Origin of the sequence: Gracilimonas amylolytica (assembly GCF_002911695.1) — a bacterium.
Classification (GTDB): domain Bacteria; phylum Bacteroidota; class Rhodothermia; order Balneolales; family Balneolaceae; genus Gracilimonas; species Gracilimonas amylolytica.
In genome coordinates this window covers 57,672-115,342 of record NZ_PQBS01000035.1, presented here as the reverse complement: position 1 = coordinate 115,342, position 57,671 = coordinate 57,672, and the positions used below count along the sequence as shown (strand labels likewise).

General features: G+C 42.8%; 46 protein-coding genes (2 of these 46 cut by a window edge). 24 read left to right on the top strand and 22 right to left on the bottom strand.

Going from position 1 to position 57,671, the window contains the following annotated elements:
- Both C3B73_RS08490 and C3B73_RS08485 read left to right on the top strand, forming a co-directional pair.
- Positions 1–1,052, top strand: partial view of a sensor histidine kinase gene (locus C3B73_RS08490; RefSeq protein WP_103665172.1) — the 3' portion only. Its footprint begins 565 nt before the window's first position; only the last 1,052 of its 1,617 coding nucleotides appear in the window; its start codon lies off the left edge, out of view; its stop codon occupies positions 1,050–1,052.
- Between the two features lie 10 nt (positions 1,053–1,062).
- Positions 1,063–1,332: a hypothetical protein gene (locus tag C3B73_RS08485; RefSeq protein WP_103665171.1), complete on the top strand. Its 270-nt coding sequence runs from the start codon at positions 1,063–1,065 to the stop codon at positions 1,330–1,332.
- Here C3B73_RS08485 and mtnA read toward each other — a convergent pair.
- The 4 genes from mtnA to C3B73_RS08465 form a co-directional block, all read right to left on the bottom strand.
- On the bottom strand, positions 1,307–2,356 hold the full coding sequence (gene mtnA, locus C3B73_RS08480) for an S-methyl-5-thioribose-1-phosphate isomerase (protein ID WP_103665170.1): 1,050 nt from the start codon (positions 2,354–2,356) through the stop codon (positions 1,307–1,309). The genes C3B73_RS08485 and mtnA overlap by 26 nt on opposite strands.
- Before the next feature lie 90 nt (positions 2,357–2,446).
- Positions 2,447–4,150: a gamma-glutamyltransferase gene (ggt, locus tag C3B73_RS08475; protein ID WP_103665169.1), complete on the bottom strand. Its 1,704-nt coding sequence runs from the start codon at positions 4,148–4,150 to the stop codon at positions 2,447–2,449.
- Positions 4,151–4,239: 89 nt separating this feature from the next.
- Complete coding sequence (gene xerD, locus C3B73_RS08470) at positions 4,240–5,151, bottom strand: site-specific tyrosine recombinase XerD (protein WP_103665168.1); 912 nt, start codon at positions 5,149–5,151, stop codon at positions 4,240–4,242.
- A gap of 2 nt (positions 5,152–5,153) precedes the next feature.
- The gene (locus tag C3B73_RS08465) at positions 5,154–7,541 is read right to left on the bottom strand and encodes an HD family phosphohydrolase (RefSeq protein ID WP_103665167.1); all 2,388 of its coding nucleotides are present in this window, start codon (positions 7,539–7,541) and stop codon (positions 5,154–5,156) included.
- Between the two features lie 222 nt (positions 7,542–7,763).
- Here C3B73_RS08465 and rsmA point away from each other — a divergent pair, with 222 nt between their 5' ends.
- The 5 genes from rsmA to C3B73_RS08440 all read left to right on the top strand — a co-directional run bounded on the left by rsmA (position 7,764) and on the right by C3B73_RS08440 (position 11,645).
- Positions 7,764–8,537: a 16S rRNA (adenine(1518)-N(6)/adenine(1519)-N(6))-dimethyltransferase RsmA gene (gene rsmA, locus C3B73_RS08460; protein ID WP_103665166.1), complete on the top strand. Its 774-nt coding sequence runs from the start codon at positions 7,764–7,766 to the stop codon at positions 8,535–8,537.
- A gap of 168 nt (positions 8,538–8,705) precedes the next feature.
- Positions 8,706–8,993, top strand: a complete 288-nt coding sequence (gene groES, locus C3B73_RS08455) for a co-chaperone GroES (protein ID WP_103665165.1) — start codon at positions 8,706–8,708, stop codon at positions 8,991–8,993.
- 49 nt (positions 8,994–9,042) lie between these two features.
- Positions 9,043–10,713: a chaperonin GroEL gene (gene groL, locus C3B73_RS08450; RefSeq protein ID WP_103665164.1), complete on the top strand. Its 1,671-nt coding sequence runs from the start codon at positions 9,043–9,045 to the stop codon at positions 10,711–10,713.
- A gap of 121 nt (positions 10,714–10,834) precedes the next feature.
- Positions 10,835–11,266: a hypothetical protein gene (locus C3B73_RS08445; protein ID WP_103665163.1), complete on the top strand. Its 432-nt coding sequence runs from the start codon at positions 10,835–10,837 to the stop codon at positions 11,264–11,266.
- Entirely contained in the window at positions 11,256–11,645 is a 390-nt protein-coding gene (locus tag C3B73_RS08440; protein ID WP_103665162.1) for a DUF3224 domain-containing protein, read from the top strand. The genes C3B73_RS08445 and C3B73_RS08440 overlap by 11 nt, the downstream gene beginning before the upstream one ends.
- Positions 11,646–11,653: 8 nt before the next feature.
- Here C3B73_RS08440 and C3B73_RS08435 read toward each other — a convergent pair whose 3' ends face one another.
- Genes C3B73_RS08435 through C3B73_RS08425 form a run of 3 tightly spaced genes read right to left on the bottom strand, consistent with a single transcriptional unit; the run spans position 11,654 to position 16,303 of the window.
- Entirely contained in the window at positions 11,654–12,247 is a 594-nt protein-coding gene (locus C3B73_RS08435; protein ID WP_103665161.1) for a YdeI/OmpD-associated family protein, read from the bottom strand.
- A 34-nt stretch (positions 12,248–12,281) separates the two neighbouring features.
- A complete protein-coding gene (locus tag C3B73_RS08430) occupies positions 12,282–12,638 on the bottom strand; it encodes a hypothetical protein (RefSeq protein ID WP_103665160.1) in 357 nt (118 codons plus the stop codon).
- An 8-nt stretch (positions 12,639–12,646) separates the two neighbouring features.
- Positions 12,647–16,303, bottom strand: a complete 3,657-nt coding sequence (locus C3B73_RS08425; protein WP_103665159.1) for a multifunctional oxoglutarate decarboxylase/oxoglutarate dehydrogenase thiamine pyrophosphate-binding subunit/dihydrolipoyllysine-residue succinyltransferase subunit — start codon at positions 16,301–16,303, stop codon at positions 12,647–12,649.
- A 355-nt stretch (positions 16,304–16,658) separates the two neighbouring features.
- Between C3B73_RS08425 and C3B73_RS14025 the strand changes: the two genes are divergently transcribed.
- The 10 genes from C3B73_RS14025 to C3B73_RS08380 all read left to right on the top strand — a co-directional run bounded on the left by C3B73_RS14025 (position 16,659) and on the right by C3B73_RS08380 (position 31,078).
- Entirely contained in the window at positions 16,659–17,042 is a 384-nt protein-coding gene (locus C3B73_RS14025; RefSeq protein WP_198597317.1) for a CocE/NonD family hydrolase, read from the top strand.
- Positions 17,020–18,534, top strand: coding sequence for a CocE/NonD family hydrolase (locus C3B73_RS08420; protein WP_232803106.1), 1,515 nt, complete (start codon positions 17,020–17,022; stop codon positions 18,532–18,534). The genes C3B73_RS14025 and C3B73_RS08420 overlap by 23 nt, the downstream gene beginning before the upstream one ends.
- Positions 18,535–18,696: 162 nt before the next feature.
- Complete coding sequence (locus C3B73_RS08415; RefSeq protein WP_103665158.1) at positions 18,697–20,493, top strand: M3 family oligoendopeptidase; 1,797 nt, start codon at positions 18,697–18,699, stop codon at positions 20,491–20,493.
- 89 nt (positions 20,494–20,582) lie between these two features.
- Positions 20,583–22,046 (top strand): GAF domain-containing protein, encoded by a 1,464-nt coding sequence (locus C3B73_RS08410; RefSeq protein ID WP_103665157.1) that lies wholly within the window; start codon positions 20,583–20,585, stop codon positions 22,044–22,046.
- Positions 22,046–23,212 carry a phosphopentomutase gene (locus C3B73_RS08405; RefSeq protein ID WP_103665156.1) on the top strand — a complete coding sequence of 389 codons (1,167 nt, stop codon included), beginning with the start codon at positions 22,046–22,048 and terminating at the stop codon, positions 23,210–23,212. Before C3B73_RS08410 ends, C3B73_RS08405 begins: the two co-directional genes overlap by 1 nt.
- A 199-nt stretch (positions 23,213–23,411) precedes the next feature.
- The gene (locus tag C3B73_RS08400) at positions 23,412–24,266 is read left to right on the top strand and encodes a sigma-70 family RNA polymerase sigma factor (RefSeq protein ID WP_020402403.1); all 855 of its coding nucleotides are present in this window, start codon (positions 23,412–23,414) and stop codon (positions 24,264–24,266) included.
- Positions 24,267–24,381: 115 nt separating this feature from the next.
- A complete protein-coding gene (locus C3B73_RS08395) occupies positions 24,382–27,264 on the top strand; it encodes a sensor histidine kinase (protein WP_103665155.1) in 2,883 nt (960 codons plus the stop codon).
- A gap of 4 nt (positions 27,265–27,268) precedes the next feature.
- On the top strand, positions 27,269–27,901 hold the full coding sequence (locus tag C3B73_RS08390; protein WP_103665154.1) for a response regulator transcription factor: 633 nt from the start codon (positions 27,269–27,271) through the stop codon (positions 27,899–27,901).
- An 85-nt stretch (positions 27,902–27,986) separates the two neighbouring features.
- Positions 27,987–29,519 carry a hypothetical protein gene (locus tag C3B73_RS08385; RefSeq protein WP_103665153.1) on the top strand — a complete coding sequence of 511 codons (1,533 nt, stop codon included), beginning with the start codon at positions 27,987–27,989 and terminating at the stop codon, positions 29,517–29,519.
- Between the two features lie 44 nt (positions 29,520–29,563).
- On the top strand, positions 29,564–31,078 hold the full coding sequence (locus C3B73_RS08380) for a hypothetical protein (RefSeq protein ID WP_103665152.1): 1,515 nt from the start codon (positions 29,564–29,566) through the stop codon (positions 31,076–31,078).
- Here C3B73_RS08380 and corA read toward each other — a convergent pair.
- The 4 genes from corA to C3B73_RS08360 form a co-directional block, all read right to left on the bottom strand.
- Positions 31,075–32,175, bottom strand: coding sequence for a magnesium/cobalt transporter CorA (gene corA, locus C3B73_RS08375; protein ID WP_103665151.1), 1,101 nt, complete (start codon positions 32,173–32,175; stop codon positions 31,075–31,077). The two genes, C3B73_RS08380 and corA, sit on opposite strands and share 4 nt — an antisense overlap.
- A gap of 106 nt (positions 32,176–32,281) precedes the next feature.
- Complete coding sequence (locus C3B73_RS08370; protein WP_103665150.1) at positions 32,282–32,959, bottom strand: OmpA family protein; 678 nt, start codon at positions 32,957–32,959, stop codon at positions 32,282–32,284.
- Positions 32,960–33,037: 78 nt separating this feature from the next.
- A complete protein-coding gene (locus C3B73_RS08365) occupies positions 33,038–35,554 on the bottom strand; it encodes an ABC transporter permease (protein WP_232803102.1) in 2,517 nt (838 codons plus the stop codon).
- A 41-nt stretch (positions 35,555–35,595) separates the two neighbouring features.
- Positions 35,596–36,309 (bottom strand): ABC transporter ATP-binding protein, encoded by a 714-nt coding sequence (locus tag C3B73_RS08360; protein WP_103665148.1) that lies wholly within the window; start codon positions 36,307–36,309, stop codon positions 35,596–35,598.
- Between the two features lie 112 nt (positions 36,310–36,421).
- Between C3B73_RS08360 and C3B73_RS08355 the strand changes: the two genes are divergently transcribed.
- The gene (locus C3B73_RS08355; RefSeq protein WP_103665147.1) at positions 36,422–37,045 is read left to right on the top strand and encodes an arylesterase; all 624 of its coding nucleotides are present in this window, start codon (positions 36,422–36,424) and stop codon (positions 37,043–37,045) included.
- Positions 37,046–37,064: 19 nt separating this feature from the next.
- Here the strand turns inward: C3B73_RS08355 and C3B73_RS08350 are convergent, their stop codons facing one another.
- Positions 37,065–39,677: a serine/threonine-protein kinase gene (locus C3B73_RS08350; protein ID WP_103665146.1), complete on the bottom strand. Its 2,613-nt coding sequence runs from the start codon at positions 39,675–39,677 to the stop codon at positions 37,065–37,067.
- Between the two features lie 194 nt (positions 39,678–39,871).
- Between C3B73_RS08350 and C3B73_RS08345 the strand changes: the two genes are divergently transcribed.
- Complete coding sequence (locus C3B73_RS08345; RefSeq protein ID WP_103665145.1) at positions 39,872–40,765, top strand: PIG-L family deacetylase; 894 nt, start codon at positions 39,872–39,874, stop codon at positions 40,763–40,765.
- Between the two features lie 76 nt (positions 40,766–40,841).
- Here the strand turns inward: C3B73_RS08345 and C3B73_RS08340 are convergent, their stop codons facing one another.
- From C3B73_RS08340 to C3B73_RS08330, 3 genes are read right to left on the bottom strand one after another with little or no spacing between them, the layout of a single operon-like run.
- The gene (locus C3B73_RS08340) at positions 40,842–41,600 is read right to left on the bottom strand and encodes an SIMPL domain-containing protein (RefSeq protein ID WP_232803100.1); all 759 of its coding nucleotides are present in this window, start codon (positions 41,598–41,600) and stop codon (positions 40,842–40,844) included.
- Positions 41,554–42,168, bottom strand: a complete 615-nt coding sequence (locus C3B73_RS08335) for a hypothetical protein (protein ID WP_103665144.1) — start codon at positions 42,166–42,168, stop codon at positions 41,554–41,556. Before C3B73_RS08335 ends, C3B73_RS08340 begins: the two co-directional genes overlap by 47 nt.
- Entirely contained in the window at positions 42,168–42,881 is a 714-nt protein-coding gene (locus C3B73_RS08330; protein WP_103665143.1) for an SGNH/GDSL hydrolase family protein, read from the bottom strand. Before C3B73_RS08330 ends, C3B73_RS08335 begins: the two co-directional genes overlap by 1 nt.
- Before the next feature lie 231 nt (positions 42,882–43,112).
- Here C3B73_RS08330 and C3B73_RS08325 point away from each other — a divergent pair, with 231 nt between their 5' ends.
- From C3B73_RS08325 to dnaJ, 3 genes are all read left to right on the top strand, one after another.
- Positions 43,113–46,007: a TonB-dependent receptor gene (locus C3B73_RS08325; RefSeq protein WP_198597315.1), complete on the top strand. Its 2,895-nt coding sequence runs from the start codon at positions 43,113–43,115 to the stop codon at positions 46,005–46,007.
- A 187-nt stretch (positions 46,008–46,194) separates the two neighbouring features.
- Positions 46,195–46,776 (top strand): nucleotide exchange factor GrpE, encoded by a 582-nt coding sequence (locus C3B73_RS08320; RefSeq protein WP_103665142.1) that lies wholly within the window; start codon positions 46,195–46,197, stop codon positions 46,774–46,776.
- Positions 46,777–46,785: 9 nt separating this feature from the next.
- The gene (gene dnaJ, locus C3B73_RS08315) at positions 46,786–47,973 is read left to right on the top strand and encodes a molecular chaperone DnaJ (protein WP_103665141.1); all 1,188 of its coding nucleotides are present in this window, start codon (positions 46,786–46,788) and stop codon (positions 47,971–47,973) included.
- A 72-nt stretch (positions 47,974–48,045) separates the two neighbouring features.
- On the opposite strand, the gene C3B73_RS08310 is transcribed toward dnaJ, so the two are convergent.
- The 4 genes from C3B73_RS08310 to C3B73_RS08295 all read right to left on the bottom strand — a co-directional run bounded on the left by C3B73_RS08310 (position 48,046) and on the right by C3B73_RS08295 (position 50,594).
- Positions 48,046–48,366, bottom strand: coding sequence for a heavy metal-binding domain-containing protein (locus C3B73_RS08310; protein WP_103665140.1), 321 nt, complete (start codon positions 48,364–48,366; stop codon positions 48,046–48,048).
- A 140-nt stretch (positions 48,367–48,506) separates the two neighbouring features.
- Positions 48,507–48,752, bottom strand: coding sequence for an RNA recognition motif domain-containing protein (locus C3B73_RS08305; protein ID WP_103665139.1), 246 nt, complete (start codon positions 48,750–48,752; stop codon positions 48,507–48,509).
- A gap of 133 nt (positions 48,753–48,885) precedes the next feature.
- Positions 48,886–49,371 (bottom strand): 5-(carboxyamino)imidazole ribonucleotide mutase, encoded by a 486-nt coding sequence (gene purE / locus C3B73_RS08300; protein ID WP_103665138.1) that lies wholly within the window; start codon positions 49,369–49,371, stop codon positions 48,886–48,888.
- A 62-nt stretch (positions 49,372–49,433) separates the two neighbouring features.
- Positions 49,434–50,594 carry a 5-(carboxyamino)imidazole ribonucleotide synthase gene (locus tag C3B73_RS08295; RefSeq protein ID WP_103665137.1) on the bottom strand — a complete coding sequence of 387 codons (1,161 nt, stop codon included), beginning with the start codon at positions 50,592–50,594 and terminating at the stop codon, positions 49,434–49,436.
- Between the two features lie 141 nt (positions 50,595–50,735).
- Here C3B73_RS08295 and prfA point away from each other — a divergent pair, with 141 nt between their 5' ends.
- A complete protein-coding gene (prfA, locus tag C3B73_RS08290; protein ID WP_103665352.1) occupies positions 50,736–51,809 on the top strand; it encodes a peptide chain release factor 1 in 1,074 nt (357 codons plus the stop codon).
- Positions 51,810–51,877: 68 nt separating this feature from the next.
- On the opposite strand, the gene C3B73_RS08285 is transcribed toward prfA, so the two are convergent.
- The 3 genes from C3B73_RS08285 to C3B73_RS08275 form a co-directional block, all read right to left on the bottom strand.
- A complete protein-coding gene (locus tag C3B73_RS08285) occupies positions 51,878–53,482 on the bottom strand; it encodes a phosphoenolpyruvate carboxykinase (RefSeq protein WP_103665136.1) in 1,605 nt (534 codons plus the stop codon).
- Between the two features lie 239 nt (positions 53,483–53,721).
- Positions 53,722–56,436, bottom strand: coding sequence for a serine/threonine-protein kinase (locus C3B73_RS08280; RefSeq protein ID WP_103665135.1), 2,715 nt, complete (start codon positions 56,434–56,436; stop codon positions 53,722–53,724).
- A 77-nt stretch (positions 56,437–56,513) separates the two neighbouring features.
- Positions 56,514–57,089 (bottom strand): sigma-70 family RNA polymerase sigma factor, encoded by a 576-nt coding sequence (locus C3B73_RS08275; protein WP_103665134.1) that lies wholly within the window; start codon positions 57,087–57,089, stop codon positions 56,514–56,516.
- Positions 57,090–57,287: 198 nt separating this feature from the next.
- Between C3B73_RS08275 and C3B73_RS08270 the strand changes: the two genes are divergently transcribed.
- Positions 57,288–57,671, top strand: partial view of an agmatine deiminase family protein gene (locus tag C3B73_RS08270; RefSeq protein WP_103665133.1) — the 5' end (the start) only. It continues 609 nt past the right edge of the window; 384 of the gene's 993 nt are visible here — the first part of the coding sequence; the start codon lies at positions 57,288–57,290; its stop codon lies beyond the right edge, outside the window.

The window sequence follows — 57,671 nt, the reverse complement described above, 5'->3', positions numbered from 1 at the left end:
GGTGGGTCAGTTTGTTCCTGCAATCTGTGTTGGTAGCGGGGCCAATTCTCTATTTCTTTACACCAATGGTCTATCGGTTTCGAAGCAATAAATTCAATGTTCCTGAAAAAGAAGAGGTTTCTCTTAAGTGGATCTATTCGACGATCACTGTTGTGGTTTTAGTATTGGCCATGTTTATTATCTCTGCCAAGTTACTTGGTTCGCAATCCATTGAGTCTGAGATCATGAACTCCGGCCTGGCCATGGGGTCTGAACTGTACTCAAGTATAAGCAGTGTGAATGAGTCGTTTGAGATCGTAACCTGGATATCAATCTCACTGGTATTTTTCATTGGTATTGGCAGTATTTATCTGGTGGGCAGCTGGAACAAGAACCTTAAGGATGAGGTTGATTCACAAACTCAGGTATTGCGTTTAAATGAAGTCAAACTCAATGCCGCACTTGATGAGAGAGATGAACTGCTGAACGAAATTCACAATAGAGTCAGGACAAACCTGACCATGGTTCTGGCCGTACTGGAACTTCAATTAAAGAGTGATACCTATAAAACAAATGAGCAGATCCTGAAGGATTCGCACTCTTTGATCCGTTCGTTGACCATTGTTCACGAATCCATGTCTCAAACCAAAAGTGCCAGTCAGGTCGATCTGAAAAATTACGCCATCAAACTGAGTAACCGGGTTGAGCAGTCACTTAGAAAAGATAAAAAAGATATTCAATTTACGGTGAAGGCAGATGAAGGCATTACTTTAGACATGGATCGTGCCATACCGTTTTCACTGATCACAAATGAGTTAGTGATGAATGCTTGTAATCACGGTTTTAAGACCGGAGATAAAGGCAGTGTGGTTATTGACATAAGTAAGGATGACGAGACGATTACCTTGAAGGTATCTAATAACGGACAGGGTCTTCCTTCTAATTTTGAGAACAAAGCTTCCAGTGGAATAGGAATGCGTATCATTCGGGCATTCAGTAAGCAGCTCAATGCCGAACTGGATTACTTTTCAACAAATGTTACTACGTTTATCTTAAAGATCCCTGTAGATTAATCTAAATGAGATGAAAAGCTTTCTGATCTGGTTATTGGTAACGGTTACAGGGGCAGGGATCGGATATGGGATAAGCTGGCTAACAGGTTTAAATCCATATCTTTGCATGGGTGTAGGAGTGGTTATTGGCAGTTCAATTGGGGTTACTGCAAATATTCATCGAGATCAACAGGCTATGCCCGGACGGGAAGAGGACTCCATTCTTGACAAAAGTTCTTCCAAAACTTCTGATAATAATTCCTTGTCGAATCGAACTAAGACCGATCAAACAGAGAACTGAAGTTTTCTTCAAAATCTGGTTCTATGAGGCCTTTTTCGGTAATAAATCCGGTAATGTACTCGTGAGGAGTGAGGTCAAATGCCGGATTAAATGCATCCGTTTTCTTGGGAGTGATAGGGGTACTTCCAAATTGAGTTACTTCTTCTGCTTCACGTTCTTCTATCTCAATGTCACCACCCGAAGCCGTTTCAGGATCTACAGTTGAAAGTGGGAGAGCTACGTAAAATGGAATGTCATTCTCTTTGGCGAGTACCGCCAGGGGATAAGTCCCAATTCTATTAATTACATCACCGTTGGCCGTAACACGGTCGGCTCCAACCAAAACCATATCAACCTCACCTTTATTCATCAGGGAACCGGCAGTGGAGTCGGTGATCAACTTATAGGGTATCTCAGTTTTTTCAAGTTCCCAGGCGGTCAATCTTGCTCCCTGTAAAAGAGGGCGGGTTTCATTCACCCAAACGTGAATATTTTTTTCAGCCTCATGAGCATGCAGGATGACTGAAAAAGCTGTACCGAATGCTCCGGTTGCTAAAGCTCCCGTGTTACCATGGATTAAAACTTTAGCCCCTTTTTTTATGAGTTGAGAACCATGTTCACCAATGTTTTTACACCCTCGTTTGTCTTCAGCATGAATGGTTTTTGCAGTTTTAAGGATGATATCCTTGATCTCATCCAGTTCCTTGTCCTTATTGGCAAAGATCGTTTGTTTGATGCGTTGAAGAGCCCAGGTTGAATTCATCGCGGTTGGGCGTGCCGATCTCAGATAATCGATCCATCGGTCTATTTCTACACTGAAACTCGTAAAGTTCCTTGATTCAAGGTCTCTAACACCCAGGTACAACCCATAAGCAGCCGCTATACCTACAGCCGGGGCTCCGCTGATCTTTAAATTTTTGATGCACTCCCAAACTTGCCCAATGGTATTTACATCAGAATAGATCTCCCGAAGAGGGAGCTGAGTTTGATCCAGGATAACTAAATGATCGTCTTGCCAGGTGATGGTTTCGTAAGCAGGTTCCATGAATGATTCGTGAACTTTAATTAAATGGGGCTCAGTCAATAAAGCTAACCTGAGCTCCCTTAACAAATTTAAATCCTTCTATGTAATGGCCTAATGGCCGGCAGCGTATCCATCTCCACGGGGATCCACTCCACTTGAATATGAACCATCCGGTTCAACATAGATATTATGAGCTCTTCCAATGCCGGGCATGGGGAAGATGGAATGGCCTTTTTCCTGAAGCAAATTTTGAGTATCAGGGCTGAGGCCAAAATCATCGATAAAGAGCATATCAGGCAACCATTGGTGATGAAATCGAGGGAAAGCTGTGGACTGTTGTGGCCTCATATCAAATACCGCACGGTTTAAAAAACTTTGAAGGGTGGCAGTTATGATCCGTGGTCCGCCTGCAGCTCCAAGTACCATATCAACCCGGTTATTTTTAGTCACGATGGTTGGCGTCATACTGCTGAGCATACGCTTTCCGGGTTCAATAGCGTTAGCCTCCGCACCGATCAATCCATAGGCGTTAGGTTCCCCCGGTTGAGCTGAAAAGTCATCCATTTCATTGTTGAGAAGAAAACCTGCACCGCTAACGGAAACATGGCTTCCAAAAGACCCATTAAGGGTTGTAGTAACTGCAACGGCATTTCCTTCACTGTCAACAACTGAAAAGTGCGTTGTTTCATCTGATTCAACAAACCCCGCTATTTCTCCATGTGACAAGGAAGCAGAGGAAGTGACCGTATCCGTTGAAAAATTTTCCATTCTTGTATCATTATACTCTTCACTGATCAACTCAGAAACCGGGACGTTTACAAAATCAGGATCCCCCAAATAGTAAGACCGGTCTGCAAATGCCCGACGCATAGCCTCGCTGACCAAGTGCACATAATCAGCGGAATTGTGTCCCATTTCTTCTAAAGGGTGATCATTGATCATGTTCAATATCTGTGCAATGGCAATACTTCCACTGCTGGGAGGAGACATGATATGTAAGGTATAATCTTTGAATTCAACTTCTACAGGATCCCTCCATTGGCTCTCATAATTGTAGAGGTCGTTATAGGTGATAAGGCCTCTGTAACGTTCCATTTCATTTACAATAGCATCTGCTACTGGACCTGCATAGAATCCCTCCCGCCCAAAACGAGCTATCCGTTCAAGGGTATTTGCAAGGTCTTCTTGCACAAATAGATCCCCTTCTTTGAACTCAGTATCATCTTTTTTTGTGAAATACTCAGCAGATACCTGATATTTTTTAAAGGTGTCTTTATGATTATTGAGTGATTCTGCATGCGAATATGACAGCTTATATCCTTCCCGGGCAAGCTTAATAGCCGGTTGTAGAACCAGATCGAGGGGTAATTTTCCGTAGCGTTCTAACGCCTTGATCATTCCATCCACAGTTCCGGGAACCCCTACTGCCAGGATTCCCTCCCAGCTTAGGTCAGATTTAAATTCCCCATTTCTGACATACATGTCACGCGTGGCTTTTTCAGGAGCCTTTTCCCTGAAATCCAGAGCGGCCGTTTCACCATCGGCTAAACGTATCACCATAAAGCCTCCACCACCAATATTGCCGGCTCTCGGTAGTGTAACGGCAAGTGCAAACTGAACAGCAACGGCAGCATCTACAGCATTACCACCCTGCATCAGAATTTCATTCCCGATCTCTGAAGCATACTTATCGGCTGTTACCACCAGCCCGTTTTTAAAGTTTTTTGATTCAAATACCTGCGCCTTAATATCTGTGGTAATAAATGAGAATAGCAGGAGACTGAGTAGTGTGGAAAAGAAGCGGGTTACTTTCATAGGTAGATGATTTTTTAATTCGTGGCTAAAATAGTAGAAGTTTACACCTTTTGCAGAACGAAAGTTTGGAAGCTTTATTTAGTAAAAGATCACGCCCGTGGGTGAAATTCCTTATGTACCTGATGGAGAAAGGACCGGTCGATGTGTGTATAGATCTCGGTGGTAAGGATAGAAGAATGCCCAAGCATTTCCTGAACGGCCCTGAGATCGGCTCCGCCTTCCAATAGATGAGTGGCAAATGAGTGGCGGAAAATATGGGGATACACATTTTTCTTGATCTCAGCTTTTTCAGCTGCTTTTTGAACTATGTTCCAGATGCTCATTCTGGATAAGGCACTGCCCCGCACACTCAAAAATACTTTATTCTTTGCTTTATGGGCTTTTTCGGAGTTGAAGAATTGAGGACGTACGTGTTCTGTGTAGTGAGAGATGGCATCCTGGGCGATCTCCCCAACCGGAACCAATCGCTCTTTGTTTCCCTTCCCGATCACCCTGATGAACCCGATCTCAAAGATCAAACGGTCTTGCTCAAGTCCGGTAAGTTCGCTTACACGCATCCCGGTTCCGTACAGAGTTTCCAGTATTGCTTTGTCCCTGATGCCGGCAGGGGAGCTAAGATCCGGTGTCTCCAGAATGGCTTCGATCTCGTCCCGATCTAAAACCTCGGGCAACTTGGATGCCTTTTTAGGGAGTTCCACAAGCTCTGCAGGATTGGCTTTAGTGATACCCTCTACCACCGCAAATTCATGAAAACCCCGAATACTGGAGATGTTTCGAGCAAGGGAACTGGCTGAAAGCAGTTCATCGTCTACCAGATAATTCAGAAAATCTTCTATATGGCCGAGTGTGACCCCCGACAAGTCTTGGATCCTTTTTTCGGCGGTGAGGTACACAAAATACCGTTCAAGGTCATTTTTGTAGGATACCACAGAATTTTTACTCAAACCTTTTTCCAGTTTGATAAACTGAAGGTACAGATCAAGTTCTTGCTTAAAAGCCAAAACTAATCGTCTTTAGTTTCATTTTCCTGAACCGGTTCAGTAGGAGTATCAAGTGAGGCCTTCTGCTTGATCTCACTTTTCTGTTTCTCGCTGTCTTCAGGATATTCTACCCGGCTATGGTAAACACCCACAAGTATATTCAGGAAGGTCTCTTTGATAACCTGCAGATGCCTGAATGTGAGAGGACAGTGACTCAGCTGACCTTCAGCCACCCGGTCATCTACCATGCGGTTAACCAGGTTTTCGAGTTTGCTGTAGGTAGGATTTTTCATAGCCCGTGATGCAGCTTCGATGCCATCAGCCAGTAACAAAATACCGGTTTCTTTGGTTGATGGAAGCGGCCCCTCATACCGGAACTGGTCTTCCTCCAGCATACTTTTCAGGCTTTCGTCTTCTTTAGCCTTCTCATAGAAATACCGAATCACAGAGGTGCCATGATGCGTCTTTATGAAGTCAATGAGGTTGCCCGGGAGGTCATGCTCTTCAGCCATTTTAACCCCTTCACTCACATGAGCTTTGATCACCATAGCGCTCATTTGAGGTTTTAGTTTGTCATGCTCGTTGGATCCTTTGGTCTGATTTTCCACGAAATAATCAGGCTTAACCATTTTACCTATATCGTGATAAAGGGAACCCACACGGCAAAGCAAAGAGTTTGCACCAATGGCCGATGCAGCGGCTTCAGCCAGATTTGCCACCTGAAGACTATGATGAAACGTACCGGGAGCCTTATTCATGAGATCTTTTAATAATGGCTGATTGGTATCGCCCAGTTCGATGAGGGTAAAATCGGTGGTTACACCAAATATCTTTTCAAAGATAAGAATGATGGGATAGGTGAATAGAATGAACACTGAGCTGATAGCGATGTACATCAGGTCAGACAAAAAAGTATCCCATCCGCTGAGTGCTGCTACATTGAATGACCCGATCACGATCACGTAGGTTAGGAATACAATGCCCGGTGTGGTAAAGAAAAATTGGGAACGATCCTTTATGTCTCGTACTGAAAATACCCCAAGGCTACAAGCTGTAAAGGTCGCAACGATATATTCAAAGCTGTTACCATGAATAAGCCCAAGTAAACTGGCCAGCATGATGGATGAGACAAGCCCAACCCTTGAGTCAAATATGATAGTAAGTACGATGGGTGCAATGGCCACCGGTATGATATACGGGTCCGCGATATCAAAATAGTTGATAAATCCACCTGCGAAAGAGACCAAACCAAGAGTTAAGAAAACCAGAAAGAATAAGGCATTATTAGAGGTTATATTTCGCCTATATAAATAGATATACATGAAGAAGACGAGTGTGACAGCAACAATGATGATAAGTTGTCCGGCAAAACGTACCCACCTTTCAATTTCTGTCGCATTTTCTGAACGAGCCTCGGCAAGGCTTCTTAGTATGTTGGCCCGTTCATCATTTACAAGGTCACCACGCCGGATGATCACCTGTCCCTGAGTCACTGCACCCTTGGTTTCCGATATCTCGGCTAAGGCTTCCTGAAGTTTAGCCTGAGTATCTTCCTCACTGTAGTTCATGTTTGGGCTGATAACTTTATTGTAGATCTCCAAAGCGAGTCTTGCTTGCTCTTCATTGAACATCCGGTTTAATCGGAATTGAACAAATTCATTGGCTTCCCTCAGGTCTCTGATCCGCGCAAGGTCAACTGACTGCTCCGTGCTTTCCCTTGGATTTCTGATGGTGATCTGACTGGTATTTAAAGTGCCCTTATTTCTGTCAATTATACCTTGGTCTATCAGCTGATCGATCAGTAATTCCAGCTGTTGTTTGACGGTTACTCCAATGAATTGTGAAGGAGCCTGGTTCGAATTCTGTACTTCATGATAGCTATCCAATAATAGCTGCCATGAGCTGCCGGTCAGATCAAGGTTTGACTCTTCAAGTGTTGAGGCAAAATATGCGCTATCCACATCAACCGTTGCCGGGGTTGTTTGTTTTGAAACCTGCCAGTCATGATAAGCTTCTAACACAGGCTGCATCTGTCGGTAGGTTGAATCGAGTCTGGATTGTATGGTGATGGGAGCATTGGCATCAACTCTGAATATAGGGGCCGTGTTTTCCCGGATCTCCTGCCGTTCTTCCTCTAATTCTGCATCTGTTTTCTGAATGGAAAAGGTGAAAGGAGCCGTTAAGTCAGCATTTCGCCAGGGCTGATTCAGGGCATAATTTAAACCGGAGCTGACCGGGTTTTTAGGCAAGGAAAAAGCACTGATAACAATAAATAGAAATACGATGAGTGCTCTTAAATATGGATTTCTTTTCAGGGAATACTTTTCCTGTTCCTTTTTCTTTTTCTCACCAATGAGAGGAGCCAGTTCTTTACGCTTCTGACTCAAACCAAGTTTTTCAAGTAAGCTCATTAAGCAGCTTTTTTAAAATTCAACCAAAGGTTAACAACCAAACCCTAATTTACAAATCTTTTTGCAGTAAACAGTTATCAGTGAAAAGAGATTCTATGAGGGTATTTAAAAAATAAGATTTGATAGTGGTACAAGCTCTGCCGATGTTCTGCTAACTGCTAACTGCTAACTGCTAACTGCTAACTGCTAACTGCTAACTGCTAACTGCTAACTGAACAAAGCATGTCATTCAAGACAAAGAAAAGTCTGGGCCAACATTTCCTCACTGACAATAATGTCATATTTAAGATCTTAAAATCTATAAATGCAGAGGATGGAGATAGGGTGATTGAGATCGGACCCGGAACGGGAGCCCTCACAAAATGGATGGCAAAAAGTATATCTGATCTTCACGTGATCGAATTGGATAAAAGGGCCGTGGAGGTACTTCAACAAGAGATCAATAGTATTACCATCCACCAGCAGGATGTCTTAAAAGTGAACTGGAGTGAGATCGTCGATCCAAAAAAGAAAAACGTGGTAGTAGGTAACTTACCCTATTATATAACCTCACCCATACTTTTTGATCTGCTTGAAAATCGAAAACATTTTTCGGAAGCAGTTTTGATGATGCAAAAGGAAGTGGCTGAACGGCTGGTAGCAGAACCCTCCTCAAAGGAATACGGTATCATGAGCGTTCAAACACAGTTATTCTGCACACCGGAAATTTTGTTTGACGTTGCTCCGGGATCCTTCAGCCCGCCTCCAAGGGTAAACAGTTCGGTCATTAAGTTGAAATTTGACAGACCGGATCTCCCATTTTCAGATGATACATTGAAATCTGTGGTCAGAACGGCATTCAATCAGCGTAGAAAAAAACTCAGCAACTCATTGAAACCGATCTTAGGGGATGAACTCCCGGAAGGATTCAATTATGACGACCGGGCAGACCATTGGTCACCTGAAACCTATGCAAAGTTGTCAGAGCATTTGGAACAGACTGACAGGCTTTCCTGACGCTATACGATTACCGGCAAATAAAATGGTAAATCTGCCTCATTAGGCATCTTCTCTCAATTTAGTTTTGGTTTGGTACGGAAGTTGCAATAAGTACTGCGAAACAGATAAAGGGCATTGCCCAAAAGAAAATTAAACCAAAAACTAAAACTAACAGGAGTCATAAAAATGGCTAAGATTCAACCTTTAGGCGACCGCGTGTTGGTACAGGCTGAGCCTGCTGAAGAAAAAACCAGCTCCGGAATTATCATTCCAGATACGGCTAAAGAAAAACCGCAACAAGGTACAGTGATAGCGGTTGGTGCCGGAAAAGTAGAAAACGGCAATAAAATTGAGATGAGCGTAAAAGAAGGAGACAAAGTTCTCTACGGAAAATACGCAGGTACAGAAGTTACACTTGATGGAGAAGAATACCTGATCATGCGCGAATCTGATATCATGGGTATTGTTTCGTAAACCCACCTTTTCAAGAAATTAAATTACAAACTAAAAATTATAGATAATTATGTCTGCTAAGTTAGTTCATTATGACGTTGAAGCACGCGACGCCCTGAAGAAAGGTGTCGACAAGCTGGCCAATGCGGTTAAAGTAACCCTCGGCCCACGTGGACGCAATGTTGTTATAGAAAAATCATTCGGTTCACCTACTGTAACTAAAGATGGTGTAACCGTTGCAAAAGAAATTGAATTGTCTGATAAGGTCCAGAATATGGGCGCTCAGATGGTTAAAGAAGTAGCCTCCAGAACCAGCGACAATGCCGGTGATGGTACCACAACAGCTACCGTTCTTGCACAGGCTATTTTAAGTGAAGGCCTCAAAAACGTAACTGCCGGTGCCAATCCAATGGACCTGAAATCCGGTATTGAAAAAGCCGTGGATGCTATCATTACTGAGCTGAAATCAATGAGCCGTGATATTGACGATCGCAAAGAGATCGCTCAGATCGGTACCATTTCAGCAAACAATGACGAAACCATTGGTAACCTGATCGCCGATGCTATGGAAAAAGTTGGTAAAGATGGTGTGATCACTGTTGAGGAAGCCAAAGGAACTGAAACTTACCTTGAAACGGTAGAAGGTATGCAGTTCGACCGTGGTTACCTTTCTCCATACTTCGTAACCGACTCTGAGAAGATGGTTACTGAAATGGAAGATCCTTACATCCTGATCTTTGATAAGAAGATCTCAAACATGAAGGACCTGCTTCCAATTCTTGAGAAAGTAGTTCAAAGTGGTAACCCACTTCTGATCATTGCTGAAGATATTGAAGGCGAAGCATTGGCTACCTTGGTAGTTAACAAACTTCGTGGTTCTCTGAAGATCGCTGCTGTTAAAGCACCGGGCTTTGGCGACAGAAGAAAAGCTATGCTTGAAGATATTGCCATCCTGACCGGTGGTACTGTGATCTCTGAAGAGCGTGGATACAAGCTTGAGAATGCAACTCTTGATTTCTTAGGCCGTGCCTCACGTGTAACCATCGACAAAGACAACACAACAATTGTTGATGGAAACGGAGACGATAAAGATATTCAGGGCCGTGTAAATCAGATCAGATCTCAGATCGAGAATACCACGTCTGATTACGATCGTGAGAAACTGCAGGAGCGTCTTGCCAAACTAAGTGGCGGTGTAGCCGTACTTTACATTGGTGCTGCTTCTGAAGTGGAAATGAAAGAGAAGAAAGCCCGCGTTGAAGATGCCCTTCACGCAACCCGTGCTGCTGTAGAAGAAGGCATTGTGCCCGGTGGTGGTGTTGCTCTGCTGCGTTCTTCATCAGTACTTGATAAAGTTAAAGGCGCCAATGACGATGAGAATGTTGGTATTCAGATCATCCGACGTGCTATCGAAGCTCCGCTTCGCACAATTGCCAATAACGCAGGTGTTGAAGGAGCCATCGTGGTACAAAAAGTACTTGAAGGCAAAGACGCTTACGGATACAATGCTCGCACTGAGGTCTATGAAGACCTTATCAAAGCCGGTGTTATCGATCCTACAAAAGTAACCAGAACAGCTCTGCAAAATGCTGCTTCTGTTTCCGGATTGATGCTAACCACCGAAGCTGTTATCTCTGAGAAGCCAAGTAAAGGCGGCGACGATGATGACAACGGCGGCGGAATGCCAGGCGGAATGGGCGGCGGAATGCCAGGAATGGGAGGCATGGGTGGAATGATGTAATTCATCCCTCATAAATCTCAGATCTAGATTTTAGATCCCACTCAATTAATTTTGGGTGGGATTTTTTTATGGCGATATTTTACTATAATCTTTTGTCCATCAATCATTTAAAACGACCATAATGAATCAATTTCTGAGAAATGCCCTGGTAGCCATCTTAAGTTTGTTGATAGGTGGGGCATTAAATATGGGTATCATCATGATCAGCGGATCGGTCATACCGCCACCTGAGGGTGCGGATGTAACTACCATGGAAGGTTTACAGGAAGCAATGCATCTCTTTCAACCCCAGCATTTTTTAATGCCATTCTTGGCTCATGCACTGGGCACTTTACTAGGAGCTTTAATTACGGCATATTTGGTTGTATCAGAACCTAAGAAATGGGCATTATTTATAGGATGTTTTTTCCTGTTAGGGGGAGTTTCAAATGTTGTAATGCTGCCTTCTCCAATTTGGTTTGCTGTGGTTGATATTACCATTGCATACATACCAATGGCTTATTTAGGAGCATTTATTGCAGATAAATTAAAACAGGAGAAATATGAAGGTTAAAGGAGAATTTGAAGTCAAGTTAAACGAATTAAAGGGGTATGCTGAAGGAAAAGAGGGTATCACACTGGGAAGAAGATCGCTGGATAAAATCTTTCACGGTAAACTTTCCGGAGAAAGTAAGGGAGAGATGTTGAGCGCGTTTACTCCAACAAAAGGCTCTGCAGGTTATGTGGCTATCGAGCAGTTTACTGGAGACCTTGAAGGCAAATCGGGCAGTTTTGTGTTACAACATTTTGGCACCATGGCTAAGGGAGAGGAACGGTTGATACTGGAAGTCGTACCGGATTCAGGCACCGGTGATTTATCTGGTATATCGGGAGAAATGAAGATCATCCGTGATAATGGGAAGCATTATTACGAATTCGATTTTAAATTGTAAGAAAATACTTATTTCTGATACTTATCATTTAATCCAATTCCTTTCTTGATCATTGGAATGATCTTATCAAGTCTTCTCTGCTTCGTTTTGCTTTGCTTGGCTGTGGAGATATATTCAGCATAATCACGTTGTCGCCCCGGAGTTAGATCGTGAAATCTACGTTTAAGTTCATCATCATTTGAAAAGTTCTGCGCCAATTCATCAGGAATGGATACCTCCCGTTTGGGATCGATCGTAACTTCACGCCCCATTTTTTGATTGTTGACAGCCTGCTGAATGAGGTTACGGACGATTGCTTCATCAATATCTTCAGGGGAAGTGAAGCGTAATTGTCGAGTGGCTTTGGTTTTTCCCTCTTGAGCATTTGTAAGCACGTTTTCAGGATCATTTAGAAGTGCTCCATTGAAAAACCAGATACCAAAATGCCCTTTGAAAGCTCCAATCGCTAAAACATTCTTTTTACCAAGGGTATAAGTAGGTTGCCCCCATTTTATGGTTTCTTCAAGATTTGTTTCCAAAACCAGTTCTCTTAATCGGATCAAACCTTCTTTCCAAAAGGAATTTTCAGATATGTACGCTTCCACATTTCCTGCTTTTGCCATTGCCGGATCCTGTAAGAGATTTCAAGAATAAAATTTACTCAGACGTCTGCGATAACCTTTCCGGTTTCACCAGAATAGCTTCTTCGTAGGTCACCCCCCAGCCTCTTACGGTTTTCTCACCGGTCAACATCAGATCTGTTTTTATATTTACAGAGTTGGAATTTTCAAAGAAAAGATCGGAATGATCAAACTTTTCACCGGGTATTCCGTAAGTCATACTTCCGGCCTCTAAAACAACACCGATTCCGTCAACGGCAGGGGAACCACCCCAGATCAGTGTTCCCTCAATATCTTGAATCACATCCAGATCCTTATCAGCGGAGGAATTGCAGGCACTGAAAAAGAAAACGATCAGTACCATAGCTGCAATATGTGAGGTTTTAGAGGCCATACAGTAGGTTAAATATTAAGTGCTTCCTCGACCAGGCGGTTTTGCTCGGCTTCATGGATCTTCTTCTGTCCTGCTGCCGGGGAAGCAGATGCCTGTCTCCCAACATAACGTAATTTCTGTCCGTCTTGCAACAGCTCCATGAATCGTGGAGCTACAAAGGTCCACGCGCCCATATTCTTAGGCTCTTCCTGACACCACACTATGTCTTTAATAGAGGTAAAATCTTTAAGCTGCTCTTCGATCTCATCATCCGCAAACGGATAGAATTGCTCGAGTCGGGCTATGGCAACATTGCTGATCTCATTTTCCTGTCTGTATTTCAGAAGATCGTAATAGACCTTACCGGAGCAGATCACTAAGCGTTTAAGATCCTTTGGATCCGTGAAATCTTTATCAATAATAAATGGCTGGAATTTACCATCTGCCAGTTCATCACGGCTGGAGGTTGCCATTGGATGACGTAAAAGACTCTTTGGTGTCATCAGAATCGCCGGGCGTTTTACCTCAGACAGAGCCTGACGGCGAAGCATGTGATAATACTGTGCCGGTGTGGTTACGTTCATAACCTGCATGTTATCCTCGGCACACAGCTGCAGATATCGTTCCAGTCTGGCAGAAGAGTGTTCCGGGCCCTGACCTTCATAACCGTGAGGAAGGTTCATCACCAGGTTAGAGCGCTGCCCCCATTTCGCCTCACTGGAGCTTACAAACTGATCGATAATGACCTGTGCTCCGTTGGCAAAATCACCAAACTGAGCTTCCCAGATCACCAGGGCATCCAGTTTTTCGGCACTGTAACCGAACTCGTAGCCAAGAGCAGCAAACTCACTGAGTAAGCTGTTGTAAACATGGAATTTTGCCTGATCCTCAGACAGATTATTCAACGGAATGAATTTCTGGTTCGTCTCGGTACCGTGAAGTACTGAATGCCGGTGAGAGAAAGTACCTCGTTCCACATCCTGACCTGTTAAACGGATCGTTGTTCCTGTTTTGAGGAGCGAACCGAATGCCAATAACTCGGCAAAACCCCAGTCGATCTTCTTCTCATTGTTATTGACGATCTCAGCACGCTTGGCCAACTGTTTCAGCAGTTTAGGATTGGCATCAAAATCTTTAGGTACGGTATTTAGTTTAACCGCAATTTCTTTGAGTTCCTCAGCTGAATAGGTGGTATCGGGGTAAGCTTTCCACTCATCCTGAGGAGTTTCAGTACGATCTATCAGGTTGTCGGTCACTTCGAGGTTCGGGGCTTTCTTGGCATCCTCAAAAGCTTCCTGTAATAACTGATCGAACTCATCAAAGATCTGCTGAGTTTCTTCTTTGGTCAGCTCGCCATTTTTAACGAGATGTTCAGTATATACATCACGCACCGGAGAATGATCGTTGATCTCTTTGTACATACCCGGCTGTGTAAACGCAGGTTCGTCGCCTTCGTTGTGACCGTGCTTACGATAACCGATAAGATCAATAACTACGTCTTTGCCAAATTTCTGGCGATAATCCAATGCCATTTGAATAGCGTGAACGGCTGCTTCAGGTGTGTCTCCGTTCACATGGAAGATCGGTGCCAATACGGTTTTTGCAATATCGGACGCGTATTCTGTTGAGCGGCCGTCTTTCGGAAGGGTGGTAAAACCGATCTGGTTATTGATGATAATGTGAACCGTTCCTCCTGTTTTATAACCTTCCAGTTGTGACATATTCAGGGTTTCAGTAACAACACCCTGACCTGCAAAGGCAGCATCCCCGTGCATCAGAACCGGTACTACGCGTTTTTCGGGATCTTCTTTGTCGTGATGATCCTGCATGGCTCTTACGGCTCCTTCAACTACAGGATTTACGGCTTCGAGGTGAGAAGGGTTAGGCATCAGTTGCAATTCGATCTCAGAACCATTGGCTGCTTTATGAATTCCTTTGGCACCAAGGTGATACTTCACATCCCCGGAACCCTGAATTGATGCAGGGTCGATGTTGCCTTCAAATTCTGCAAATACCTTGTGATACGGCTTATTCATGATGTTAACCAGCATGTTTAAGCGCCCGCGGTGTGCCATTCCTAAAAAGAATTTCTCAATACCGTGTACTCCGGCTTTTTCAAGCATGAAGTGGATCATAGGGATCAGCGTATCGGCTCCCTCTAAAGAAAAACGCTTGTGACCGATGTACTTTTTGTGCAGAAATTCCTCAAAGGCCATCGCCTGATTGAGTTTATGCAGGATCTCACGTTTATCATCCTTCGACAGCTGTGCATTATTACCGGTAGATTCCATGGCTTCACGCAACCATTTGCGTTCTTCCAGATCCAGGATGTGCATGTATTCCACACCAATGTTACCGCAATAGGTATCGCGGAGAAGATTCAGGATCTCACGCAGTGTAGCACGCTCTTTACCGCCTAAGCCACCGCAGTAAAATTCACGGTCCAGATCCCAGAGCGATAACCCATAATATTCAAGATCAAGCTCGGGATTCTTACCCGGTTCTTTACCAAGCGGATCCAGGTCTGCAAGAACATGACCGCGCATGCGATACATATTGATGAGGCGGTACACGCCAACCACACGCTGATCGTGCTCCAAGGTATTCTGACTGTCAGAGAATGGTCCGCTGTAATTATCTTCTCCATATGGAAGAGGCTCGTATGGGATATCGAGATCTGAAAAGATCTGATCATAAAAATCTTCCTGTCCGCTTAACAGATCATCAATCTTTTTCAGGAACATACCGGATTCGGCACCCTGAATAATGCGGTGGTCGTAGGTGGAAGTAACCGTCATTACCTTACTGACCCCCAACTGGTTCAGGATTTCTTTAGACATGGCACGGTACTCGGCCGGATAATCAATGGCACCGGTTGCAATAATAGCACCCTGTGTTTTCATAAGCCGGGGTACGGATGAAACAGTACCGATCGTTCCGGGATTAGTGATACTGATGGTTGTGCCTTGAAAATCTTCGATCTGAAGATTTCCGTTTCGGGCTTTGTCAACGAGTTCAGCATAAGCATGCAGGAACTCCTTGAAGTTCATTTTATCAACGCCCTTGATATTTGGTACAACCAGGTTACGGGAGCCATCTTTAGCCTGGAGGTCAACCGCTACACCGAGATTCACGGAATCTGGGATCACCCGATAGTGATTATTATCCTTGTACAGATAAGAGCTGTTCAGGTTTGGGAATTCTTTAAGGGCCCGAATGATCGCCCAGGCAATAAAGTGCGTGAATGAAGCCTTTGGCTCATTCCGCTGCAACAAATGCCTGTTGATGATCGCACGATCTTCAACCATCATTTTAACAGGAAGCACACGCAGGGAAGTGGCGGTAGGTACGTCAAGCGACTCATCCATGTTCTCGACGATCTTGGTAGCAACCCCTTTGATCTTCTCAAGCTGAGCATTTTTTGGAGCTTCCGGTTCCTTCTTAGGCGCTTGTTGTTGCGTCTGTTTTTGAGGACTTGCCTGAGTTTTTTGAGCCGGTGTAGATGTCGAACTGCTTTCAGAAGGCTGAAGATCTGCAGGTTCAGTTTGGTCGACCGGTTTACCTTCCAGCTCATCAAAATAACGCTTCCAGTGCGCAGGAACCGATGATGGGTCGTTTTGGTATTGATCGTATAATTCTTCTACAAGTGCGGAATTAGGGCCGAAGACGGCTTCAAGTGATTTCAATGGTCTGTTTAACCTCGTGCGGTATTTTTACAGCGATTTAAAGTGCTAATGTAAATTCCTTGAATATGATTCATTCTTAACCGATAACCGGTTTTAGAATTTAACCCTAAAATTAAGGATTACATATTTAAAAAACGATAAAACTTGGGGTCATAGAAGATGCAAAAAATTCAGTTGTTCTAACCTGTATTAATACAGTTTAAAAGAGTTAAAAAGTGTTGGATACGGGGACCTAAATTACTACAATTCAATAGACTATTGGAATGTAATATTTCCGGAATGGTGATTTATTTATGATCACTGAACACCAGGTAGTAGTCAGAGAGTTACCACATAACATAAAAGAATAAATGTCATGAGAATATTTAAAGAAGATCTGAAAGAAGTTGGCTTGGTTCTGATTTTTGTTTTGGGTGCTATACCGTTATTTGCTCAGCAAACCGGTTTAAAAAGTACTGATTATGAAAAATCACAATACTATATTGAGATGCGAGATGGGGTTAAACTTCATACAATCGTGTATGCTCCCAATGATGCCTCCCGTGATTACCCGATATTAATGACCCGAACTCCCTACAGTTGTGCTCCTTACGCTGAAGATGCCATTCCCGATAACATCATTAGAAATCCGGATCTGCAAGCCGAGGGATTTATCATTGTTTGCCAGGATGTAAGGGGAAGGTGGATGTCGGATGTCGGAAGGGCAATACACGACGATGACTCCAAACAGAACCGATGAAAGTATGGTGGATGAAAGCTCGGATACCTATGATACCATCGAATGGCTGATCAATAATATTCCCAACAATAATGGGAAAGTAGGGCAGTGGGGGATATCCTACCCCGGGTTTTATACCACAGCGGCCTTACCCGATGCGCATCCGGCTCTGGCTGCTTCTTCACCACAAGCTCCCATTGCCGATTTTTTCTTTGATGATTTCCACCACCATGGCGCTTACACTATGGGATATTGGTATGTGACCAATTTGTTTGGCTTGCAGCATGATGGCCCTACCGATACGTCTTGGTACGATTTTCCGGATGTGTTTACGAATGATATGTACCTGTTGTATTCAGAACTGACCCCGCTTAGCAAGTCATCGGAATACTATGGAGAAGAAAACTTCTTTTGGAAGGAATTATCAGAACACCCCAATTACGATGAATTCTGGCAAAGCCGAAATATACTTCCGCATCTGAAGGATATTGATCATCCGGTTATGACGGTTGGTGGTTGGTTTGATGCGGAAGATCTATACGGTCCGTTAAATACTTACAGGTCAATTGAGGAAAAGAATCCAGGCACCAAGAACATCCTCGTAATGGGGCCCTGGAGCCACGGACAATGGTCCAGCCCGAGTCCGCATCAAAGTGTTGGAGAGATCTATTTTGGGGAAGGGATCTCGGAATTCTACCGAAAAGAGATCGAATATCCCTTTTTCATGAAGTACCTGAAAGGTGCTGATCACGAAGAGTTACCTGAAGCTTATATGTATGATACCGGAAAAGGAGCATGGTCTACCTTTACGGAATGGCCGCCTAAAAATGCAGAAACGTCCACGTGGTTTTTCAATGGTGACGGGGCATTGGCAGACAAACCTTCAACATCTTCTGATACCTTTACAGAGTATATGAGTGATCCCGAAAATCCGGTTCCATATACTGAAAATGATGAATTAGTGTTCATTCCACGTGCTTATATGACATCCGATCAGCGATTTGCAGCAAGAAGGTCCGATGTGATCACTTTCGAGACGGAAGTACTTAAGGAGGATGTCACCCTGGCCGGAGATATACTTGCCAATCTATATGTTTCAACTACAGGAACGGCGTCAGATTTCTTTGTAAAACTGATCGATATTTATCCACCAAGCGTAGAGGAAGGAGAACACACTCCGGGTGGGGTGGAACTCGATAATTATCATCAGCTCGTCAGAAGTGAAGCGATTCGGGGACGGTTCAGAAACAGTTATGAAAAACCTGAGCCCTTCGAACCAAACAAAGTAACATATATAGACCTTCCGCTTCAGGATGTATATCACACCTTTAAAAAAGGGCATAAGATCCAGGTTCAGATCCAGAGTACCTGGTTCCCTTTGTTTGATCTGAATCCTCAATCCTATGTGCCGAACATTTTTAAAGCGAGTGAAAGTGATTTTATTAAGGCAACTCAGCGAATTTATCACACATCAGAATACCCGAGCAGTTTAGAAGTGAAGGTATTGCGTTAGTGTTGAGACTCTCTTATTTGATCAGCCCGCAATCTAAAAAGATCAGCGGGCTTTTTTTATTTAATGAACTCTTCTTTAAGCTTTAATTCGCTTTTTTCTAGCCCTATATTCATAGTTTAAATAAAACCGTGAAAAACGCATTTACTGCTAAATAATCAAGGAATGAGCGAGACTACTGAGAACAAAAAGACCGGCGCAGAAAATATAAACTGGGATCTGTCTGATCTTTACACCTCCAACGATGACCCAAAACTGGCCGGGGATAAAAAATCTATTCTCAAGGAAGCTGAAGAATTCTCAAAAAAATACCGTGGTAAGATCGCGGAACTTTCAGCCGGGGAATTCAAAAATATGCTGGACGGGTACGAGGCTATTCTGGATACCTCCGGTAAAATTGGTTCGTTCGCTTACCTGCAGTGGTCAACCGATACCGGCAACACCGATTATGGAAAATTGGTAGCTGAAACGAATGAATTGTCCTCAGAGATCTCCCAAAAACTGGTATTTCTGGATGTAGAATGGTTAAAGATCCCGGAAGAAGAAGCTCAAAAGCTGATCGAAAGTGATGAGCTGAAAAAGTATAAACACTACCTGGAAAGTTCCCGTCGGTATAAAAACCACGTGCTTGAAGAAGGGCAGGAAAAGATCATGTCGGCCAAATCTGTTACCGGACGCAGTGCCTGGGTTCGGTTTTTTGATGAAACACTCGGTGCTGCTAAATTTGAGCTGGATGGAGAAGAACTGAGTGAGCAGGAAGTACTCAGCAAGCTCCATGAGAGTGACAGAGATCTTAGGGTTAGAGCTCATGCTTCGTTGACCAAAAAATTCAAAGAACTTGGGCGTCAGTTAACGTTCATTTTTAATACCATTCTGGCCGATAAATCCATCAATGATAAACTTCGCCAGTACGATAATTGGATCGATTCCAGAAATCTCGCCAATCAGACCAACCGGGAAACGGTTGATGCGTTAGTCAATTCTGTGACCGGCCAATATGAGCTAGTTCAGCGATACTACAAGCTGAAGAAAAAGCTGCTTGGCCTGGATGAGATGAAGGATTATGACCGCTATGCTCCCATGCTACAGAATGAAGCGACCATCAAATGGGATTCTGCCCGTGATATGGTATTGGAATCCTACTCAAAATTTCACCCCAAAATGGGAGAGATCACCAAGGAGTTTTTTGAGAAGAACTGGATCGATGCAGCGATAAAACCGGGCAAACGGGGTGGGGCCTATTCTGCGGGCACGGTTCCTTCGGTTCACCCCTACGTTTTTATGAACTTTGACGGCAAGATCCGTGATGTGCAAACACTGGCTCACGAACTGGGGCATGGAGTACACCAATATCTATCAAGACAGCAAGGAGTTCTGCAATCATCAACCCCGCTTACAACGGCAGAAACCGCGTCTGTATTTGGGGAAATGCTGGTGTTCCAGAAACTCATGAAAGAACTGGATGATCCGAAAGAAAAGCTGGCTCTGCTGGTTGGTAAGATCGATGATACTATTGCCACAGTGTTTCGTCAGATCTCTATGAACCGGTTTGAAAACGCTATTCATACTGCCCGCCGCGAAGAAGGGGAACTAACCACTGAAAGATTCTCAGAATTATGGATGGAACAGCAGAAAGCGTTGTACGGCGATTCCGTTACTTTGACTGAGGAATATGGTATCTGGTGGAGTTATATCCCTCATTTTCTGCACACACCGGGTTATGTATATGCCTACGCATTTGGTGAATTGCTGGTACTGGCTCTTTACGAAGAGTACACCCAGCGTCCAGATGGATTTTCAGATAAATACCTGGAGTTACTAAGTGCAGGTGGCTCCGAATGGCCGGAAGATCTAGTGGCCAAAATGGGACTTGATATTACTCAACCTGATTTCTGGCAAAAAGGATTGAATTCATTCAGAAAAATGGTGGAAGAAGCAGAAGAAATGGCCGAGCAGATATAGTCGCTTTCACCACTCAGCACCAAACAGGAAAGTGTGCAAAGAATTTGCTACACTTAAATAGAATTACACATTTAGAAATAAATTAAAAAATGTCATTAGATCGACAGGATAAAGCACTCAGAGAGTTTAAGCAGATCATACAAGACCTGGTTCACTTACTGAGGACATCCACCGGGGTGGAATTGGCACATATGTGTTGGGTGAACCGATCGCGGGAACAGTTTGTGTGGGAGACAAACAGTACGCAACTGCCAAACGTAATGTTTAAGGATCGGGTGAATTTTGAGAATCATTTTTTAAATGAGTTTCAGGATGCTGAAGACCTTGTACAGCTGATTGTAGGCGAAGATATTTCAAAAGCCAAGTTGATGCATTATTTTGATTTTGTGCAGGCGAAAAGCATACTCATCATACCTTTTATCAACAAAGGAGAGACCGTGGCCCTGACGGTTCTGGAAAGTGAAAAAGAGATCGATCAGGAGAGGATCCATGACCGGATCGTATCCTATAACAATGCCCTTGTGAATGTTTTGGATACCTATCTCGAAGTAGTGGATCTGCATGAGGGACAGGAGGAATGGGAGAAATATGAAAAATCGCTGAAAAAGATTGACTACCGTCAACACAGGGTAGAGATCGTACAGAACATGCTGAACGAGGCTCAGGCTCTTTTGCCAAACGGAGGAGCTGTGATGCTGGCGCCCGGTATGGAATCATGGAATCTGGTACTAAGGGCTGTGAATGCTAAAAATGCCCCCGAACTTGGCCTGCAACTGCAGGAAAAAAGTGTTGCCTACGATGCACTTGAAAAAGGGGAGTCTGTGTTCACCATGCATTTCAATAATAATCCCCGAAGGATCTCATCCTCTGAAAAGCGAACCGATGGAGCCTCCCTTGCCATCCCGATCATGATCAACGACCGCAGGCAGGGTGTGATCGTGTGTTACGATAATGATCCCCTGACCTTTAAGGAATCAACCAAACATAAGCTTAATAATTTGGTTCGGATCGCCTCACTTAGTATTCAATCCTCCGTTAAAAAATCTGACATGGTGGATGAATTGTTTACCCAGAATTTTGGGGCTTACATGCCTGAACTTTGGGAGCTCAGCCTGACTCACGAACTGGAACGCCTCAAACGAGGGGGCACAGATAATACCTGGATCGGTTTTATAGCCCCGGATGATGTTTCGGCATTACGTACAAAATATCGTCTTGAGGACCTTCAGAGAATTCAGGCCGATTTTGTAAGTGCTCTCAACCCGTCAAAATTTGGGATACCCGGTTTTATGGGCTACAATTCTGATTATGTGTATCTGTTTGTGATTCAGAGTGATGATGAAGAAGCTGTTTCAAACTGGGTTGAGAAAGTGAAATCGAAAATGGAATATGGCTTAAAACTGTCGATCGGTGGTTCTATAAGGGCTGAGTTTAAAGCGGGTTACACTAAGCTAACGGATGATACGGTAAACAACTATCAGGCAGTAGACCGTGCAAAAAAAGCTTTGAATAATGTAATGAACGACAGTGAGAACAAGGTAGCAGAGGGGTAATGGGGAACGTATATCTGATCGTTATCGACGGACTTGGAGTGGGGGCACAGGAAGATGCTGCGGAATATGGGGATTCCGGAATGAATACCCTGGGGCATGTTTCTGAAGCAACAAGGGTCAAACTACCTAACCTTCAAAAATTTGGGATCGGCAATATAATTTCGCTGGCTTCGATTCCTGAAAATAAAGAACCACTGGCTGCCTATGGAAAATTGAGAGAAGTTTCTGCCGGTAAAGATTCTACCACAGGCCACTGGGAGATCTCAGGCATACAGCTCGATCGCCCTTTCCCAACATACCCTGATGGTTTTCCGGAAGAAGTCATCCAAGCCTTTTGTCAGGAAATTGGAGTGGAAGAGGTATTGTGTAATAAACCCTATTCGGGAACTGATGTGATCAGAGATTACGGGAAAAAGCATATGGAGACCGGCTTCCCGATCGTATATACCTCTGCTGACAGCGTGTTTCAGGTAGCTTGCCATGATGAAGTGGTCTCAGTTGAAAAACTATATGAATGGTGTGAGATCGCAAGAAAAAAGGTCTGCGTTGGAGAGCATGAGGTTGGAAGGGTCATTGCCCGGCCTTTTACGGGTAATCCCGATAAATTTGAACGAATTTCAGACAAGAGACACGATTACTCATCCATTCCACCCGATAATAATGTGGTAAAACAACTTCATGAATCCGGTATCATTACGATCTCCGTAGGAAAAGTAGCTGATCTGTTTGCCGGTGAAGGATTTTCAGGATCTTACCCCACCAAAAGTAATGCGCAGGGTATTGCAGAACTTCTGAGCCTCATGTCATCCAAACTCGAGAATAGTTTCGTGTTCGTGAATTTGATCGATACCGATCAGTTATTTGGCCATCGACTGGATCCCGAGGGCTTTGCCGGCAGCCTGCAAGAATTTGATAAAGCACTGCCTGCTATTGTATCAAAGATCAGGGAAGAAGATCTGCTCATCATAACCGGAGATCATGGAAACGACCCGTGTTCAGACAGTACGGATCATTCCAGGGAATTTGTACCATTGCTGATATTTCCGAAAGGGGCTGCGGTTCAGGAAAATCTGGGAGTCGGAGATACGTTTTCAGATATTGCTAAAAGTGTAGCTTCCTTTTTTAAACTATCGAATGATTTCCCCGGAAAATCATTTATTAAATAAAAGAACTCAAATTGAGTGAACCGCAAAAACCTGATAATGCGTATTTAAAATTGAGGCAATTATTGCTTATATTTGCTAATTGTAAATTTTATTAAGTCGCAGGCGCAATATTTATACTTAGCACGCGTGATTATCTAAGGTTACACATAATTGTCTGCGCACCTGCTTACTCTAACATTCATTAAACCATACATACACAGTGGCAAAAAGTTCTGGAATCTCTACTCGTGAGTCAGAGTCATTAGATCGCTATCTGCACGAAATTGGAAAAGAGAAATTAATTACACCGGATGACGAAGTTCGTCTGGCCAAAGAAATTCAGAAAGGGAGTCAAAGAGCACTTGAAGATCTTACGAAAGCTAATCTGCGTTTCGTTGTATCTGTAGCAAAACAATATCAGAATCAGGGCCTTTCTTTAGGAGACCTGATCAATGAGGGTAATCTTGGTTTGATCAAAGCAGCCAAGCGTTTTGATGAAACCCGTGGATTTAAATTCATTTCTTATGCTGTTTGGTGGATCCGTCAGTCAATTCTTCAGGCATTAGCTGAACAGTCCCGTATTGTACGTCTGCCGCTTAACAGGGTAGGTGCACTTAACAAGATCGGTAAAGAACTTTCAAAGTTAGAGCAGGAATACGAACGTGTACCTTCTGCTCACGAGCTTGCAGAAAGCCTTGAGATGAGCGTTGGTGAAGTAGCAGATACCCTGAAGATCTCAGGTCGCCACCTCTCAATGGATGCTCCTTTTGCACAGGGTGAGGATAACCGCCTGCTTGACGTTCTCGAAAACGAAGAGATCCCGAATCCTGATTTTGACCTGATGGGGGAATCCCTGAAAGTCGAGATCGAACGAGCTCTTTCTAAGCTCACTACCAGAGAGGCAGAGGTCATCCGCTTGTATTTTGGAATTGGACGTGAGCATTCGCTTACTTTGGAAGAGATCGGTGAGCGTTTTGACCTGACCCGTGAGCGTGTGCGTCAGATCAAAGAAAAAGCACTCAGAAAGCTGAGACATCATAACCGTAGTGCTGCTTTAAGAGCTTATTTAGGCTAATATTTTAGTTTTTATCGTGAGATAAGCCCTGCATATGACTTCATATGTGGGGCTTTTTATTTTATAACACTTTATGAGCTACTAATACCCATTCGTTTGCGTTACATTTACAGTCATGAAACAGATCATTTTGCCATTATTGTTAGTGCTTGGCCTTTCAGAAATGCTAATGGCTCAGCGTTATCCATTCAGGTCCTTTTCCATTGAACAGGGTTTGAGTGAATCTGTTGTGTATGATATTGCTCAGGATGACGACGGGTATATCTGGCTGGCTACAGGATTTGGGTTGAACCGATATGATGGAATCAACTTTCAAAACTATTTTGTAGAACAGGGATTGAACAGTAACCGGCTTCGGTCCCTTTTGAAAGATTCCAAAGGCCGCATCTGGATTGGATCTGAATCGGGGGTTAATTATATAAAAACGGACAGCATCTACTACCATTCAGATTATGAGGCTTTAAATAACAGCACGGTCATAAGCATTTATGAAGATATGCTGGGGGACCTCTGGTTCGGTACTGACGGGAATGGGGTATGGCACTATTCCGATGGCATTCAGATCGCCCAATACACCACTTCAAATGGAATGGGTGATAACAGGATAAGGGCCATTGATGAGGACGAGGATGGGACATTATACTTTGCAACAAGAGATGGCTTAACGGTACTCGAAAATGGTAATTTCAGAACATACAGAGTGGATAATGGATTACCTGCAAATAGGATCAGGGACGTAGAAGTCGACCAAAATGGAACGGTATGGATAGGAACCCGAAATGGATTGGTAAAATTTGAGGATCAGAATTTTGAAGTATATGATGAACAGGATGGTCTGATAAATAATTTGATACGGACTGTTTCGGTGAATGATGATGGGCACCTGTGGATAGGGACGGAGGGTGGCATTAGTTTCTTTGATGGAAACGGCTTTAAAAACTTTGATGTAGGATCCGGACTCTCGAACGAGATCATATATTCAAGTCTGATCGATCTTGAGGAAAATACCTGGTTTGGAACTTTTGGTGGTGGTGTCAATTATTTCACCGGAGATTATTTTGCCAATTATGATACAGAGAATGGCCTGACAAATAACCTGATCACATCTTTTACAGAAGATGAGCAAGGAAGGATCTGGATCGCCACCTATGGCGGGGGTATAAATATCTTTGATAAGGGCACTTTAGAACCATATCAATACAACTCTTTGTTACCGGACAATCAGATCTACACCTTATTAAAAGATTCAAAAAAGGATATATGGATAGGAATGCGAGAAGGTCTGGCTAAGGTTGTAAATCAGGAACTTGTAATTATAGAAGATGCAGAATTTCCCTTTCGAAAAGTACGAAACGTCATGGAAGCTTCGGATGGCAGTTATTGGATCAGTACCTACGATGATGGAATTGTTCGATATAAAGAAGGGGAGTATGAGCAGATCACCGCTGAAGAGGGCATCATAAGTAATCGTGTTCTGGACTCTGTAGAAGGGGATGATGGGTCGGTCTGGATCGCTACATATGGTGGTGTTACAAGGTATTTAGAAGGGGAATTTCAAAGCTTTGCCATTCAGGAAGGACTGCCGAATAATGCCGTTATGAATCTGATGCGTGATGAGGATGGTACGATCTGGGCCGCAACATTTGGCGGGATCGCCTGGTTCGATGGATTGAAATTTCAGAGTATTACCGTAGAAGATGGCCTTCCGGACGATGTATCCTATTTCATTCATAAGAACTCTCAGGGGTATTATTGGATCGGTTCAACGGCTGGAGTAATACGGTTTGAAAAAGAAACGTATTTCAACTCCAATGAAAGAAATCGAAATCTGAGTTTTAAGATCCTGAATAAAGAATTAGGATTGATAACAAACGAGTTGAATCTTGGAGCTGTGTATGAAGACAGTCAGGGTTCCATGTGGTTTGGTACGGTTGAGGGTTTCAGCCGATTCTTTCCGCAACGATATGAAGTTAGTCAGGTGCCTCCCTTAGTCCATATTACCGGAGTGAATGCCTCGGGTAGGGAATACGAACCAGACAGTGAATTCAAATTATCGCACAGAGAAAATTATGTAGAGATCAATTACACAGGGATCAATTATTCTGCGCCTAATCAGATCCTTTATGAATATCGTTTAAGTGGAATCGATCCCGACTGGCAAAGAACCAACGGAAGAAGTGTGAAATATCCATCACTCCCGCCCGGTGATTACACGTTTAGAATACATGGCAGAAATGTAAACGGAGCATGGAGTCCTGATGTGGAGGAACTGAAGTTTGTGATTTCAGCCCCATTCTGGATGCAGTGGTGGTTTTGGATACTTATGGCCTCTGTGGTTATTGGGATCATCTACCTATTCTACAATTACTACAGGGCCCGTAAAATGATCGATATTGAACGGATGCGGGTGCGAATTGCCAGTGACCTTCATGATGATGTGGGCGCAAGCCTGACCGAGATCGCACTGCAATCAGACTTTTTACAAACCGGGGAGGTTCAGGGAGAGATTCGCAAATCGTTAGCACAAATAGGTGAACAGTGCCGAAAGATCGTGTCTAGCCTCGATGATATTGTATGGTCTATCGACGCCAGGAATGATACCCTGGGTGACTTAACCGATCGTATGCAAGATTATGTGTTAAACACCCTTGAAAAGAAAAACATGGATGTATGGTACGATTTTGATAACCTGAATATGGACAACAAACTGCCCGTATCGGTTAAGGAGAATTTGTACCTGATCTTCAAGGAAGCCGTGAACAACATCGCCAAGTATTCTAATGGGGATAGGGTGATCATTAAAATGGAAAATCAAAATGGAAGCTTTGAATTCTATATATTTGATAACGGCAGTACCGGAAAAGGAACCAAAAAAACCGGACACGGACTTCGTAATATGGAAATGCGAGCCAAAAGGATCGGAGCAGATATTAATATTAAAACAGAGAACGGTTTCTCGATCACCGTGAAAGGAACTTTAAAACCGAACCAAAGGTGACATTATGGCCATCATCGGAATTGTAGAAGACAACAAAAAGATCAGAGATCTAATACAGCGATATCTTGATATGCAGAAAGATATGGAATGTCCGGTTGCGGTAGATTCTGTAGAAGAGATGCTGGAATATCTTGAAGAGCACAAACATCCGGATGTGATGCTAATGGATATACAGTTGCCGGGCATGTCTGGGATCAAGGGTATGGAAGTTATCAAAGGCAAATACCCGAATATTGAGATCATCATGTTGACGGTTTACCATGATTCACACAAGATTTTCGATTCGTTGAAAGCAGGTGCGTCAGGATACTTACTAAAGCATACATCGCTGCCTGAGATAAAGGAATCCATTGAAAACCTGCTGAAAGGAGGAGCACCTATGTCACCGCAGATCGCCAGAAAAGTGATCTCACATTTTAACGAGGAAGCCCCCAAAAAGAATGAAGACAGCATGCTCACCAATCGTGAACAGGATATTGTGAACGGTTTGGTGGATGGATTGAGTTATAAACTAATAGCAGACCGATATGATATTTCTATAGATACCGTGAGAGCTCATATCCGGAATATTTATAAAAAACTGCATGTAAATTCTAAAGCAGAAGTGATCGCGAAATCATTGAGAGGAGAAATTTAGCCTAACATTATCATGTGACTTATTTTTTCTTTCTTATGTTGCATTTTCAGTGTAGAAATTAATAATCACTTAGAAGGTGAGACCCATGAAAGCTCCAACATTATTTAACCGACTGTCCCTATTAGTTATACCATTTCTCTTTTCGGGATGCTATACACAATTTCAAGCTTACGACAGAACTTCAGGTGAACAGGATCGCTATTCAGATTATTATGCCTGGGATGGATTTGAGGATGGAAGAGAGAATCCCGATGCTGTAAGGTCATACGCCTACGACGAGTACAGTGAGAGTCAGGCCCGCAAAGCCTACTCCGCTGGTTACTATGATGATGACTATGCTGAACTGGAAGAAGCGGGTATCTACTATAAAGATTATGAGACAGAGAAGTGGTATAAAGAAAATTATGCCAATAACGTGTACTGGGAAGGTTATGAAGATGGTTACGGCAACGGTTATGAAGACGGCTTTGATGGGGGATATGAAAGAGCGGCTCAAAAATATGCAAGTAGATCTTACTTCTATGGTTACAAGCCATGGGCTTACAACAGCTGGTATCTGAATAGTCATCGATTCCACAGACATTTTATTTGGGGAGCCGGATTTGGTTTACACTTTGGTGGATATAGTGGACTTTGGGTCTCTAACTGGCCTTACGACATGTACAGCTCATCCGGATATTGGTACTATGATAATTTTGGTTATTTGAGATATAACTACTATCCATACTATAGTTCGTTTGGTTATGGTTACGCAGGTTTTTACGGTAACCCCTACTACAATACGCTGGTGATCTACAACGATTATAACCGAACAAACCGTTACAGAAGAAGTGCAGAACTGTATCGGAAGGGTCCAAGAAACAGTGGGCTGGTCAACAGAGATTCATACAGAAGCAGATCAAAGTCTGATTACACTCCAAGAACCAGAGGTTCATCCGTCAGGTCCAGAGGCTTAAACAGCAGTACAAGAGTCAGAAGTACCGGTAGGTCTGGATCAGTGGGCAGAAGTTCTGGAAACGTAACCCGTTCAAGAGGAACTTCCGGCAGCGGATCTAGCCGATCACGAGGATCAGGAAACAACATCAATCGCTCAAGATCCGGTGATGCAGGTTCAGGTGCATCTGTTGGAAGATCAAGAACCAACAACCGATCAGGCAGTGGTGTAACCAGATCCCGGACGTCATCTGATAATAGTTCTTCAAGAAGCAGGGGGGCAGGTAACCTGAGTTCAAGTAACAGCAGAAATGATATCGAAAGATCTTCTGCATCACGGATCAGTCGTTCCATATACTCCGTTCCTGTAAAAAGGGTGGAAACTAACAGAAGAGTTAACACCAGCAGAAGCTCATTTTTAAATAATAGAAGTTCGTTTAGATCTGCTCAGACCAGAAACTCTTATGATCTGAAGCTTGGAAACAGAAACGTTAGAAGTAACAAGAGTACTTCAGTGTTTGGGCGCACAATCCGCAAAGCGATCAATAACTCTTCATCCAGAAGCAGTAGTGTAAGCCGTAGTTCTAAGACCCGAAACGTTACTCGAAGTACAAACACTCGCAGCAGTTCAAAAAGTACTTCCAGAAGTTCCGGTTCAAGTAAACGTTCGCGCGGCGGGAACTAAGCGGATCATTTAAAACAGACGGTATCATTAAATCAGGCTAATCAATGAAGAGACTATATCTACTCTTAGTAACCGTTGTGTTATTTAGCGGTTCTCTGCTGGCTCAAAACGGATTGAGTCCTGCCAGTTACCCGAATCTGGCATTGGAATTCAGCAATCAAAATATGAATGGAAACCCTTTGTCTTTCATGCCCTCTGTAGCTGATGGTTATGGGTTTGGCAGTTATGTGGATAACCCGGCCTCCATGGCGTTCTTAAAGGAATCTCAGTTTTCATTTAGTCTATTCAATCAAAATACTCAAACCGAGAACACCTATTTAGGAAATGAAATTGATGCAGAACATTCTGCCACTAAACTCGGTGATATGGGGTTTGTGTATAAATTCCCAACAAGGCAGGGAAGTTTTGTAATTGGAGGTGGATATAATCGTACTACATCCACGAATAGTGCTTATCGAGTATCCGGGAGGAATAACGACAATACGATCACCGATTCTTTTCTGGATCCGAACAGTGAGTATAACGAGCTGGCTTTTCAAACCTATGCTATCGATTGGGGTGATGTCGATTCAACCTATCTGGAATCAATTTTCAGAATTGGCTTTCCACCGGGTACCTTTCCGGGTATTGATCAGGAGGCCGATATCAGGTATTCCACATATATGGGTGAGTATTCTTTCTTTGCCGCCACGGAATTCATGAAAGACCTGTTTTTCGGATTTTCAGCCAGTTATGTATCAGGAGAATATACCTACCGGCGCGATTTTCTTGAGTACGATTCACAAAATGACTATGACGGCACATTTATAGAAGGCAGTGATATAGATAATATATTTGTTCAGGATGAAATTGACGTCGATGTGTATGGTGGAAAATATCGGGCCGGAATCGTTTACAAAATATTTTCAGGCGTGAACATTGGAGCGAGTTATATGCTTCCTGCAACCATAAGAGTTTCAGAGAATTACTACTCGTCTATAGAAACTTCCCTGGATGACGGTTCAGAGCCCTTCTTTTATGATGTAGCGAGTGATGGCGGTTTCCGGTATCGAATTGAACAGCCCGGAGAACTTAAGATAGGAGCAGCCTTAAAAGATCTTGCCGGTTTCTCAGTATCAGCTTCTGCTGAGTATATTAACTATGAGAACATGGAGATCGACTTTATATCAGACAGCGACCTGAGGCTAGTGGATGAGGTAGATCTGAGGGCACAGCAGGAAGACCTGAACGGTTTTATGGAATCGAATTATAATTCAGTGACCAACTTCAAGATCGGGGTTGGCAAACAACTTAATGATCAGGCAGGGATTCGCGCAGCCTATTCATTCAGGCCTGCAATAAGTGAATTAACTCCCGGAGATACCAAGATCTACTCAGCAGGATTTGATATCAAGTTGGGCAATGGATTCATTATGGATGTTTCAGGGCATTACCTGACGAAGGATGATCGTTCTGAGTTGTATAATTACATCGATTTTGATGATCAGCCTCAGTCTACAACATTTGATATCTCTAAACAGGACGTAAGGATACAAGTGGGCTTTAAAGTCTTATTTTAAAGCCACTTCTTTTTTCTGAAATAAATAAGCATGAATACGGTCGTGATGATCATCACGACCCACACAGCGGGATAAGCCCACCTTACTGAAAGCTCAGGCATATACTCAAAATTCATTCCGTAGATACCAGCTAAAAACGTCAATGGTATAAAAATGGTGGCAATGATGGTCAATACCTTCATGACCTCATTCATTTTATTGCTGACCTGTGACATATACATATCCAGCATACCAATGATCATATCCCGGTAGTTTTCAATCCCATCAATGATCTGCACCAGGTGGTCGTGAACATCCCGAAAATAGATCTTATTATCTTCGTTTATGAGGGGAGATTCCTCCCTCAGTAAATTATTGAGGCTGTCACGGAGTGGCCAGATCGCTTTTCTGAAATACAAGACTTTTCTTCTCAAAGCATGAATTTGTTCAGGTATGTCATCATCAACATTAGTCAGAATGTGTTCCTCAAGAACTTCAATTTCATCCCCTAATCGTTCCATGACCTTGAAGTAATGATCGACCACGGTATCCAGAAGGGCATAAGCCAGGTAGTCCGGTCCCTCTTTACGAAGTCTTGGAGCATTATTCCTTAACCGATGAAGAACCGGTTCAAAGATCGGAAAATCATCTTCCTGAAAAGACAGAACACTGTCCTCACTTAATACAATGCTCACCTGTTCCACATTCAGTTCACCGGTTTCCTCGACAATACTCATCATGCGGAGTACAAAAAATACCTGATCCGGATACTCCTCGATCTTTGCTCTTTGATTGGTATTCAAAATGTCTTCCTGAATAAGTGGATGAAGCCCAAAATACCCCCAGATCTCTTTCAGCTTTTCAACATCGTGTAAACCCAGTACGTTTATCCATGTTTTTGAGGGAGATTCTAAGTAGGGTTTACTTTCTTCAATATCAGAAATATCAAATTCACCTAATTGATGCACATCATAATCACATAGATTCATTTGTATATTTTCGATCCGTTTTTCGCCGGTAAAATGCAGGGTTCCAGGTGCCTGTCCGGGTTTTTTGGAATGTTTTCTATGACGAAGAAAATGGGGAACGGGAATTCTTCTGGATAACTTTTTTACCATGGGATGGGGGTCAATTAATTGTGTTCAGTCATTAGTATAAATAAAAAAAGTCCTGCATGTTAACATGCAGGACTTTTAATTGGAGAAATCCAAAATTAACTATTTATTAGTTGCCTATACGACCTTCTTCAGCAGCTTTTTTGAGTTCATCATTTGCCCAGATCGCGATCTCAACCCGGCGATTTTGTTGTCGACCTGCATCAGTATCGTTGGTTGCCACGGGTTGTTCTTCTCCATAACCTACAATGGTCATCCTTTCAGAATCAACTCCGGTAAAGGCTGCATACTCTGCAACGGAACGTGCTCTTTTCTCAGACAGGTCCTGATTGTAAGCTTCAGAACCGCGACTGTCAGTGTGACCACCAAACATTATATTGGTGTCTTCATACTTATTCAGGATCTCTGATAGCTTGGCAATATTTTCTTTCGATTGTTCTTTAAGTTCAAAGGAGTCAAAATCGAAAAGAATACCAGAATCAAAAGTGATCTTGATTCCTTCTCCAACTCGTTCTACAGTGGCATTTTCAAGGTCTTCTTCAAGTTCTCGTGCCTGACGGTCCATATAGTTACCTATGGCAGCACCGGTAGCTCCACCCACAGCTGCGCCCACAATGGCACCGGTTGTTGTGTTGCCGGCTGCTTTACCTATCACAGCTCCAGCCAATGCTCCTGCCCCGGCTCCAATGGTAGTACCTTTCGCAGTTTTACTCCAGTTCTGACATGCAGAAAATGGAAGAACCAACAGTAACCCGATTATTATATATTTTAAACTTTGTGTTTTCATAGTGTTCATCTCTTTAGTTCATATTCATTGTTATTAAACAACATAAGATAAAAAAGTTCCGCTTAACAAAGCTCTTTTTTATTCTACTTCGGCTCTGAGAACTTCTAATGGAGGTTTGTTATGTATGCCACGGGTATTCATCAAACCAATCAGTAGAACCAGTGCGGTAAGAATGACGATCTCAATTCCAATGATAAATAAATTCGGCACAAATTCTATATCAAAGTAAAAATAACCGATCAGATAACTTGCCCCAATCGATAGTGTCAAACCCGTCAGGGAGGCCATGATCCCAAGTAAGGCATATTCTATGACTTGTATTTTTACGACTTGCTTTTTGGCGGCACCAAGGGTTCGCAACAACACGGCTTCTCGAATCCTTTGAAAACGTGAGGTTGCTGCAGAACCGGCCAGAACGATTAAGCCAGTAATAATGCTGAATAACCCTATGAATTGAATAACAAAGGTGATCTTACCCAGAAAATTTTGAACGGTTTCAAAAACAAGTCCTACATCAATAGCTGAAACGTTGGGGTAAGCTTGCACCAGTTTCTGTTGTAGTTCCAGTGAGGCATCTCGCCCTTCGGTTTTAATAGTAGTTGCAAAGAACTGAGGAGCATTTTCCAGAACACCGGCCGGGAATACCACAAAGAAATTAGGGGAAGGCTGATCCCATTTTACGGTTCTGGTACTGGCAATATAGGTTTGTATGGGGATTCCCTGAACATCCCACGTTAAGGTATCGCCAATACTGACATCGAGATCTTCCATTTGGTCACTTTCTATTGAAATGGGGACGATCTGATCAAATCCCTCTGCTTGTCCGATCCATTCACCTTCTACAATGGATTCTGTAGGTAAAAGGGAATCACGGTAGGTTGAACGGTATTCACGATTCAATGCCCAGCCCCGGGGATTGGTCGTTGTATCCTCTCTTAGTTCTTCAGGTGTCATTCCTCTTATGGATTGAATACGCATGGTCACGATCGGCACGTTTTGAAGTATCTCATGCCCATTCTCCCTGATGGTATTATTGACCCCCTCGTTCTGGTCATATTGAATATCATATAAGGCTAAGTTAGGGAGGTCACCTTGTCCACCAAAGTCGATCTGATCCAACAGCATATCCTGAGTCAGGTACAGTGAGCTGATCATGGTCACCCCCAGACCAAACGTAAGCAGAAGGGTGGTTGTCTGATTATTTGGCCGGTAAAGATTCGCAAGCCCTTGCCGTAGTTCGTAAGAAAATCCCGCCTGTAAAAATTTTCGGGAGCCTTTCATGATCAGCTTAGCAAAACCGGTAAGCAGAAACAGGCAGATGACCAATCCACCGGTGAAAGCTATGGCAGGCAGCACCTCACCGATCATGAGCCAGGCATACGAAGTTATAAAGATCAGGAGGATCAGTGACAGAGTAGCCTTGGTGAAAGTCGACAAAAGCTTTGTAAGGTTGATCTGAATACTTCTGATCGAGTAAAGAGGCGAGATCCTTTTAACAGCCAGTAGAGGATATAGGGCAAACAGGATGGATATGATCAATCCGGTGCCTACTCCAATAGCCACAGAGGGCCAGGATATAAAGAGTTCAATATCTACTGGAAGAAAATCCTGAACCAGAACCGGTAAGTAAAGTTGAATACCGGAACCGATCGCGGCTCCCAATACGGATCCCACTAATCCCATGGCAGCTGCCTGAATCAGGTAGATCATCATGGCCTGATCGGAAGATACCCCGACACAACGCAATACAGCTACGGTGTTAATTTTTTGCCGGATGTAAACAAAAATGGAGCTTGCTACACCGATACCACCAAGTAAGAGAGCGATAAATCCGATGAGGTTCAGAAAATTGGATAAATATAAAATAGCTTCACCTACTTCTTCTTCCCGCTCATCTACCGTATCGTATCCAAAACGCAGACCTTCTTCATCTCTTAGGTCGTCGAGACGATCATCTACCTCAACCATATCTGTTCCTGCGGGGAATTGATGCCAGGATACATATTCCAGGCGGCTGCCTCGCTGTAATAATCCGGTAGCTTCTACATTTTCTTTAGGGATGAAGATACGCGGGCCAAAAAATGAAGCGGCCACCGGCTGTCCGGGTATCTCGATCAGGGTGCCTTCTATTTCATAAGTTAATTGACCGATCTTCACCGAATCACCGGGTTGAAGCCCGAATAGTCTCATGACAGGTTCATCCACCAGGGCTCCTCCATTTTCCTGAAAGGTCTGAGCAGCCGATGTCGGTTCAGTAATGAGGTCACCGTAAAAAGGGAAGCCGCCTTCTATGGCAGTGATCTGTGAGAGCCGAGTGTTTCCATTTTCAGGAAAGAAAGCCATGGAATTGAATTTCAGTGCAGTGGAAACTTCACCGCCCAGGGAATCCAATACAGCTACCAGTTCTTCCTGAAACGGGGCATTTCGTTCTACTTCAAGGTCGGCTCCCAGCAACTCCTTAGCTTGATTTTCAATACTGTTGTTTAGGTTTGCCCTGAAAGATGTTATAGCAACCTGTGCTGCTACACCTACAATAATAGCGGCCATAAAAAGAAATAACTTGGAGCGGTGTGAACGCGAATCGCGCCAGGCCATTTTAATAGTCCAAAGCAATGATCGTTGATTACCCATACGGTTTATTCTGTTACGCTTTTTGTTGCGATTTGTGCATGGGTATCTTCATGAACCATCCCATTTTTGAGGCGTATGATCCGGTCACATTTTTTTGCGAGCTCCAGATCATGAGTGACCATTACAAGGGTTGTGCCTTCTTTTTTATTGAGTTCAAAGATAAGGTTTTCAATGTATTCGCCCGTTTCTGTGTCGAGGTTACCGGTAGGCTCATCAGCAAAAAGGATCTTTGGATCGTTAATGAAAGCACGGGCAATGGCCACACGCTGCTGCTCTCCGCCGGATAGTTGAGTGGGGTAGTGATGGGTACGGTCCCCCAGGCCAACACTTTCCAGTAGTTCCCTTGCGCGTTCACGAACCGCTTTGGTAGCCTCCCCTCGTAATTCCAGAGGAACCATTACATTTTCAATCGCTGTGAGAGTTGGGACCAACTGAAAGGTTTGGAACACAAAACCCACATGCTGATTGCGAACCTTGGCTCTTTCGTCCTCATTTAGAGGGTTTAGAGGAATACCATTTAAGGTAACCGTGCCGGAAGTAGGTCGATCCAGACCGGCGCATAATCCCAGCAAGGTTGTTTTACCGGAACCTGAAGGCCCTACAATGGCACATGAGATCCCTTCAGGAATGGTAAAATTTATATCGTTTACGACCGTTAAGGTCTTGGTTCCACTTTGAAATTTTCTGTATAGCTGATGAACTTCGAGTATATTAGACACGTCTTTGATTTTTTGAATGATACCGACCCAAACAACGGTTTATTGAGGAAACATTCCTTAAAAGTTTCAAAATATTACGGTCTTTAATCCAAATTGTTATCACATTAATTACATGAGAACTTTAGTCGCGTTTTTAATTTTTATTGCTTTTACGTCATTATCAGCTCAGAGTCAGAATTCCGAAGAAAAAAGGATTCTTTTTTTTGGAGATAGTATCACGGCAGGGCTGGGAGTGGACAAAAGTCAGGCTTTTCCTGCATTGATACAGCAAAAAATTGATTCAGCAGGCATAAATTATGAGGTGATAAACGGAGGGTTAAGCGGAGAAACCTCAGCCGGAGGATTACGACGCATTGACTGGGTAATGCAAAAGCCGGTAGATATTTTTGTGCTGGAACTTGGAGGGAATGATGCCCTCAGGGGAATAGATCTTGGTTCAACCAAAGACAATCTTCAACAGATCATAGATAAAGTGCAGGAAAAATATCCGGAGGTTCAGATCTATTTGGCAGGCATGCAGGTTCCCCCCAATCTTGGTCAGGAGTACACCAGTAACTTTCAGAAAATGTATCCTGAGCTTGCGGAAGAAAATGACCTGCCACTTATCCCAATGATGTTGGAAAAGATAGGGGGCAGTGACATTTACATGCAGGAAGATGGAATACATCCAACTCCCGCAGGACACAGAATTATCGCTGAGTCGATCTGGAATGAGTTAAGTCCCATTCTTCATTAAACCTATTGTATCCCCAAACTTATTTTGCTGACAACTGACGGTTACTTATGCTCAACAGTGAATCAGCTTCAATGATCAGAGGATTTGAACCATCAAAATGTTGTTGGAGTACTTGTTTTGATTTATTTAGCAGAGTGTCAGCTTTTTGGTAATTATGCTTAGCGAAAGCTTGCCGACCCTGAGCGAGATAAACCTGACCGATGTTAGGATGATTAGGGTCAAAATGTTTATTGAAATTTGAAAGGGCTTTGGAGGTATGGATTTCGGCCTGATCGTAATTCCCGGCATTGTATTCCACATCTCCATAAGTTACTAACATGTAACCGGCATAGGGGTGGTCTTCTCCGTAGTTATCTACAATGATAGACAGAGCCGTTTCTATCTGTTCCCTTGCCTTTTCGTGTTCTTCGGTTTCGCTCAATACCTTGGCAAATTCTCTGAGTGCGAGGGCATAACGAAAGTGAGTTTCCCCATGCTGAATTTTATTGATTTCAACCGATCGGTTGATGTAGTCAAAGGCTTCTTTATGGTTACCTAACTGAAGAGAGATATTTCCCATTAAATGGAGGGTGGAGCCCACAAGCTGATGCGTTGGGTCAAAAACCTTCACCCTGATATCGTAAGCCTTTTTTGCCATGTCCCAGGCCTTTTGGTGCTCAGAATTTGAAGCATATACTACCCCCATGTTATGATATAAGCGGGCAATGCGGGCATTGTTTTCATCAAAAACCTGTAATTTTAGATTCAGTGCTTCCTCAAGATTTGTAATAGCGGCTTTATTGTTGCCCATGCTCATATAGGCCCGGCCACGGTTGTTAAAAATGTTTGCGAGTAGATCTATTTCCCCGGATCTTTCAAGTGAAAAATGAGATTTCATGTGTTCATCGAGGTCACTCATTACGGTCAAGGCCTCCTCATGCCGACCATGCTCCATTAAAAAATCACTGTAATTCAATCTGTGATTTACGTAACTGAGTGTAAGATCTAACTTGTTGATCTGGTACAATGAATCGGTGAGCTGGTAGTAATATTCTGATTCATCTGTATTTCCGACATTATGATGCCATTCGGCATATTCTGTACCAATGGACAGGCTTTTCTCCGTATTCACAGAAAGAGAGTCGGTTACAAAATAAAAAGCTTGTTTCAGGTTTGCTCCTGCCTGTTCCATTTCACCATTATTAAGTTGAATAGCTCCAATGGTACCCAAAATAGTTGCGTAATTTATGGGTGAAATGTCATCCTCCTGGAGCAATTGAATACCACGTTGCAAGGCTTCATTAATGGAGATTTCATCCCCCGAATTTTCTGTGGGGTTATTGAGCTCTAACATAGAAACAAGAAAGTCGGTTACTTCTTCGGCTCTTTCAGCCTGATACTGAGCTTGTTCGCGTTGTTCATTGATATTTTTGGTATAAAAACCGGACAACCCAACAATCAGGATTAAAATACCGGCGGCTGCATAGAGTTTACTCTTATTCCTCTTATAAAATTTTCTACTGCGATACCCGAGTGAGTCGGCGTGGGCTTTTACCGGCCGATTATGTTGATAGTTACACAGGTCGTCATAAAATTCGTTTGCAATGCGATACCGTTCTTCCGGTTCTTTTCGGATAGCTTTTAAGATGATAGCGTCGAGGTCACCTTTCAGGATCTGTTTTAATTTATTGGAATTGGTTCGGTGACTTGGTTTAGGGGGATCCTCATTCAAAATTTTGGATTCGATATCGTAACGGGTCATCCCATCCGTTTCAAACAATCTTTCTTCCGTCAAGATCTCATAAAACAACACACCGAGTGAATACAGATCGGAGGCGGTCGTTATATTCTTCTGTTTGATCTGTTCAGGACTGGCATATCGCGGTGTCAATAGTTTTGAACCGGTTTGTGTCAGGTCTTCGGTCTCTTCCTCAAGTAACTTAGAAATACCGAAATCAAGGACCTTAACATTGCCTCGAGTATCCACAAAAACATTTCCCGGTTTAATATCCCTGTGTATGATCAAGTTTTCATGGGCATATCGGATAGCTTTTAGCAGTTGTTTGAAAAGCTCAATTCTGTCGTTTACAGTGCACCGATTACCGGAGCAGTATTCATCGATGGGTTTCCCATCTACATATTCCATGATCATGTATGGAAATCCCTCAGCCGTCACACCTCCATCGTAAAATCGGGCAATAGATGGATGATTCAAACCGGCAAGAATTTTTTGCTCACGCTTAAACCGAAGCAGGTGTTCCTGCCTCATATGGTTGTTATGGATGATCTTTATGGCAACTTTGTGGTCAATGTCTTTATCAGAACGTTCGGCCAGGTAAACGGAGCCCATTCCTCCTTTACCCAGCACCTTGATAACCGTGTATGCGCCAACTTTTTTCCCGACTAAAGAATCATCTTTTGACATAAGTTTCATGTCATCCATTAATTCATTCATCAGGTCTTTTTTGAACAGTTCTTTATTTTCGAACCATCCTTCAGAGGCAGAAATATTATCAAGGAATTGCTCTACCTCAGATTTTAGCTGTTCATTTCCCTTACACAGTTTATCGGTATAAAGCGCGCGCTCGTGTTCAGGAAGTTCAAGAAGTTTATCAACGATGGACTGTACCCTGTCCCAATTGGAATCTTTCATAGAAATAGGAGGTTTTACCCGAAAATTTAAGTGTGAATTATAACATTATTAAATCAATCCTTCCAATGCTAAATATTTAGGGCACGTTGGAATATGTACTTACCGGCATATTTCAACCTGATGCAACAACTTTTCAATGTCAGTTAGGAAGCCTACCTTTTAGTTAAATATTTATATAAACCAGATTTATTGATATGAAACGACCCCTGATAATTTTATTTATGTTTTTTGTAGCGTCTTTACCGTTGTCGGCACAAGATGCGCTATTGAATTATGAGCCAAAAGTCTTACTAGTTACAGCTCACCCTGATGATGACGCTTTATTTTCGGCTACCATATTCAAAACGACCAAGTTGTTGGGGGGCAAGGTGGACCTGGCGCTGATGACCAATGGGGAAGGTGGTTATACCTATTCAACGCTTGGAAATTTTATCTACAACAAGGAACTCGATAAAGAAGAGGTTGGCCGGCAGTATCTACCCGGAATCCGAAAACAGGAATTAATGGCCGGGGGTGAGATCGTGGGAATCAGAAATTACTTTTTCTTTGATCAACCTGATTTTTATTACACTGAAGATGTACATGAAACACTGGAGAAATGGAATACCGACTGGGTACATGAACGGTTAGTACAGATCCTGAAAGATGGAGATTATGACTTCATGTTTCTTATGCTCCCATTTGAACAATTCCACGGTCATCATAAAGCATCGGCGGTTTTGGGGCTGCAGGCTATGAAAGAATTACCGGTTGAGGAGTGCCCCATTGCACTGCAAGCCTTTATAAGAAGAGGAGAGGACCCCGGTGTGAAGTTCACACAAATGGAAGGGTTTCCTGATACTAAAGTAAAAGAGGGAGTGATTTTTGAATTTGACCGCAGTCAGACTTTTGGGGCCAACGACCGCCTGAATTACAACATTATTTCAAACTGGGTGATCGCGGAACACAAATCTCAGGGTACGATGCAGTTACTCATGCAAACCGGAGACAAAGTGGTGGAACAGTATTGGTTCAATGCTTTGAACGGAGAAGATAAGCTTCAGAAAGTGACAGAATATTTTGAAGCCGTTAATAAGGTTCAGCCCTGATATTTATTAACAGTTAATGGTGTAACGGTGTAACGGTGTAACGGAGTCCAATCTACCATTACACCGTTCACTAATTCTATTTTATAAAATAGCTGATGTTGATGTTAGACCGCACTTCTACGGTTTGAGCGAAATCCATCATAGTTGCATCAGCAGCCATCGACATCATTTCCATGGAATTTACTTTTCTGGGAATGCTTACCTGGTGATCTGAATAGTTGATGGTGTAAATATCTCCTACCTCAACACCCGAAGTTTGGGCGATCAGCTCCGCACGTTCCCTGGAAGCTTCAATGGCGGAGATCAGAGCTTTTTCTTTACCCTCAGCTATCTTGGTGGATGAGAACTGTCCGTTGAAGGTATCAAAATCATTTTCTATCAATGTGAGCTGTATGCGTTCATACATTTCAAAGTCATTGAAAGTAATACTTACCGATTGATTGGTATTGGTCACATACTGAGGTTCCTGATTGTTATATCGATTCCCATTTACCTGCCGGCGATTCATTTGAATGGGTTCAAAATCAATGTTTTCTTCTCTGATGTTCAGATCCTTAAGCAATCCTGCCAAAATAGATTCTCTTTCGCGGTGTAAATCAAAGGCTTCCTGAGGGGTTTCGCCTTCGGCATTGATAGTCACGTTAAAAATGATAAGGTCAGCCGGTAAAAGTTCTGATGCACTCATATTGATGGTAATGGTGCGCTCCGAAACAGGCTGTTGGGCCAATGTCGTACAGCTTATGCCAAAAAACAGGAGACTTACCGTTAGCGTGATCTTGCTAAGTTTATTACCAATCGATACCATATTCCCTTTTGATCCTTTGTACATCTTCATAATTTTTTCCTTGATTTAATTTGAATATCCGAAGTCCTGACCCGGTAATTTCTTTTATCGGGTATCCGGCTCTGTACCAACTATCTAATACCTCTAAATATTGCTCTTCTTGTTTGCGGTTTTTTATGACGACACCGAATGTTTTTTCTACTCCATCCTTATCTATAATAAATTGCATTATTATGTAAGAAGACCACCATCCAAAAGAGCTGACTATATTTATAGTGATCTCATTTAGTTCATCCAGTTTAACCGGAGAGTCCGGTATGTGCTCATATGTAGCCTTTTCATCCAGATCTATCTCGATCTCATCCTCTTTCAGATGAGCAGTTCCCGCTTTTTTAGCAAAAGAGTAAGGGAAGTAAGCTGCAATCAAGGCCATAATTGCAATAATGAAGCCTGGAATGGTAAACCAATCCTGACCAAAATCATCAGCCAGCATTGAGGTACAGTAGAATATCCCGTACACAACCATTCCATACCTGTATTCCTTTGATTGGGTGAACGTCAGGTTACCGGTCAGTGAATCTTTCTTTTCCTCTAAATTACTTAAGGTTAACTCTACCATTATTCATCTAATATTTCAGTAATAGTTGGAAACATGTCCTCAACCCACAGTGCATACATTTTAGCCGAAGGATGAAGGTTATCGGATGCCAGTAACGCCGAGTCATTCCCGGCCAGTTCTGAGATCCCGGTTACATCAATAAATGGGATACCGTAGTCTGAGGCAAACTGTTCAGCGATGGAATTATACATCTCAATTTCCTTCCTGATAACGACCGGGTTTCCGGATTGTCCAAAAGGGGTAACACCGTAATTAGGGATCGAGATAACAACCACATTGGAGGTATCTCCACGTGCAAAGCTGATCGCCTGATCCAGAAGTTCTTTGAATTCTGTTTGGTATAGATCGATATCCAATCCCTGATACTGATTATTCACACCGATCAAGAGAGTAACAAGGTCGAAATTTGACGGTGGACCGACATCACGTATTCCGTTTTTAAGATCGGTGGTGGTCCAGCCATTCGTGGCAATAACAGCAGTGGTATCTATTTGGTATTCTTTAGATAGGAGGGAATCGGTAAGTTGATTAGGGTAGTTGTTTTCTTCGTTGATCCCGGTTCCAATTGTATATGAATCTCCCAATGCAAGGTAGCGTATAGGCTCAGAAATATCAGTTTCTGAGGAATCAATTTTTGACTGACAAGCCGTAAAGACAAGCAATATCAGTGTGAGAGATAAAAATTTGTGCGAAAAATATGTGTTTAGAGACATTAGGGTATGATTTATAGAATTGTAATAATAATATTAAAGAATTTGGCAATCCCTGCATTCAACTATAAATAAAATAAGTGGAAGCGCTTGCATTTATGCTTAAAACAGACTTTTATTTGACTATGATACGTAATACGGCCAAAAATCAAAATTGTGTGGATAAAACCGTACAAGAAATGATATCATCACAGATTAAGGCCTCTCTAAATAATAATTAAAAGGATCAATAATATGAGCAACATGATTCAGCGAGTATTTGCCATAGCAATGGTATTAACACTTTGCTTCTGTGCCTACGACGGGTATGCTGCAAATGTTGAAGATGAAACAGAAATATCAGGGATCGTTACTGATGCCCAGGGCGTGCCTTTAGCAGGTGTAAACGTCCGTGTAGATGGTAAGGTGATTGGTACTGCCACCAACCCTGATGGAACCTTCAGTTTGACGGTACAGCAAGACCCACCTCTTACATTAATCGTTTCAATAGTCGGTTTTCAGTCAAAAAGAGTAGAAATCACTGAATCGGTTGTTGATGATCTTGAAATTGTTCTTGAGGAAGAAACCATTTCCGGTGGGGATGTGGTTGTTTCTGCTTCAAGAGTTGAGGAAAGCATATTGGAAGCACCGGTGACCATTGAACGTCAGGATGTTGTTCAGCTTAGAACGTCTGCTTCCGATGATTACTACAAAACCCTCGCCAACCTTAAGGGCGTGGATATGACCACAAGCAGTATCAATTTTCAGATCGTGAATGCCCGTGGTTTTAACTCAACCGGTAACACACGTATGGTTCAGTTGACCGATGGTATGGATACTCAGGCTCCTGCTCTGAATTTCCCTATTGGTAATCTGAATGGTCCGTCTCAGCTGGATGTGGAAAGCATGGAATTTCTGCCGGGTGCATCATCTGCCCTGTATGGTCCGAATGCCTTTAACGGAATTTTATTGGTGAACAGTAAAGATCCTTTCAGATATCCCGGATTGAGCGTGATGGTAAAATCCGGTATCAACCATATTGATAGCAATCAAAATTTGGGAGAGCCTGAAAATGCTCAGCCTATGTACGAAGCAGCAATTCGCTATGCTAAATCGTTTAATAACAAATTCGCCTTTAAACTGAATTTCTCTTATTCAGAGGCGCAGGATTGGGTCGGTATCAACTACACCGACAAAAATTCAGGGCTGAACAGTGGGCTATCAAGCAATCCTGCTTATGATGGCGTTCATACCTATGGTGATGATGGTACGTTTAACATTGGCTTGTTAGCCTACAGTGATAGTTTTGTTCAAAATCTTGCTAACCAATTTTTTGGCGGAAATGAGCAACAAGCTGAACAGTATGCACTAAGTAATTTACCAGCTCAACCAGTTGCAAGAACCGGATATCAAGAACAACATCTTGTAGATCATGATGCGAAAAACCTGAAATTCGGTACCGCTTTGAACTATCGTATCAATGATAATATTGAAGCGAGTTATAACTTTAATTACGGTTACGGAACCTCTGTGTACAGTGGTGCTCAGCGTTACAGCTTAAGTAACTTCAATATCTCGCAGCACAAACTGCAGCTGGATGGCGATAACTTTATGCTGAAAGCATACGGAACCTTTGAAAACTCCGGTGATTCATACATTGCCGACTTTGTAGGATTTGCCGTGAATGACGCTTATATGCCAACCACCCAATGGTACGGAACATATGGAATTGGCTATTTGGGTTATCTATTACAACAGCAGCTTGATGGAAATAATAACCCCGATTTAAACACTGCTCATTTGTTCGCAAGAAACACTGCAGATAACAATCGTTATGAACCAGGAAGCCCACAGTTTGAAGCCGCAAAAGAAGCAGCTCTTCAGGGTGTAGTACCAAATGGAGCTCGATTTGATGATCAATCACGTTTCTTCCATACCGAAGGTCTCTATAACTTCAAAAATGAGATTGACTTCATGGACCTTCAGATGGGACTGAGTTTCAGACAATATCAACTGCGATCTAACGGTACTATTTTTGATGATGCCGGCGGAGTAGAGATCAATGAATTTGGCGGTTTCCTTCAGGGATCGAAATCATTCCTGGATGACCGTCTGGATCTGACTGCATCTCTCCGTTACGATAAAAATGAAAACTTTGACGGACAGTTTAACCCTCGTCTTTCAACCGTTATCAACGTTGCTGAGAATCAGAACATCAGGGCGTCTTACCAAACCGGTTTTAGGAATCCAACCACTCAGGGGCAGTACATTGACCTGAACGTATTAACAGCCCGACTGTTAGGTGGACTTCCATTTTTGGCAGAGAAGTATAGTATTGAAGAAAGTTCTTATACCTTAGAAAGTGTAAATGCATTTACTGAAGCATTACTTCAGGCAAATACACCACAAGAACAGCAAGCTGCTGCTGCAAATCTTGTTCAATACAATAATTTTGAGCCAGTAAAGCCTGAACAAATCCAATCATTTGAAATCGGTTATAAAGGATTATTGGGTGAAAAGCTGTTTTTTGATATGGCTTATTATTACAATATATATAATGATTTTATAGCTCAATTTAGAGTTAGACAGGTAAATCAAGATGTAAATGGTGATAATGCAATTCAGGCTGCAGAAATATTGGATCTCTCTCCACAAACTGCCCCTCTGCTTTTAAATGGTTCAGCTTTGAATACTTTTCAAGTTTACACCAATGTAGATGAGAAAGTTGAATCTCAGGGTGCGGTATTTGGGTTTGATTACAGCCTGCCACGTTCATTCAAACTGGGTGCCAACTATAACTGGAATCAGCTTATTACAGACCGTGACGGTGAGTATATCTTTGATTACAACACTCCGGAACATAAGTTTAATGTGAGTTTCAGCAACCGAAGAATTACTGAAAACTTAGGTTTCAATGTAACTTACAGATGGCAGGATGAATTCGAATGGGTTTCTTCATTTGCTGATGGAACCGTGCCGGCTGTTTCTACCGTTGATGCCCAGGTTTCATACAAGCTTAATAACCTGAATTCTATTGTTAAACTTGGAGGTAGTAATATCACCAACAACCGTCACTTCCTGAATTATGGCGGACCAAACCTTGGTGCTATTTACTACGTATCTATTACGTTCGACGAGTTCCTGAACTAACAGGAAATCTTAAAGCAATTAACAGCCTTACCTGAGCAGATCGGGTAAGGCTTTTTTATGTCATCTATTCGCTACAATTGCCCAAAAGGGTAAGTTTGACATTAAGTAATTTGAATTGGGTAAATGGCATGCTATTTGCTCATATCCTATCAGAAAACGAAAAAACTTAAATAATTGATGATCATCAATGAGCAAAAAAAAGGAAACTGAACAGCAAGTAGCCGATCAAGAGGAGGCTATTGAGCAGGAAACAGAAGAAATTGAATATTCTGAAGAAAGCGAGATTTCAGAAGAAAATGAAAAAAATGAATCCCAAGTACGCATTGAAGAACTCGAAGCCGAGTTAGCACATACCAAAGATTCACTGCTGCGCAAAGCGGCAGAACTTGATAACGTCAGAAAAAGAGTGCAGCGCGAACGGGTTCAGCTGTTTGAAGAAGCCAAAGCCGGTGCATTAGAAGATTTCATGCCCATTGCTGACGACTTGTTACGAACGTTAAAAGCAGCTGAGGAATCTGAGATCGAGGATAGCTTCCTGGAAGGAGTGAACCTTGTGGCCGATAAGTTCAAGAATGTACTTGAGAAACATGGAGTGGAACGCATTGATGAAACCGGTGTGCCATTCGATGTTAACTTGCACGATGCGATGATGAAACAGCCGGCTCCCGATAAAAAGACCGGTAGCGATGTTGTGCTACAGGTGTTGGAAAGCGGTTATAAGATCGGTAACAGAACCATTCGTCACGCTAAAGTAATTGTAAGCGAGTAAAAACAGAATATGTCTACTAAAAGAGATTATTACGAAATACTTGGAGTTGATAAAGGCGCTTCGGAGGCTGAAATAAAAAAGGCTTATCGAAAGAAGGCCATGAAGTTTCATCCCGACCGAAACAAGGGAGATGCTGATGCTGAAAAGAAATTCAAGGAAGCCTCTGAAGCCTATGAAGTCCTGAAAGATAAGGATAAGAGAGCCCGTTATGATCAGTTTGGTCATGCCGGAGTAAATGGACAAGGTGGCTTTGGCGGTGGTGCCGGAGTCGATTTCGACAATATGGGGTTTGAAGATATCTTCAGCCGTTTTGGTGATATCTTTGGAAGTGGTTTCTTTGGAGAAGAAGCCTTTGGTGGTGGTGGCCGCAGAGGCCGCTCACGTGCCCGCAGAGAGCCCGGGCAGCCTGGATCGGACATGAAGATCAGGATGCCGCTCACCCTCGAAGAGATCGCATTTGGAGCTGAGAAGAAACTCAAGATCAAAAAGCAGATCAAATGTGATTCCTGTGACGGAACCGGTGCGGAAACTAATTCCGATTTCGAAACCTGTTCCACCTGTAATGGAATGGGTGAGGTGAGACAGGTGACCCGTACAATGCTGGGCCAAATGGTTAATGTTCAGGCTTGCCCAACCTGTAACGGTGAAGGCCGGATCATCAAAAACAAGTGCAAGAAGTGTTCAGGTGAAGGCCGTATCAAAGGGGAAGAGACCATTAAGGTCAACATTCCATCCGGTGTATCCAACGGAAATTATATCACTCTTCGAGGTCAGGGAAATGCGGGTCGCAGGGGCGGCTCTGCCGGTGATCTGATTGTTCTGATCGAAGAGAAAGAGCACGAACATTTTCAGAGAGAGGGTAATAACATTTATTACAACCTTACTCTTAGCTTACCTGATGCCATTCTAGGAACGGAGGTACAGGTGCCGACCTTGAAAGGTAAGGCTAAACTGAAGATCGATCCCGGTACTCAGCCCGGTAAGATGCTAAGAATGAGGGGAAGAGGCATTAAAGGGTTAAACAACTCTGTAGAGGGAGATCAATATGTTCGCCTGAATGTCTACATTCCTGAAAATCTGTCTGATTCTGAAAAAGAAATGATCGAGTCTTTGAAAGATTCCGATAACTTTGATGCCTCAAATGCAGATGACAGTGGCAAAAACTTCTTCTCTAAAATGAAGGATATGTTTGGATGATAATGTGCGATGATAAATGTGCTGTGTGCTAATTTAAGAGCACACAGCACATGGCACAGATCTAATTAACTCTCACTCTGCTAAAACTGCAGTGCCGCTTACGGTGACCATAAGCATGCTTCCATTGGCTCCGATCGTTTCGTAGTCGATATCAATGCCAACTATGGCTGTAGCCCCCACTGAGTTTGCTTTAAGTTCCATTTCCTCGAATGCCAGTTTGCGGGCAGACTGAAGTTCTTTTTCATACGCACCGGAACGGCCACCAACGATATCCCGGATGCCGGCAAAGAAATCCCTGAAAATATTTGCTCCGAGGATCGCCTCACCCGTAACAACCCCAAGATATTTCTTGATCTCTTTGTGGTCGAGGCCGTGAGTAGTGGTCATGATCATAGCTTATCTCCGTTTAATTAAAGTTTATGTTCTTATTTACTGATCTGAAGTGATTTTGTTACTTAGTATTTCTGATCCAATAAAAAAGCCCTTCACATTTTTAAATGGAAGGGCTGATCGGTCAAATCTGAAAGAAAGTATCAGTTACGAGGTTTCGCTTCGTTAACCTTTACCGGACGGCCATCGATTTCTGCACCATCCAACTGTTCAATAGCAGCTTCAGCTTCGGCTTTATTATCCATTTCAACGAAGCCAAAACCCTTTGAACGGCCTGAATTTCTGTCTGTAATTACTTTTGCAGAACTTACGGTACCGTAAGCTTCAAAAACTTCTTGTAGTTGTTCACTGGAAACGTCATAACTCAGGTTTCCGATATAAATATTCATAGTCTTCAAATATGTTTTAAAATTAAAATAGTAGATGTAATTCTTACGAATACAAATACCCATGCACTAATGTACGCTATTTTAGGTCTACCGCAAAGTGTAAGGGTACGGTTTCGTGTTATAAATTAAAATCTTACTTCAGGTTTTCCGTCTTTTTCAGTGACTCATCAGCCATTTCCTGATGATAGTTACTCAGCTTGTCAGCAAGCGCTTCGTCTGTCATGCCAAGCATCCGTAAAGCCAGTAATCCTGCGTTTTTAGCCTTTCCGATCGCAACGGTAGCCACCGGAATGCCATTTGGCATTTGAACGATCGAGTACAGGCTGTCAACCCCATCAAGAGCACTTGTTTTTACAGGTACGCCGATCACCGGCAGAGTGGTATGGCTTGCTAACATGCCCGGCAAATGAGCTGCACCACCGGCACCTGCAATGATGATCTTAATTCCTCGGTCCCGGGCATTTTTGCCATATTCTGCCATCAGATCGGGAGTTCTGTGAGCGGATACCACCTTTTTTTCGTAAGGCACGTCAAAATAGTCAAGGATCTCTGTGGCTTCTTTCATGGTTGGCCAGTCACTGTCACTGCCCATAACCACGCCGACAATAGGTTTACTCATGTTTATGATTGGTTAATTGGTTGTTGCTCAAAGATATCATCCAAAGTTCGGAATTCAGAATTTCAGATCTCGATATTTCGGGTCACATGCATGGCTTGTTTGTAGGTCTCCTCGAGATTATCACCAAGCAGGGTGTAGTGAGCCATTTTTCGCCCAACCTTACTCTGGATCTTACCATACACGTGCAGATGACCATCCTCTTCCTCAAAAGCTTCCATAATTTCGTCAGTTTGAGCTGGTCTTTGATGGGTTCCAAGCAGGTTGATCATAGCTACGGCGGGTGCCTTCATTTTTGACGAGCCAAGGGGTAAACCCAATACGGCTCTCACATGATTCTCGAATTGAGAAGCCACAGTTCCCTCAATAGTGTAATGACCGGAATTATGAGGCCGGGGTGCAGACTCATTCAATAGAACTTCGCCATCTTTGGTGAGGAAGAACTCAAATGCAAAGATCCCTTTACCGTTAATAGCCTCGGTGGCTTTTATTGCAAGCTCCTGAGCTTTTTCCTGCACGTGCTTATCAACAGGAGCGGGAGAAAGTACGGCTACACAAATATGATCTTTTTGAACGGTCTCACAACAGGGATAGACTACGGTACCCGTTTCATTGCGGGCGACTTGAACGGCGATCTCATTTGTAAAATCAACGAAGGCTTCAGCTACAATATCGCGGCCATCATTACCCCCGAGTTTATCAAAGGCTTCTTTTGCAGTTTGAGTATCCCTGACGGTTTCATTTCCATACCCATCATACCCCCCTTTGGATGATTTCAGGAGATATGGCCATCCGTAATCTTCTCCAAATTCCTTAAGATCCTCTTCTGACCTTACAAGCTGATAGGGGGTGACTGGAATTCCTGCGGCTTCAAAGGTCTGCTTTTCTATGAGTTTATTTTCGATCAAAGCGAAACTTTCGGGCGAAGGGAAGATCGGTGTTCCACTTTTTTCCTGAACCTCATGGAGGATATCGGAACTGATAAATTCATTTTCAAGCGTAATGACATCACAATTTTTTGCGAACTCCACCATATCTTCCACAGAAGAAAAGGAACCGGAGGTGGAAAAAGGGGTCATAAATTGAACCGGTTCATTTTCAGTCCGGTCCGAAAAAACAGAAACTTGTATACCGAACCTGAAAGCCTGTAACGCACTCATTCGTGCAAGTTGGCCGGCTCCTAAAAAGCCTAATTTAAAATTTGCAGGAAGTGAATTAATTGCCATGAGAGGTTTTTCTTTTAAAGGTAAGGATATTTCGGGTTATGAGCCCAACGGTTCTGGTACTCAGGTCATTCTAATTAAAGTATCAATACACACGCGAATTCCTTAATTTCGGAACCGAAAAAATCAGCCCCAAATATGGATATAGAAGAAAAACTTAAGCAAATAAAGTCCCGGTTTGAAGAAGTAAATGCAGCGATGAGTGATCCGGCTGTTTTTGATGACCCGGATAAATATACCGCTCTGACAAAAGAAAGAAGTGACCTTGAAGAGCTGGTAGAGGACTACGATACCTGGAAAGACCTTACCGACCGGCAAAAAGGTAACAAAGAACTTATTGAGCAAAATGAGGACGCTGAGATCACCGAAATGGCACGGGAGGAAAATGAGGAGATCAAGGAAGAGCTGATCAAACTTGAGGATGAGATCAAAATGAAGCTCATTCCAAAAGATCCTGAGGATTCTAAAAATGCTATTGTTGAAGTTAGAGCTGGAACCGGTGGTGATGAAGCTGCAATTTTTGCGGGCGACCTGTTCGAGATGTATCGTCGTTATGCGGATAAGATGGGCTGGAAGATGAGTATCATGAGCATCAATCACTCAGAGAAAGGCGGATATAAAGAGATCGTGTTTTCTTTAGAGGGAGACGAAGTTTTTGGGAAAATGAAGTACGAAAGTGGCGTTCATCGGGTACAGCGGGTTCCTGAAACTGAAAGTCAGGGCCGGGTACACACCTCAGCGGCTACCGTAGCTGTACTGCCGGAAGTTGAAGAGGTAGATATTGACATCAACCCCTCTGATATCCGTGTGGATACCTTTCGGGCGAGTGGGGCCGGGGGACAGCACGTTAATAAAACGGATTCTGCCATTCGTCTGACTCACGAACCAACCGGTATTGTGGTTGAATGTCAGGAAGAGAGATCGCAGCATCAAAACAAGGAAAAGGCTATGACGATGCTTCGTGCCAAAATGTATGATATAGAGCTGGAGCAAAAGCAGAAAGAGAGAGCTGCCGAACGTAAAAGTCAGGTTTCAACCGGCGACCGGTCGGCAAAGATCCGCACCTATAATTTTCCACAAGGACGTTTTACTGATCACAGGATCAATCTTACCTTGTATGATCTGGATAACATTTTGAAGGGCGGAATTGATGAAGCGATCAAAGCCCTGCGTGTACAAGAAAATCTTGAAAAGCTGAATGCCTTAGCTGAAGAATAAGGGGATATAAAAAAGCCTGCAACCGAGGGAAGCAGGCTTTAGGTCAAAATATATAAAAGAGATCGTTATCAGATCTTAGGAGCGGCCGCTAATAATTCTTCGCTGGCCTCATCTGCAAATTGCTCAAAATTGTCGATAAACATTTTGGCAAGTTTCTTTGCTTTAGAATCGTAAGCTCCGGCATTTTCCCAGGTATCACGTGGGTTCAGTACGCTATCCGGTACTCCTTCAACATGTTGCGGAATGGAGAGCCCAAAGATAGGATCTGTTTTGAATTCCACATCATCCAGGTTGCCTTCAATAGCTTCTTTCAGCATGCGGCGTGTGTGAGGCAGTTTCATTCGGTGCCCCACACCATATTCTCCACCGGTCCACCCGGTATTAACCAGCCATACATTGGCGTTATGTTTTCTGATCTTCTCAGCTAACAGTTCAGCATATACGGTTGGGTGCAATGGCATGAAAGGAGCTCCAAAACAAGCTGAAAATGTGGCCTGTGGTTCTGTAACTCCACGCTCAGTACCGGCAACCTTAGCCGTGTACCCACTGATGAAGTGGTACATTGCCTGTTCCGGGGTTAGTTTGGAAATCGGAGGTAACACGCCAAATGCATCAGCTGTCAAAAAGATGATGTTTTCAGGGTGGCCACTTTTTCCTGTATCACTTGCGTTTGGAATGTAGTCTAATGGGTAAGAGCAGCGGGTATTTTGTGTAAGACTTACATCTTCAAAATCCGGCTCTCGGTTTTCATTCAATACCACATTTTCCAGGATAGTACCCGGTTTTTCAGTGGTAGCGTAGATCAGAGGTTCATTTTCCCTGGAAAGATTAATGGTTTTGGCATAACAACCGCCTTCAAAGTTGAAGACTCCGTCATCACTCCAACCGTGCTCATCGTCACCGATCAGTATCTTGTCCGGGTCGGCTGAGAGGGTAGTTTTACCGGTTCCTGAGAGACCAAAGAACACAGCGGTTTTCCCATGTTTGTCGTGGTTGGCCGAACAGTGCATGGCCATAACACCTTTTTTGGGAAGGAGGTAATTCATTACAGAAAAAATACCCTTTTTAACCTCACCGGAGTACAATGTTCCACCGATGATGATCAGCTTTTTCTCAAAGTTACAAAGTATGAACGTACTGGTTCGGGTACCATCCGTTTCAGGATCAGCTTTAAAACGTGGAGCTGCCAATACCGTAAATTCGGGATCGTGATTTTTTAATTCCTTTTCAGAAGGCCTGATGAACATGTTATGTGAAAACAAACCGTGGTATGCGGCTTCACTGACCACACGTACGTTAAGTCTGTTCTTTTCATCGGCACCACAAAAAAGGTCTTTCACAAACAGATCTTTGTCTTTCAGATAGTCAACCGTTTTATCAAAAAGATTATCAAAAACATCTTCAGATATTGGTTGGTTGATCTCTCCCCAGTCAATGTCATCGTGTATGGAAGGCTGATCAACAATGTACTTGTCTTTTGGGGAACGCCCGGTATATTGACCGGTCAGAACTCTCAGTGCGTGATCCTTGGTCAGGATCGCCTCACTTCTGAGAATGGCTTGTTCATAGAGTTCAGGGGGGGTCAGGTTCCAGAACACATTTTCATTATCATTTAAACCCAGGTAATCTAATCCGACGTGGCTTTTTGGATGTGATTTATAATCTACACTCATGCTTTCGTTTTAATTATTTTTTGAGAGCTTCTAAGGTAAGCATTTGAATTATGAATTTTAAGGCCAGAAAGCCATTAAAACGATTTTTGAAGGCTTTTATCCAAAAGTATGGAAGCGCTTTTATTACTTACGGAAAACCCTGCATTTACTTAAATATGATTACCAAAGATGAGATAGGTGTGAATACTTAAGGTGAGTTAATTCTTCCAATAGATTAATCCGTAAAAATAATCAGGAATCTAAAGTAATTCGGAAATTTTATTAAAAAGCTGATTCAGAACCGTATCATTTTTCATGTAGTTTGTGGTATCAATTCTTGTTTCAACTTCAGAAATGATATCCGATGCTTCATTCGGTTGATTTGTGGTGATCAAACTTCTGCTCTTTTTTATTTGAGAGGTTACCGACATAATTTTGAAATAAGGGTGGTTTAATTTTTCGAAATGATCTGCTGCAAGTTCATAATACTTGATCGATGAAGAGGGATCATTTTGCCGGTATTCATTGTCAGCAATTGCCAAATATAATTCTGCAAGATTCCTGTCGGTTGAGTTGGGATGATCTACCAGAATATCTTCAGCTCTTGTTAAATATTGTTCAGCTTTTTCGGTATCGTTCATTTCTGACAGTAACCGTCCATAGTTATGATAACTTGTTCCAATAGAAAAATGACCGGGACCATATACTTCGAGCAGGATCTCAAGAGCTTCTTCTCTGTATTTCTTAGAGTCTTCGTAGTTTTTTAATCCAAAGTGGACATCCGCCAGGTGACCTTTTGTGATCGCAATGTTTGGATGGTTTTTACCATAATAGGTCAGGTCCATTTCTAAAGATCTCTTTAAAAGTGAATCGGCCAGGTCAAAATTGCTGTGTGTTTTTTCAAGAACGGCAAGATTTAATATTGTGGCAGAATGATTGGGGTGGCCCTTCTCACCGTAAACCTTGTCTTTTATACTCAGAGATCGATTATAGAATGTCCTCGCTTCTTCGTATTTAGCGCGGGTCATGTGATAAAGCCCCAGGTCGTGGAGTACCCCTGATGTATTTATGTGTTCCTTACCATTAATTTGTTCACTGATCTCTAAGGCTTTGAATAGCAGGGAATCACCAATTGAATTGTTTCCTGAACGATAATGATTGCGCGCCACGGTGCGCAGTACATGGATGTATTCTGAGGAATCTGCCTCAGATTGAGCATTCAAAATATTCAGTGATCTTTGAAAGTAATTGCCTGAGGCATCGTAATTTCTAAGTAGTTGTTCAGTCTCTCCTAAGTAGTTATAAAGATCTACAAAAACAGGATCGCTTTCACTTAGTTTACTTTTAAGGATGCCCTCAGCTTTTTGGTAAATAGACTTCGCTTCGTAGTAATTACCTAAATTATGTTCGATACTCCCAATCCGTAATAAACTATTTGCGGTTTCAACAGATCGATCCCCAAAATTAATAGTAGCCACTTTATGCCCCTCGTCAGCCAGTTCTTTAGCCTGATCAAATTGACTTATATTTTCATAGATCTCGGAAAGAGTTAAAAGCATTTCAACTTTAATACCCGGGTCAAGTTCACGAGATATGACCTTATCGGTACCATTCTGCAATAATTTTGGCAACGTGATATCTGAAGTTTCTGCCAGAATGGGATCAGTTGATTTAAAGATATCTAAAAGAAGGTCTTTAACGATCGTAGCTTTTCTGGTTTCTGACTCAGCAATGAACTTTTGTTCGGTAATGTTATGCGTGTAAAATACGCTAACTGTGATCAGGAGTAAGAAAACAGCCATTGCTGAACTGATCTGAACCTTGTTTCGCTTAATGAACTTTTGGGTATAGTACGTAAAGGTTCCTTCATGAGCCCCAACGGGTAAACCTATTTCAAAATTCTTAAGATCTTCCAAAAATTCACTGGCTACCCGATATCGTTTGCCGTACTCTTTACGCATCGACTTTAAAAGGATTGCATCAAGGTCTCCTTTAAGACTACGCTTTAGTTGAGGATCACGTACGGCTTCACTGGGTTTGCAAGGTTCATCGTGGATGATCGTCTGTTCTACTTCGTACCGCGTTTTATTGTCGAGATCATAAGGGTCGATTCCCGTCAATAATTTGTACAACACCACACCTAATGAGTACATATCAGTAGCAGTCGTGATATTGGTTCCTTTGATCTGTTCAGGGGCTGCATAACGGGGTGTGAGGATCTTTGAACCCGTCTGAGTTAACATCAGGTTATCTTCATCCTCAAGAAGTTTAGATATCCCAAAATCCAGGATCTTGACCTTACCCGAGCTGTCGATCAGAATATTGTCAGGTTTCAGGTCTCTGTGAATGGTTAAATTTTCATGGGCATTCTGAACAGCTTCAAGAACCAACTTGATCAGTTCGATCTTTTTCTCGATCGTACAGTTGTGGGTTTCGCAGTATTCAGTAATAGGCATGCCATCCACATACTCCATAATGATATATGGAAATCCCTCTTCGGTCACGCCACCGTCATAGAGCTGGGCGATACCGGGGTGGTTGAGACGGGCAAGGATCTGCTGCTCACGTTTGAACCGCTGAATGTTTTCTTCAGTAGCCCGGCCATTTCGGATGATCTTAATAGCGACCCGGTGATTAAAGGTGCCATCCGATCGTTCAGCCAGAAATATAACTCCCATTCCACCTTCACCAATCTTTTCAATAATAGTATAGGAGCCAAACTGTGTACCGATCAGGGTTTCACTGGAAAGGGAAGAGGTGACCCGGAAATGTTGATCAAACACCTGTTGCCGATAGCCTCTTAAGTTTTCAAGCCAGCCGTCAGAATCGTCAATGGATCGAAGCATTTCGATGACTTCAGCTTTCAGGTCCGGATCACTGCAATGTTCTTCAAGGTAAGCGAGTCGTTGGTTTTCGGGTTGATCCAGAACAGCATCAACTAACTTTTCAACTTTTTCCCAATTGGAATTCCCCATGCCAACTACATCATAAAATTAAATTTGTACTCACCAATTACTTACGTAAAAAATGCCCGAAAACAGATCAGGATTATTTAATTTAATTCAAACTTTCCCTTTAGTTCTTTGTAAAGCCAGCCTCGTGCTTTCATCCAGTCTCTTTTAATAGTGCTGTTAGAAACCCCGAGGGCCTCTGCTGTATCTTCAATACTCATGTCCCCAAAGAATCGCATTTCCACTACCTGAGCCAATCTTTCGTTGAGCTTCTCGAGCTTCTTTAAAGCTTCATCAATATCGATCAGGTCCTGGGCTTGCTGTTCATTCTTACTGAACAGCTCATCAATAAAAGTGAGGTCCTTGTCTTTACCTCCACGTTTCTGAGCATATTTTTTTCGGGCATGATCGATAAGTATTTGACGCATACACCTGGATGCAATGGCCAGAAAATGACTTTTATCCGAAAAATTGATACAAGTTTGATCGATCATCTTCAGATAGGCTTCATGCACCAGATCCGTTTTAGATAGGGTGTGATCATCCTGCTGACGATTCATGTGACCGTATGCCATTTGACGTAGTTCACCGTAAATAACGGGATACAACTTATCAAAAGCACCTTGTTCTCCTGACTTCAATTGCATGAGCAATTGAGTTACTTCTTGTTTTTCCATCTGCACATTATTTAACCTTCGTCCTGTGTTCTTTAACCCTTAAGAATTTAAACGATTTGAACTGTTTTTATTTTCAGGACGCTCGGTATATAACTATTCTTTTCAATATTTTCAAAAAGTTGTGCAAAACTTTATTTCAAAAAAGTCTTTAGAAACGGTTCTTACATTTTTACTATTTAAATATCTGGTCTAAGCCTCATGAGCCATAAGAATCATTTTACTAAGTCACCCGAGTGGGGATTTCACTCAGCCTCTCAAATGCACTGGCCATCCAGTATCGAGAATAGATCGGAGAAATTTCTGAAAAATCTGGAGGATTCGTACTCCAGGATCATTGAAGAACTGCATTTTTTTGAAGTGATCCATTTGTTTGTGCAGGATCTGAAAACCCGGAACAGGGTGATGAACAAGCTGTCTTTAAAAGCAGTGGACCTTGACCGAATCATTATCCATCAGAAGCCGGTTAAGAATATGTGGGCAGGGGATATTGGACCCTGTTTTGTAAATAACGATAGCGGAGAAAAAGCGGTACTCAACTCGATTGGTAGTAGTAATGTTAATGAGTTACCCAATTATGTTTCA

Coding starts and splice junctions, on each gene's coding strand:
- dnaJ (WP_103665141.1), top strand. CDS start 46,786: ATGTCTACTAAAAGAGATTATTACGAAATACTTGGAGTTGATAAAGGC.
- C3B73_RS08465 (WP_103665167.1), bottom strand. CDS start 7,541: ATGAGCTTACTTGAAAAACTTGGTTTGAGTCAGAAGCGTAAAGAACTG.
- C3B73_RS08430 (WP_103665160.1), bottom strand. CDS start 12,638: ATGGCCTCTAAAACCTCACATATTGCAGCTATGGTACTGATCGTTTTC.
- C3B73_RS08280 (WP_103665135.1), bottom strand. CDS start 56,436: ATGGGGAATTCCAATTGGGAAAAAGTTGAAAAGTTAGTTGATGCTGTT.
- C3B73_RS08485 (WP_103665171.1), top strand. CDS start 1,063: ATGAAAAGCTTTCTGATCTGGTTATTGGTAACGGTTACAGGGGCAGGG.
- purE (WP_103665138.1), bottom strand. CDS start 49,371: ATGAGTAAACCTATTGTCGGCGTGGTTATGGGCAGTGACAGTGACTGG.
- C3B73_RS08305 (WP_103665139.1), bottom strand. CDS start 48,752: ATGAATATTTATATCGGAAACCTGAGTTATGACGTTTCCAGTGAACAA.
- C3B73_RS08350 (WP_103665146.1), bottom strand. CDS start 39,677: ATGAAAGATTCCAATTGGGACAGGGTACAGTCCATCGTTGATAAACTT.
- C3B73_RS08390 (WP_103665154.1), top strand. CDS start 27,269: ATGGCCATCATCGGAATTGTAGAAGACAACAAAAAGATCAGAGATCTA.
- C3B73_RS08395 (WP_103665155.1), top strand. CDS start 24,382: ATGAAACAGATCATTTTGCCATTATTGTTAGTGCTTGGCCTTTCAGAA.
- C3B73_RS08385 (WP_103665153.1), top strand. CDS start 27,987: ATGAAAGCTCCAACATTATTTAACCGACTGTCCCTATTAGTTATACCA.
- C3B73_RS08405 (WP_103665156.1), top strand. CDS start 22,046: ATGGGGAACGTATATCTGATCGTTATCGACGGACTTGGAGTGGGGGCA.
- C3B73_RS08275 (WP_103665134.1), bottom strand. CDS start 57,089: ATGGAAAAACAAGAAGTAACTCAATTGCTCATGCAATTGAAGTCAGGA.
- C3B73_RS14025 (WP_198597317.1), top strand. CDS start 16,659: ATGAGAATATTTAAAGAAGATCTGAAAGAAGTTGGCTTGGTTCTGATT.
- C3B73_RS08335 (WP_103665144.1), bottom strand. CDS start 42,168: ATGGTAGAGTTAACCTTAAGTAATTTAGAGGAAAAGAAAGATTCACTG.
- C3B73_RS08445 (WP_103665163.1), top strand. CDS start 10,835: ATGAATCAATTTCTGAGAAATGCCCTGGTAGCCATCTTAAGTTTGTTG.
- groL (WP_103665164.1), top strand. CDS start 9,043: ATGTCTGCTAAGTTAGTTCATTATGACGTTGAAGCACGCGACGCCCTG.
- C3B73_RS08435 (WP_103665161.1), bottom strand. CDS start 12,247: ATGGCAAAAGCAGGAAATGTGGAAGCGTACATATCTGAAAATTCCTTT.
- C3B73_RS08380 (WP_103665152.1), top strand. CDS start 29,564: ATGAAGAGACTATATCTACTCTTAGTAACCGTTGTGTTATTTAGCGGT.
- C3B73_RS08355 (WP_103665147.1), top strand. CDS start 36,422: ATGAGAACTTTAGTCGCGTTTTTAATTTTTATTGCTTTTACGTCATTA.
- C3B73_RS08370 (WP_103665150.1), bottom strand. CDS start 32,959: ATGAAAACACAAAGTTTAAAATATATAATAATCGGGTTACTGTTGGTT.
- C3B73_RS08365 (WP_232803102.1), bottom strand. CDS start 35,554: ATGGCCTGGCGCGATTCGCGTTCACACCGCTCCAAGTTATTTCTTTTT.
- C3B73_RS08320 (WP_103665142.1), top strand. CDS start 46,195: ATGAGCAAAAAAAAGGAAACTGAACAGCAAGTAGCCGATCAAGAGGAG.
- C3B73_RS08330 (WP_103665143.1), bottom strand. CDS start 42,881: ATGTCTCTAAACACATATTTTTCGCACAAATTTTTATCTCTCACACTG.
- C3B73_RS08295 (WP_103665137.1), bottom strand. CDS start 50,594: ATGGCAATTAATTCACTTCCTGCAAATTTTAAATTAGGCTTTTTAGGA.
- C3B73_RS08310 (WP_103665140.1), bottom strand. CDS start 48,366: ATGATCATGACCACTACTCACGGCCTCGACCACAAAGAGATCAAGAAA.
- mtnA (WP_103665170.1), bottom strand. CDS start 2,356: ATGGAACCTGCTTACGAAACCATCACCTGGCAAGACGATCATTTAGTT.
- C3B73_RS08415 (WP_103665158.1), top strand. CDS start 18,697: ATGAGCGAGACTACTGAGAACAAAAAGACCGGCGCAGAAAATATAAAC.
- C3B73_RS08420 (WP_232803106.1), top strand. CDS start 17,020: ATGACTCCAAACAGAACCGATGAAAGTATGGTGGATGAAAGCTCGGAT.
- C3B73_RS08440 (WP_103665162.1), top strand. CDS start 11,256: ATGAAGGTTAAAGGAGAATTTGAAGTCAAGTTAAACGAATTAAAGGGG.
- C3B73_RS08410 (WP_103665157.1), top strand. CDS start 20,583: ATGTCATTAGATCGACAGGATAAAGCACTCAGAGAGTTTAAGCAGATC.
- C3B73_RS08345 (WP_103665145.1), top strand. CDS start 39,872: ATGAAACGACCCCTGATAATTTTATTTATGTTTTTTGTAGCGTCTTTA.
- rsmA (WP_103665166.1), top strand. CDS start 7,764: ATGTCATTCAAGACAAAGAAAAGTCTGGGCCAACATTTCCTCACTGAC.
- C3B73_RS08340 (WP_232803100.1), bottom strand. CDS start 41,600: ATGAAGATGTACAAAGGATCAAAAGGGAATATGGTATCGATTGGTAAT.
- groES (WP_103665165.1), top strand. CDS start 8,706: ATGGCTAAGATTCAACCTTTAGGCGACCGCGTGTTGGTACAGGCTGAG.
- ggt (WP_103665169.1), bottom strand. CDS start 4,150: ATGAAAGTAACCCGCTTCTTTTCCACACTACTCAGTCTCCTGCTATTC.
- corA (WP_103665151.1), bottom strand. CDS start 32,175: ATGGTAAAAAAGTTATCCAGAAGAATTCCCGTTCCCCATTTTCTTCGT.
- C3B73_RS08285 (WP_103665136.1), bottom strand. CDS start 53,482: ATGAGTGTAGATTATAAATCACATCCAAAAAGCCACGTCGGATTAGAT.
- C3B73_RS08325 (WP_198597315.1), top strand. CDS start 43,113: ATGAGCAACATGATTCAGCGAGTATTTGCCATAGCAATGGTATTAACA.